This is a genomic window from Methanoregula sp. (genome assembly GCF_049510175.1).
In the GTDB taxonomy this organism is placed as follows: Archaea; Halobacteriota; Methanomicrobia; order Methanomicrobiales; family Methanospirillaceae; genus Methanoregula.
Genome location: NZ_JBEKZF010000002.1, coordinates 223893 through 280412, shown reverse-complemented (window position 1 = coordinate 280412; position 56520 = coordinate 223893). Strand labels below are relative to the sequence as shown.

At 53.2% G+C, this 56520-nt stretch carries 61 protein-coding genes (2 of these 61 running past the window's edge); 28 read left to right on the top strand and 33 right to left on the bottom strand.

Annotation, left to right across the window (positions count from 1 at the left end; genetic code table 11):
- The 3 genes from uvrA to ABSG49_RS04485 form a co-directional block, all read right to left on the bottom strand.
- Positions 1-1563: the 5' portion of an excinuclease ABC subunit UvrA gene (gene uvrA, locus ABSG49_RS04495; protein WP_424024908.1), read on the bottom strand. It extends 1260 nt beyond the left edge of the window; 1563 of the gene's 2823 nt are visible here — the first part of the coding sequence; its start codon is at positions 1561-1563; its stop codon lies beyond the left edge, outside the window.
- A 127-nt stretch (positions 1564-1690) separates the two neighbouring features.
- On the bottom strand, positions 1691-3466 hold the full coding sequence (locus ABSG49_RS04490; protein WP_424024907.1) for a pentapeptide repeat-containing protein: 1776 nt from the start codon (positions 3464-3466) through the stop codon (positions 1691-1693).
- Positions 3467-3667: 201 nt separating this feature from the next.
- Positions 3668-4891: a hypothetical protein gene (locus tag ABSG49_RS04485; protein WP_424024906.1), complete on the bottom strand. Its 1224-nt coding sequence runs from the start codon at positions 4889-4891 to the stop codon at positions 3668-3670.
- A gap of 400 nt (positions 4892-5291) precedes the next feature.
- On the opposite strand from ABSG49_RS04485, the gene ABSG49_RS04480 reads away from it, so the two are divergent.
- From ABSG49_RS04480 to ABSG49_RS04460, 5 genes are all read left to right on the top strand, one after another.
- Positions 5292-6077, top strand: coding sequence for a HEAT repeat domain-containing protein (locus tag ABSG49_RS04480; protein ID WP_424024905.1), 786 nt, complete (start codon positions 5292-5294; stop codon positions 6075-6077).
- A 715-nt stretch (positions 6078-6792) separates the two neighbouring features.
- Positions 6793-8175 (top strand): hypothetical protein, encoded by a 1383-nt coding sequence (locus ABSG49_RS04475; protein ID WP_424024904.1) that lies wholly within the window; start codon positions 6793-6795, stop codon positions 8173-8175.
- A 383-nt stretch (positions 8176-8558) separates the two neighbouring features.
- Positions 8559-9002 carry an SRPBCC family protein gene (locus ABSG49_RS04470; RefSeq protein ID WP_424024903.1) on the top strand — a complete coding sequence of 148 codons (444 nt, stop codon included), beginning with the start codon at positions 8559-8561 and terminating at the stop codon, positions 9000-9002.
- Between the two features lie 360 nt (positions 9003-9362).
- Positions 9363-9563 carry a hypothetical protein gene (locus ABSG49_RS04465; RefSeq protein ID WP_424024902.1) on the top strand — a complete coding sequence of 67 codons (201 nt, stop codon included), beginning with the start codon at positions 9363-9365 and terminating at the stop codon, positions 9561-9563.
- Positions 9560-9850, top strand: a complete 291-nt coding sequence (locus ABSG49_RS04460) for a type II toxin-antitoxin system RelE family toxin (protein WP_424024901.1) — start codon at positions 9560-9562, stop codon at positions 9848-9850. The genes ABSG49_RS04465 and ABSG49_RS04460 overlap by 4 nt, the downstream gene beginning before the upstream one ends.
- A 761-nt stretch (positions 9851-10611) precedes the next feature.
- On the opposite strand, the gene ABSG49_RS04455 is transcribed toward ABSG49_RS04460, so the two are convergent.
- Positions 10612-10953: a nucleotidyltransferase domain-containing protein gene (locus tag ABSG49_RS04455; protein ID WP_424024900.1), complete on the bottom strand. Its 342-nt coding sequence runs from the start codon at positions 10951-10953 to the stop codon at positions 10612-10614.
- Positions 10923-11441 (bottom strand): HEPN domain-containing protein, encoded by a 519-nt coding sequence (locus tag ABSG49_RS04450; RefSeq protein WP_424024899.1) that lies wholly within the window; start codon positions 11439-11441, stop codon positions 10923-10925. The genes ABSG49_RS04455 and ABSG49_RS04450 overlap by 31 nt, the downstream gene beginning before the upstream one ends.
- 45 nt (positions 11442-11486) lie before the next feature.
- Between ABSG49_RS04450 and ABSG49_RS04445 the strand changes: the two genes are divergently transcribed.
- The gene (locus ABSG49_RS04445) at positions 11487-11672 is read left to right on the top strand and encodes a tautomerase family protein (RefSeq protein ID WP_424024898.1); all 186 of its coding nucleotides are present in this window, start codon (positions 11487-11489) and stop codon (positions 11670-11672) included.
- 10 nt (positions 11673-11682) lie between these two features.
- Here the strand turns inward: ABSG49_RS04445 and ABSG49_RS04440 are convergent, their stop codons facing one another.
- Entirely contained in the window at positions 11683-12846 is a 1164-nt protein-coding gene (locus ABSG49_RS04440; RefSeq protein WP_424024897.1) for a hypothetical protein, read from the bottom strand.
- Between the two features lie 150 nt (positions 12847-12996).
- Between ABSG49_RS04440 and ABSG49_RS04435 the strand changes: the two genes are divergently transcribed.
- From ABSG49_RS04435 to ABSG49_RS04425, 3 genes are all read left to right on the top strand, one after another.
- Entirely contained in the window at positions 12997-13581 is a 585-nt protein-coding gene (locus tag ABSG49_RS04435) for an RDD family protein (protein WP_424024896.1), read from the top strand.
- 57 nt (positions 13582-13638) lie between these two features.
- A complete protein-coding gene (locus ABSG49_RS04430; protein WP_424024895.1) occupies positions 13639-14004 on the top strand; it encodes a HEAT repeat domain-containing protein in 366 nt (121 codons plus the stop codon).
- A gap of 105 nt (positions 14005-14109) precedes the next feature.
- The gene (locus ABSG49_RS04425; protein ID WP_424024894.1) at positions 14110-14673 is read left to right on the top strand and encodes a hypothetical protein; all 564 of its coding nucleotides are present in this window, start codon (positions 14110-14112) and stop codon (positions 14671-14673) included.
- Between the two features lies 1 nt (position 14674).
- On the opposite strand, the gene ABSG49_RS04420 is transcribed toward ABSG49_RS04425, so the two are convergent.
- Both ABSG49_RS04420 and ABSG49_RS04415 read right to left on the bottom strand, forming a co-directional pair.
- Complete coding sequence (locus ABSG49_RS04420; protein ID WP_424024893.1) at positions 14675-15670, bottom strand: histone deacetylase family protein; 996 nt, start codon at positions 15668-15670, stop codon at positions 14675-14677.
- Between the two features lie 339 nt (positions 15671-16009).
- Positions 16010-16555, bottom strand: a complete 546-nt coding sequence (locus ABSG49_RS04415) for an archaemetzincin family Zn-dependent metalloprotease (RefSeq protein WP_424024892.1) — start codon at positions 16553-16555, stop codon at positions 16010-16012.
- A 17-nt stretch (positions 16556-16572) separates the two neighbouring features.
- Here ABSG49_RS04415 and ABSG49_RS04410 point away from each other — a divergent pair, with 17 nt between their 5' ends.
- Positions 16573-16992: a UPF0146 family protein gene (locus ABSG49_RS04410; RefSeq protein ID WP_424024891.1), complete on the top strand. Its 420-nt coding sequence runs from the start codon at positions 16573-16575 to the stop codon at positions 16990-16992.
- Here ABSG49_RS04410 and ABSG49_RS04405 read toward each other — a convergent pair.
- Positions 16969-18396 carry a replication factor C large subunit gene (locus ABSG49_RS04405; protein WP_424024890.1) on the bottom strand — a complete coding sequence of 476 codons (1428 nt, stop codon included), beginning with the start codon at positions 18394-18396 and terminating at the stop codon, positions 16969-16971. The genes ABSG49_RS04410 and ABSG49_RS04405 overlap by 24 nt on opposite strands.
- A gap of 93 nt (positions 18397-18489) precedes the next feature.
- On the opposite strand from ABSG49_RS04405, the gene ABSG49_RS04400 reads away from it, so the two are divergent.
- The 4 genes from ABSG49_RS04400 to ABSG49_RS04385 all read left to right on the top strand — a co-directional run bounded on the left by ABSG49_RS04400 (position 18490) and on the right by ABSG49_RS04385 (position 21228).
- On the top strand, positions 18490-19503 hold the full coding sequence (locus tag ABSG49_RS04400; RefSeq protein WP_424024889.1) for a methanogenesis marker 2 protein: 1014 nt from the start codon (positions 18490-18492) through the stop codon (positions 19501-19503).
- On the top strand, positions 19488-20252 hold the full coding sequence (mtxX, locus tag ABSG49_RS04395; protein WP_424024888.1) for a methanogenesis marker protein Mmp4/MtxX: 765 nt from the start codon (positions 19488-19490) through the stop codon (positions 20250-20252). The genes ABSG49_RS04400 and mtxX overlap by 16 nt, the downstream gene beginning before the upstream one ends.
- A gap of 195 nt (positions 20253-20447) precedes the next feature.
- Entirely contained in the window at positions 20448-20651 is a 204-nt protein-coding gene (locus ABSG49_RS04390; RefSeq protein ID WP_424024887.1) for a histone family protein, read from the top strand.
- Positions 20652-20994: 343 nt separating this feature from the next.
- A complete protein-coding gene (locus ABSG49_RS04385; protein ID WP_424024886.1) occupies positions 20995-21228 on the top strand; it encodes a hypothetical protein in 234 nt (77 codons plus the stop codon).
- A gap of 57 nt (positions 21229-21285) precedes the next feature.
- Here the strand turns inward: ABSG49_RS04385 and ABSG49_RS04380 are convergent, their stop codons facing one another.
- From ABSG49_RS04380 to ABSG49_RS04365, 4 genes are all read right to left on the bottom strand, one after another.
- Positions 21286-22077 carry a DODA-type extradiol aromatic ring-opening family dioxygenase gene (locus ABSG49_RS04380; RefSeq protein ID WP_424024885.1) on the bottom strand — a complete coding sequence of 264 codons (792 nt, stop codon included), beginning with the start codon at positions 22075-22077 and terminating at the stop codon, positions 21286-21288.
- 66 nt (positions 22078-22143) lie between these two features.
- A complete protein-coding gene (locus ABSG49_RS04375; RefSeq protein WP_424024884.1) occupies positions 22144-23325 on the bottom strand; it encodes a sensor histidine kinase in 1182 nt (393 codons plus the stop codon).
- A 201-nt stretch (positions 23326-23526) separates the two neighbouring features.
- Positions 23527-24687 (bottom strand): geranylgeranyl reductase family protein, encoded by a 1161-nt coding sequence (locus ABSG49_RS04370; protein ID WP_424024883.1) that lies wholly within the window; start codon positions 24685-24687, stop codon positions 23527-23529.
- Positions 24688-24735: 48 nt separating this feature from the next.
- A complete protein-coding gene (locus ABSG49_RS04365) occupies positions 24736-25140 on the bottom strand; it encodes a hypothetical protein (RefSeq protein ID WP_424024882.1) in 405 nt (134 codons plus the stop codon).
- Between the two features lie 431 nt (positions 25141-25571).
- Between ABSG49_RS04365 and ABSG49_RS04360 the strand changes: the two genes are divergently transcribed.
- On the top strand, positions 25572-26672 hold the full coding sequence (locus ABSG49_RS04360; protein ID WP_424024881.1) for a hypothetical protein: 1101 nt from the start codon (positions 25572-25574) through the stop codon (positions 26670-26672).
- Positions 26673-26829: 157 nt separating this feature from the next.
- A complete protein-coding gene (locus ABSG49_RS04355) occupies positions 26830-27399 on the top strand; it encodes an HdeD family acid-resistance protein (protein WP_424024880.1) in 570 nt (189 codons plus the stop codon).
- Positions 27400-27584: 185 nt separating this feature from the next.
- Here ABSG49_RS04355 and ABSG49_RS04350 read toward each other — a convergent pair whose 3' ends face one another.
- Entirely contained in the window at positions 27585-27809 is a 225-nt protein-coding gene (locus tag ABSG49_RS04350) for a hypothetical protein (protein WP_424024879.1), read from the bottom strand.
- A gap of 761 nt (positions 27810-28570) precedes the next feature.
- Between ABSG49_RS04350 and ABSG49_RS04345 the strand changes: the two genes are divergently transcribed.
- Entirely contained in the window at positions 28571-29386 is an 816-nt protein-coding gene (locus ABSG49_RS04345; protein ID WP_424024878.1) for an ABC transporter ATP-binding protein, read from the top strand.
- A gap of 657 nt (positions 29387-30043) precedes the next feature.
- Here the strand turns inward: ABSG49_RS04345 and ABSG49_RS04340 are convergent.
- The 15 genes from ABSG49_RS04340 to ABSG49_RS04270 form a co-directional block, all read right to left on the bottom strand.
- Complete coding sequence (locus tag ABSG49_RS04340) at positions 30044-31207, bottom strand: hypothetical protein (protein WP_424024877.1); 1164 nt, start codon at positions 31205-31207, stop codon at positions 30044-30046.
- A gap of 408 nt (positions 31208-31615) precedes the next feature.
- Complete coding sequence (gene hisB / locus ABSG49_RS04335) at positions 31616-32197, bottom strand: imidazoleglycerol-phosphate dehydratase HisB (protein ID WP_424024876.1); 582 nt, start codon at positions 32195-32197, stop codon at positions 31616-31618.
- Positions 32194-32904, bottom strand: coding sequence for a 1-(5-phosphoribosyl)-5-[(5-phosphoribosylamino)methylideneamino]imidazole-4-carboxamide isomerase (gene hisA / locus ABSG49_RS04330; protein WP_424024875.1), 711 nt, complete (start codon positions 32902-32904; stop codon positions 32194-32196). Before hisA ends, hisB begins: the two co-directional genes overlap by 4 nt.
- Positions 32905-32911: 7 nt before the next feature.
- Entirely contained in the window at positions 32912-33826 is a 915-nt protein-coding gene (gene hisG, locus ABSG49_RS04325; protein ID WP_424024874.1) for an ATP phosphoribosyltransferase, read from the bottom strand.
- A gap of 7 nt (positions 33827-33833) precedes the next feature.
- A complete protein-coding gene (locus tag ABSG49_RS04320; protein WP_424024873.1) occupies positions 33834-35036 on the bottom strand; it encodes a methionine adenosyltransferase in 1203 nt (400 codons plus the stop codon).
- Between the two features lie 235 nt (positions 35037-35271).
- A complete protein-coding gene (locus ABSG49_RS04315) occupies positions 35272-36672 on the bottom strand; it encodes a zinc ribbon domain-containing protein (protein ID WP_424024872.1) in 1401 nt (466 codons plus the stop codon).
- A gap of 102 nt (positions 36673-36774) precedes the next feature.
- Entirely contained in the window at positions 36775-38148 is a 1374-nt protein-coding gene (locus ABSG49_RS04310; RefSeq protein WP_424024871.1) for a hypothetical protein, read from the bottom strand.
- Positions 38149-38316: 168 nt separating this feature from the next.
- The gene (gene sucD, locus ABSG49_RS04305) at positions 38317-39195 is read right to left on the bottom strand and encodes a succinate--CoA ligase subunit alpha (RefSeq protein WP_424024870.1); all 879 of its coding nucleotides are present in this window, start codon (positions 39193-39195) and stop codon (positions 38317-38319) included.
- Positions 39192-40277: a succinate--CoA ligase subunit beta gene (locus ABSG49_RS04300; protein ID WP_424024869.1), complete on the bottom strand. Its 1086-nt coding sequence runs from the start codon at positions 40275-40277 to the stop codon at positions 39192-39194. Before ABSG49_RS04300 ends, sucD begins: the two co-directional genes overlap by 4 nt.
- On the bottom strand, positions 40274-40804 hold the full coding sequence (locus ABSG49_RS04295) for a 2-oxoacid:acceptor oxidoreductase family protein (protein WP_424024868.1): 531 nt from the start codon (positions 40802-40804) through the stop codon (positions 40274-40276). The genes ABSG49_RS04300 and ABSG49_RS04295 overlap by 4 nt, the downstream gene beginning before the upstream one ends.
- The gene (locus tag ABSG49_RS04290; RefSeq protein ID WP_424024867.1) at positions 40801-41589 is read right to left on the bottom strand and encodes a thiamine pyrophosphate-dependent enzyme; all 789 of its coding nucleotides are present in this window, start codon (positions 41587-41589) and stop codon (positions 40801-40803) included. The genes ABSG49_RS04295 and ABSG49_RS04290 overlap by 4 nt, the downstream gene beginning before the upstream one ends.
- Complete coding sequence (locus ABSG49_RS04285) at positions 41586-42689, bottom strand: 2-oxoacid:acceptor oxidoreductase subunit alpha (RefSeq protein ID WP_424024866.1); 1104 nt, start codon at positions 42687-42689, stop codon at positions 41586-41588. Before ABSG49_RS04285 ends, ABSG49_RS04290 begins: the two co-directional genes overlap by 4 nt.
- Positions 42686-42958, bottom strand: a complete 273-nt coding sequence (locus tag ABSG49_RS04280; protein WP_424024865.1) for a 4Fe-4S dicluster domain-containing protein — start codon at positions 42956-42958, stop codon at positions 42686-42688. Before ABSG49_RS04280 ends, ABSG49_RS04285 begins: the two co-directional genes overlap by 4 nt.
- A 74-nt stretch (positions 42959-43032) precedes the next feature.
- Positions 43033-43590: a FumA C-terminus/TtdB family hydratase beta subunit gene (locus ABSG49_RS04275; RefSeq protein WP_424024864.1), complete on the bottom strand. Its 558-nt coding sequence runs from the start codon at positions 43588-43590 to the stop codon at positions 43033-43035.
- Entirely contained in the window at positions 43587-44423 is an 837-nt protein-coding gene (locus ABSG49_RS04270; protein ID WP_424024863.1) for a fumarate hydratase, read from the bottom strand. Before ABSG49_RS04270 ends, ABSG49_RS04275 begins: the two co-directional genes overlap by 4 nt.
- 189 nt (positions 44424-44612) lie before the next feature.
- On the opposite strand from ABSG49_RS04270, the gene ABSG49_RS04265 reads away from it, so the two are divergent.
- Both ABSG49_RS04265 and ABSG49_RS04260 read left to right on the top strand, forming a co-directional pair.
- On the top strand, positions 44613-45050 hold the full coding sequence (locus ABSG49_RS04265; RefSeq protein WP_424024862.1) for a phage tail protein: 438 nt from the start codon (positions 44613-44615) through the stop codon (positions 45048-45050).
- A gap of 33 nt (positions 45051-45083) precedes the next feature.
- Positions 45084-45560 (top strand): phage tail protein, encoded by a 477-nt coding sequence (locus tag ABSG49_RS04260; RefSeq protein WP_424024861.1) that lies wholly within the window; start codon positions 45084-45086, stop codon positions 45558-45560.
- 274 nt (positions 45561-45834) lie between these two features.
- On the opposite strand, the gene ABSG49_RS04255 is transcribed toward ABSG49_RS04260, so the two are convergent.
- The 4 genes from ABSG49_RS04255 to ABSG49_RS04240 all read right to left on the bottom strand — a co-directional run bounded on the left by ABSG49_RS04255 (position 45835) and on the right by ABSG49_RS04240 (position 49375).
- Complete coding sequence (locus ABSG49_RS04255) at positions 45835-46602, bottom strand: 50S ribosomal protein L16 (RefSeq protein ID WP_424024860.1); 768 nt, start codon at positions 46600-46602, stop codon at positions 45835-45837.
- 122 nt (positions 46603-46724) lie between these two features.
- Positions 46725-47486: an ABC transporter ATP-binding protein gene (locus ABSG49_RS04250; protein ID WP_424024859.1), complete on the bottom strand. Its 762-nt coding sequence runs from the start codon at positions 47484-47486 to the stop codon at positions 46725-46727.
- A 1-nt stretch (position 47487) separates the two neighbouring features.
- The gene (locus tag ABSG49_RS04245; RefSeq protein ID WP_424024858.1) at positions 47488-48276 is read right to left on the bottom strand and encodes an ABC transporter permease; all 789 of its coding nucleotides are present in this window, start codon (positions 48274-48276) and stop codon (positions 47488-47490) included.
- Positions 48277-48367: 91 nt separating this feature from the next.
- The gene (locus ABSG49_RS04240; protein WP_424024857.1) at positions 48368-49375 is read right to left on the bottom strand and encodes an ABC transporter substrate-binding protein; all 1008 of its coding nucleotides are present in this window, start codon (positions 49373-49375) and stop codon (positions 48368-48370) included.
- Positions 49376-49573: 198 nt separating this feature from the next.
- Between ABSG49_RS04240 and ABSG49_RS04235 the strand changes: the two genes are divergently transcribed.
- The 9 genes from ABSG49_RS04235 to ABSG49_RS04195 form a co-directional block, all read left to right on the top strand.
- Positions 49574-50107 carry a helix-turn-helix domain-containing protein gene (locus ABSG49_RS04235; RefSeq protein WP_424024856.1) on the top strand — a complete coding sequence of 178 codons (534 nt, stop codon included), beginning with the start codon at positions 49574-49576 and terminating at the stop codon, positions 50105-50107.
- Between the two features lie 48 nt (positions 50108-50155).
- Positions 50156-51637, top strand: a complete 1482-nt coding sequence (argH, locus tag ABSG49_RS04230; RefSeq protein WP_424024855.1) for an argininosuccinate lyase — start codon at positions 50156-50158, stop codon at positions 51635-51637.
- 26 nt (positions 51638-51663) lie between these two features.
- Positions 51664-52872 carry a Glu-tRNA(Gln) amidotransferase subunit GatD gene (gatD, locus tag ABSG49_RS04225; protein ID WP_424024854.1) on the top strand — a complete coding sequence of 403 codons (1209 nt, stop codon included), beginning with the start codon at positions 51664-51666 and terminating at the stop codon, positions 52870-52872.
- The gene (gene gatE / locus ABSG49_RS04220) at positions 52862-54712 is read left to right on the top strand and encodes a Glu-tRNA(Gln) amidotransferase subunit GatE (RefSeq protein WP_424024853.1); all 1851 of its coding nucleotides are present in this window, start codon (positions 52862-52864) and stop codon (positions 54710-54712) included. Before gatD ends, gatE begins: the two co-directional genes overlap by 11 nt.
- Before the next feature lie 97 nt (positions 54713-54809).
- On the top strand, positions 54810-55130 hold the full coding sequence (locus tag ABSG49_RS04215) for a DUF5350 domain-containing protein (RefSeq protein WP_424024852.1): 321 nt from the start codon (positions 54810-54812) through the stop codon (positions 55128-55130).
- Between the two features lie 134 nt (positions 55131-55264).
- Positions 55265-55621: a hypothetical protein gene (locus ABSG49_RS04210; protein ID WP_424024851.1), complete on the top strand. Its 357-nt coding sequence runs from the start codon at positions 55265-55267 to the stop codon at positions 55619-55621.
- Complete coding sequence (locus tag ABSG49_RS04205) at positions 55608-56135, top strand: nitroreductase family protein (protein WP_424024850.1); 528 nt, start codon at positions 55608-55610, stop codon at positions 56133-56135. Before ABSG49_RS04210 ends, ABSG49_RS04205 begins: the two co-directional genes overlap by 14 nt.
- Positions 56136-56145: 10 nt before the next feature.
- Positions 56146-56484, top strand: a complete 339-nt coding sequence (locus ABSG49_RS04200; protein ID WP_424024849.1) for a DUF555 domain-containing protein — start codon at positions 56146-56148, stop codon at positions 56482-56484.
- Positions 56481-56520, top strand: the beginning of a protein-coding gene (locus ABSG49_RS04195; RefSeq protein WP_424024848.1) for a carbohydrate kinase family protein. It continues 866 nt past the right edge of the window; only the first 40 of its 906 coding nucleotides appear in the window; the start codon lies at positions 56481-56483; its stop codon lies beyond the right edge, outside the window. Before ABSG49_RS04200 ends, ABSG49_RS04195 begins: the two co-directional genes overlap by 4 nt.

Here is a 56520-nt window from a genome sequence, read left to right as displayed (position 1 = left end):
CTTCCGGTTATCCCGCTGGTGGAGCCCGATGGATGGCTCGTCGAGAACGTAGAGGACGCCCATCAGGTTCGATCCGATCTGGGTGGCGAGCCGGATCCGCTGGGCTTCCCCACCGGAGAGTGTCCCGGCGTTCCGGGAGAGCGTGAGGTACCCGAGGCCGACTTTCTCCAGGAAATCGAGCCGGGACCGGATCTCCTTGATGATCTGGGTCGCGATCTCCGTCTCCTTCTCGGTCAGATTCAGGTTGCGGAACAACGCGGCGCTCTTCTCGACCGGCAGGTCGGTGACGTCGATGATGGACTGGGCGTCGATCCGGACGGCGAGCACCTTGTCCTTGAGCCGCTTCCCCTTGCAGGAGGGGCAGTCGGAGACCCGCATGTAGCCCTCGAGCTCGCGCTTCCGCCAGTCCGACTGCGTCTGGGCATAGAGCCGGGCGGTCTGGGGGAGGAGACCTTCCCATTCCCCCGTGTGAGACCACTCGGCGTCGCCGTTCTTCATGCTCATCGAGAACTTCATCCGTTTCGAGGAGCCGAACATCAGCGCCTCGTACTGTTCCTGCGTGAGATCCTTAATCGGCGTGAGTGCCGAGAAGCCGTAGTTCTTTGCGACCGTGGCGAGGTACTGGCCCCGGAACCCGTCCATCGGGTTGCGGTAAGGGGCGATGGCGCCGTCCGCGATGCACCGGTCCTTGTCCGGGATGATCAGGTCGGGGTCGAACTCCATCTTCACTCCGAGCCCGTGGCACTCCTCGCAGGCGCCGAACGGGCTGTTGAACGAGAACATCCGCGGCTGGAGCTCCTCGAATGCGATCCCGCAGACCGGGCAGGCCATAAGGGACGAGTAGGTGGACTCCTTCCCGTCCTCGCCTGCGACGAGCACGAGCCCCTCGGACTTCTTCAGGCAGTTCTCCACCGCCTCGGCGAGCCGGGCCCGGTCGGCGGCATCGAGCCGGTCGATCACGATCTCGATGTCCTGCTTCCTGTACCGGTCGAGGGCGATCTCCTCGTCGGTCCTGATGATCTTCCCGTTGACCCGGACGCGGGCATAGCCTTCCTTGTTGAGGTCTTTGAGGAGCTGCTGGTACGTCCCCTTCTTCTGCCGGACGATGGGGGCGAGGACGGTGACCTGCCCGGGATGTTCAGCGGCGATCTGGTCGGCGATCTTGTCCGGGCTCTGGGCGGCGATGGGGATATTGTGCTCGGGGCAGTACGGCGTGCCGATCCGGGCGTAGAGGAGCCGGAGGTAGTCGTAGATCTCGGTGATGGTCCCGACCGTGCTGCGGGGATTCTTGGACGTCGTCTTCTGCTCGATGGAGATGGCGGGCGAGAGCCCCTCGATGGAGTCGACGTCCGGCTTGTGCATCATGCCGAGGAACTGCCGGGCATAGGAGGAGAGGGACTCGACGTACCGGCGCTGGCCTTCGGCATAGAGCGTATCGAACGCGAGCGTCGATTTGCCGGAGCCCGAGACCCCGGTGATCACCACGAGCTTGTCGCGGGGGATCGTGACGCTGATATTTTTGAGGTTGTGCTGGCGGGCACCTTTGATGATGATATCTTTCATGAATGTGTGCTCAGACAATCAGCTCCGGCATTTAAAGGGGTTCACTTCGGGGCATGAAAGTGAAAATTGGAACTTTCATAGAGATGATGCTATCAACTATAAAGTTATCAAGACGTTTCATCGAAATTTATTGTTTCTGTTGACTAATTTTTTCATTTGCATCCTTATGGATTTCTGGGAGCAATCCGGTAATTTCATCAATTTTTTCATAATAAATAATTTCTGAAACCCAAGGATATTTTTTGAAATCTGCAAACATCGCGTATGGTTTCACGATCCTATTCTTTTTTTTCTCTAATATGGGATAGATCGGAATTGACGGACAGTGAGGAATAATTGAATATATTTCATGAGGAACGCTTTTCGGATCTGTAATGTCAGTGATAATGAATTTAGACATTCGAGCCAACAACCCAATTGTTTCTGTTAAATTCCTTGTTCCTGGTTTTGTGAAATCAAAAATTATAGGTGTTAAATCCATTTCTCTCAATTGATTTTTAATCGTCTCTAACACTATTTTTCTATCATTAAAACGGCCAAGTATTAGAACAACTTTTGACGTGACGGTGTCAATTATATTTTTTAATTTCTCGTTTGTTAGAAGTAAATGGATGAATTGAGCAATCTCGATGTTATCGACGGTTACTGCTGGTTCATCCCACGGTGTAATTAGCAAATCGAGTTGTTCCTTTGGTTCCCCGATTAACCCCCAAACACTTACACCGAATATATGTGAATGTGATAAATTGGCGCCGTCAATAGTTGTATCCAATAAAATAGCACCATGGAATTCAACATTGTTCAATATGGAATTCTCAAAATTTGATTCAGATAAATTGGCATAGGTCATATCAGAACCAGAAAATTCAACATTTGTAAAATTTGAATGAGCTAATTCTGTTCCAAAAAATTTGCAACCAAAAAAATCGGAGTCGGAAAAATCGGTATCAAATATTGAAGCATATGAGAAGTTTGAACCATTAAATATTGAATTTTTTAATGTAGAGGCATTAATATCAGCTTTATTAAATTCCCCTCCTCGAAAATCCGCATTATTAGCAGTTATCTCTTGAAATTGTGTGTTTCTGAATGATCCATTAGTAAGTTTAGAGCCATCGAGTTCACCGCCGTAGAAATATGCTTTGTCAAAAAATATTGAAAATCTTTGCGTTTCTTTTTTGTTAGACCGGATTGTTCTTGCCTCTTCAAAATATGAGCACCGAATTTCGCAATTTTTAAAGTTAACATTTTTTAATCGGGTGTCACGGTAATCAGTAAATCTTAATCTAGATCCTTCAAAGCTCGTGTCTCGAATTTCTGAACCGGTGAAACTTGAGTTTTCTAGGTTACAGTTTGAAAAGTGCACATTTTTTAGAATTGCACAGATAAATTCATTATTCGTGCAATTTGGCCCTTGAAATGATACATTTGTTAACTTCGTACCAGAAAAATTGCAGTCTTTTATTGTATCATCATAAAAATTCACTCTATTTATTCGTGCGTCTTTAAAATTTACATCGACAATGTTTTGGTAAGTGGATAAGAACGCTCTTTCGATTAGAGCTCCGGAAAAATTTGTATGATTTAAATTTACTTTGGAAAAATTTACTCCTCTGGAATCAATATTACTCAAATTTGTGAATTCAAAATCCACTTTTTCAAAGAAATTTTTCCTTAAAGAGAGCCCAGATAAATTAGCCCCGACAAAATTAGCATAATAGAATGTGGAATTATGAATTTTTGACCCTCGAAAATCGGTATAATTAAAATTTCCACCATCAAGTTTTAAATTATTAAGATCGGCATCAGTAAGATTCGGTTTGGTTTTTGGTTGTTCTTGTCGCCATAGATTCCATTTTTCAACTCCAGAGAGTAAAATATCGAGATGTTTCTGGGTTGCCATCATTTAACCTAAAAAAGTTTGAAACGAAATAGTTTCCGAATAGACATTCTCGGCTTAAGACCAACTAAGTTCATTCCGACGCCCTCAATAAATATAGAGGACACCGACGACCCATTACAATCCAGTTCCAAGTCCGTCAATCGAAAGAGAATCTGAGTCCGTCCGATCATTCGCCGTCTTCATGAGAGAGGGGCATCAAAATTATAAACTAATAGTGCTAGGAGCTATCAAATACAAAATCCATTTATAAAATCTTAAAATGGCTAAAATTACTATCTTAACGACGATTACAATTATCCCTGTAATTATAAACAACCCCATCAAAGCGTTCGCGAGATTAATAATAATCGCAATGAAATCGAATTTCGCGGCGGCATTTAGAAGAATCGGGGTGTAATAATTGAGAACGCTATATATTGCTAAAAGAAAAGCAGGTAGTGCAATGATCCCGTTGCCAGAACCATAATTAAACCAATCACAAATCGTTATTCTTAATTTTGAAAGAAAGGAATAGACCGGAACTTTTCTGAAATGCGAGGGGAAACTAACAAAAAGCGTTTTTGTAATCTCTTTATTCTTATACCTAAAGCGAATTTGATCTACGGTGGATTTCGAAACATCGTCACTCACCGAATAAATGTACTTCCTTAAGATTTCGGAATCCATATCATGATCGATCGAGTTCGTGATGATATATTCTAAAATTTCGCCAGAAATTTTTTGATACTTTAAAATACTCAAGTGAATGGAGGGGAATGAGCTGAATTTACTTTTCAACAGAATGATTATTTCTTTCGAAGACAATTCTCGATAATCCCTTAAAAATTTTTGAACTTCTTTAATCTCTTTGTTTTCAATATCACTCAAAAATATTGTTGTTTCAGGAATCGATTCTTTAATTTTTTTAATGACATTGAAGATTAGACTTGAATTAGCAAACAAAAACGAAAGAATCGCAAGGGAGCCAAAAAATAATAATTCTGTATCGGAATACCCGTAAAAATGCATATATAACGCATAGATTGTAAAAGTTGATGCAATCCAAAATTCTATTGGCAATATAATACCATATCGAGTTGAAAGCTTGTCTGCCACTTTGTATAAAATTTCAAAATGAGGAGCAATCATCGATGAACATTTGTCTCTGAAATTTACGTTCCTTTTTTTTCTTGTCATAAATTTCTTAATCTGAATTAAACTTCTGGGCAAATATAGCCTTTTAATATTTTCTCTGAAGATATTTCGATAGACACTAGTGGCGTTTTGGTTCGGGAAGCTCCTTCGCCGCTCCGGTACCTCCGGCACGAAGCGAGAGAGAAGAACCTGGCGGTGAATCCCGCCGGGGGGAGTTGATCCCGAACGGGGAAGAATATCCCGGGAGCGAGGTCTCCTCGGTAACGACGGTGTTTGGAGAGGTAGAGTCATTGGGGGCCATTTCCGCCTCCGATCGCCCCTTTTGGTACACACTTTCGGCCGAATTCGCCAAAAAATCGGTCGCTGGTTTGTGGGGGGAGCTGTTTTAAGCCCCGATTGGCAGGATTCCCATGATTTTCCTGCCAAAAATATGCCGCTTTAGACCAATTACAGGTGGAAAAGTCGGGTCGGGACGTGGTTTGGGTTGTGGGCCGGGGAGGGGGATCCGTGGGCGGGGGTTTTCACGAGAAGGTGTGCTGAAAATATTTTCCGGTTCCGGCAATTGACGACGGGTCCGGTACTAAATCCAATGCCGGGTCCGTCAAATCAGAGAGAGGCCGGGTCCGACTCTCATGCGGTTAAGTCTGAAATTTGCGAGAATCCTTTTATTATAAACGAATAAATGGAACGTATGGATAAGGAATTATCCAAAAATAAGAATTCTGTCCCTTCGAAAAGTAAAGTATGCGATATTCTCAAAACCCACCATAACAATCTAAAGGAAGATCCAGAACATTTGAAGAGTGATTTTTTATTAAATTTGTTGGTCGAACATGACAATACATTCAAGGCTATTAGCGATTCAATTTCGGGTAATCGTATTGATTTTTTAATGGATCAAAATTTCATTGGAAAATTTTCCCGGATGGATCCCATTTTCCAAATAAAAATTATTGACAAATGTGACCACATAAGAAATCTCGCTTCAATATTGCTTTTAGGGAAGGTTTTGGTTTCAAATTCTCAAGAGAATAAGCAGTTAGCACTAAAGGTTCTAGGTGATATCAGATCTAAAGACTCTTTTGAACAATTAATGCTCGGATATCAGGACAAAGTGATTCATCCCTCAATAAGATATTATTTTCAACAAATGGGATTGGAGGGAGTGGAACATCTCATCAAATTTGCACAACATCGGAATCCCGTGATCAGGTTTAACTCAATGATTGCATTGGGAGAAATGCAGGGAAATGCATTGGGTCCTTTATTAAAATGTTTATCCGATGAAAATGTCATATTGAGAAGAATTGCAGCCAATGCACTTGGGGATCTCGGATTAGCACAAGCTCTCAGAAGTCTTTTTATTGCGAAGACTGATCCAGATGATGAAGTCAAAAAAAGGGTAGACGAATCATTTACCATATTAACCAAAAATCTGAAGTATCAAGATTTTCTTGATTTATTAGAATCAAACTAAATTCCACCCGTTGAGGAACAATTTTTTTACCACTACTTTTTACAAATACTCACATCTCCGATTTTCTCAGTGCCCTTCGGTTCCAGCGCTTGACGACGGTCTCGGTACCGGATCCGGTCCCGGGTCCGCCCCATCAGTACCAGCCCGGCCCCGCCCCCCCCGCATCCCGGCAAGGGATGAGTACCCGGGGGCAGTGGTCTCCGTCGGTATCATCGGTCTCCGGAGGGGTAGGGTCATCCGGGGTCATTTTGGCCTCCGATGGCCTGATCCGGTACACTTTTTCGGCCGGAATCGCCAAAATATCGGTCGCTTGTTTGTGGAGGAGGCTGTTTTGTGCTCCTATTGGTGTAATTCGCTTGGTTTTCCTGCCAAAAAACCGCTGGTATAGATCAGTTACCGGTGGAAAAGTCGGGTCGGGACGTGGTTTGGTTTGTGGGCCGGGGAGGGGGATCGGTGGTCAGGGGGTTTTCCGGGAAATTGTGCCGGAACTATGTTCCGGTTCCGGGATTGTTCCTCACCTGCCGCCGGGAATAATCGCATCCCCTTTGTGATGACGATGTAGTACCGGTAACCTGACCTGGTTATTGCACTACGCCACGTCCTCAATAGGGACAGTGGTGTAAGAAGGGATGCATCATATCGCGGGAAAAAAATATTTTCAACAGAGAAATTTTTTTTCAATTCGTGGTGTTGCTTCAGGGGGTCCCAAACAAATGTGTCATTACTGGCGCTTCTTTTAATATCTGCGAGCGATCAATTCATTTATAAATTTTTTTCCTTTTTCGCTGGTTGTCGTGCCTTTTCAAAATCAAAACAAGTATCAATTGCGATGAGTTTTTTTCTAGTCTCATTAAATGTATCGAAACGCAGATATTTTATTAACTATGAAGTTACCCTAGATCTAAAAATGAATTATAGTACTCCATCCAAAGATCATTTCATAGTTAAAAATTTTCAATCAATTTTTCAATATTTTTCATATGATGATGTTATGATTGAAAAAATCATGACAAAAAATAAATTTGCAAGACATCTTTCAAATTTTTTATTATCTTTCTCTCTTGCCGAACTATTTGGTTATGAAGTCATTTATTTCACAAAAGACATTGTAAGTGGAGTTGGGATTTCAATTATCATCTTCGTATTTTCTTATATGTTTTTATTGGTATCATGGATTTTTATTGAAAATTTGCAGAAATGTAGATGGATCGATTTAAAAAATATTAAAAGAGTGAGTTTTTCATTCCGTCCTATTGATAAATTTAAGTCTCATATGTTTATAATTTTTCTTTATTGGGCTGTAATCTGGATTTTTGGTATGTTGTTTTTTCGTCATTTATTTGTAACAAACTATCCAGTCTATACGATCTCATATGATTACAATTTTAGTAAAAATATGATTTTCTATGGAGTCATTATGATTATTCCAATATCTCTTCATCACTTTAGTAGTCGTGCTATTGAAAGTAATTATGATGAAAATTGCATTTCTGACTTTGTTAGCATAAGAACAATTCTTATTGCCACTTCCATTGCGGTATTTGCCCTTGTACTTTCGATGGAAGTAAATTATTTCAATTATCAAGAATTTCTTAAGTTGCCAAATATAATGCAAGAGATAGCACAAGTTAATGTTGTTTTTCGAGATTCTATAATCATATTTGCAATATTTTTAATATACTTACATTATCTCTACATTAGTCGTTTCTGGCAGGAATTCGTAATTATTAAATTATTTGTTTCTGAAATTGAAAAAATTAATAAAAATCTTATTTCAATTCCAGATACATCAACCTTTCAAGAAATGTTTGATTATTCACTGACTCAGTACAAAAAAGGAAATCCACAGATTTTTCAAAATACGCCCGTATATTCTCAATATTTAAGAGAGATGTTGCATTTCAATAAAGAATTAAGAGATAAATTAATTGAATTCTATGATATCATTCAAACGATTCATAGAAATGAAACCTTCAGTTCTGATTCAATGACAAACGACAAATATTTTCAAATGAAAGCCTTCTTTGAAAACGTTAAAAAAGCCCGCGAACAAGTTGGCGAATTAGAGGGTTTATTCGAAAAAGAACTAGATAAATAAAATTGTGAATTCAAATTATCCAAATTTTTTTTCAGTTCCGGGTTCATCAATCGATGAAAGCCGGGTCCGACAAAGCGCATGTGTCCCGACCCGACCGTACCCGCATTTCTCAGTGTCCTCGTTTCCGGAGATTGACGACGGGTCCGGTACCGATCCGGCTCCGGGTCCGCCAACAAAAAGCGAGCCCGGTCCCGCCCCACCGCATGCGGCCGACCGGTCCGTATCAGCCAATACTCAGTGCCCTCGGTTCCGGAGCCTGACGACCGCCTCGATACCATTCCGGTTCCGGGTCTGTGCGATTACAGAGGATGGGTCCGCACCACATCAACCGGACCGATAAACACGATGTCAATCTTTTATCAGAAATCACATCCTTAAAAGGAATGATGAAAGAACTCCGGAGTGAGATTGAAATTACAGCATCGGGCAAACGGGTGTGGGAGATCCTCACCGACTTTGCGGGTTTTCCTCAATGGAATCCATTCATTCGCCGGGCACATGGAAACCTTGTGGAGGGGGAAAGGCTAGACGTCTTGATGCAGCCTTCCGGGGCGAGGGGAATGACTTTTTCGCCCACGGTTCTCAATGTTGAGACTGACCGGGAGCTTCGGTGGATCGGCCATCTCTTTATACCCGGCCTTTTTGACGGCGAACATATCTTTACCATAGAACCGCTGGGAACAGGCCGGGTTCGTTTTACCCAGCGGGAGATCTTCACGGGCCTGCTCGTCCCCCTGTTAGCACTGATGCTCGATACCGATACCCAACGCGGTTTTGAGGAGATGAATAAAGCGCTGAAAGCCAGGGCAGAACAGACCGCAGTATGACAGGAATGATGAAACACGTTAGTGAACGGCCCAGAATTTCTATTTGGGGACGGTGGGTTCTATAGTATTTTTAGTCATTCCTATGGATTACCGGAAGTTCTGATCACCATTGAGGGCTGATTGAAACAGGCAACATTCTCTTCATGTGTCGTATGATGAGCACGAATGCATAGTTTTTAATTTGATATGCGTCCCAACCCATCAGTACTCATCCTTATCATTGCCCTTTGTCCCGGCAATTGACGACGGGTCCGGTACCGATCCGGCTCCGGGTCCGCCAACAAAAAGCGAGCCCGGCCCCGCACCGCACACAGGAAAAACGCCAAAAGTATTCATGATTACAATGCTTACAATGTGATCATGTCTGCGGTAAAACGGATACCGGTAACGGAGCCGGTATGGAAGGACCTTGCCGAGATGCGGGCGGCCGGCCAGACCTATACGGATCTCCTGGCAGAGATGATCGAGGACCGGAAGAGGCGCAGGCTTGAGGAAGATGTCAGGACGTGGAGCGGCCGTAAGAAAGGGGGGTACGTTTCACTTTCGGAGATTAAGGATTGACATTTTCCCTTGTGATCTGGCACGAGCTGGCGGATGAGATCAATCGCCTGCCGGAGAAGACACGAAGAATCATCAAAACTGCCCTGAAACGGCTTGAAGAAGATCAGTTCCCGGGAAGCCAGGGGGATAAAGAAAAACTGGTTTTACGCGGCGGGGTTATAATCTACCGGCTTCACATTTCCCGCAGTTACACCGCATTTTACGATATTGACAGACAGGAGAAACTGGTTATTGTCCAGGAGATCCTGCCAATTGAGCAGGCACATAAAAAATATGGTTATTATTGATTCCTGTTCTCTCCAGTTTTTCCGGTATCTCGTTTTTTGATGGAGATTGGCACGTCTGAACCAGCCACTCCTCCGTGCTCCCGGTTCCGGAACCTGACGACGACCTCGCTCCCATCCGGCCAAGGATTAGCCCAATCAGTACCAGCCCGGCCCCGCCCCACCACAGGCGGGAATGGGAATAGTATCCCGGGAGCGGGCTCTCCCTCGGTACTGACAGTGTCCGGAGGGGTGGGGCCATCGGGGGCCATTTCAGCCTCCGATCACCCCTTTTGGTACACACTTTCGGCCGAATTCGCCAGAAAATCGGTCGATGGTTTTTGGGGAGAGCTGTTTTGAGCCCCGATTTGCTGGATTCCCATGATTCTCCTGCCAAAAACATGCCGCTTTAGACCAATTGCAGGTGGAAAAGTCGGGTCGGGACGTGATTTGGGTTGTGGGCCGGGGAGGGGGATCGGTGGCCGCTCCGGTCTTGCCTCCCGATAGCGTCCGGCATCCCGGACTTCCGGACCGGACCGGCCAGCTGATCAGCCCATGCGTCCAAAAAATTTTGCTGAGGGGTAGGAGGGGTCACACAAATATTTTCGTGAGGGGGCAGGGGCCTCAGGAAATTTTTTTGATGTGGGGAGGGGAGGTACCTGCCGGGTTTCCGGACCAAAACCGGATCAAATAAGAGGGTGGTGCAGTGGACCGGGCGCACGGTAGCAGTTACTGTGACTTTCAGACAAAAAGGTCAGGAACGCGGGAATGTATCCCGGATTATCTCATGCGGATGATATTGGTGGCACGATAATTCCTTTTCTGATGGTGCCTGCAATAAGGGATGCCGGGTCCCGGTATTCCTCTGGAGTCAGGGTGAGTACATCGAGTGCCACTTTGAATTTCCTGACGGTCAGGATCTCTGCATCTTTGGTCATGAGTGCCCGTTCAAAAATATCCTTACCTGCAAAATCGCCGGAGATCACTGCGATGTCGATATCACTGTCAGGAGTTGCCGTTCCCAGACCCGAAGACCCGAACAGGATCAGGTCATGGATCCGGATCCCGTTTTTCCTCACGGAAGCACGGAAAAAATTTACCGCTTCGAGGACTTTTGCATCAACCATGTGAGAATCTCCTTCGTCTCGTGCACGATTTTTTCGGTCTTTTCTTTGGTATATTGTTCAAGAACCACATCAAGGTTATGGGGATATCGCCCGGTAATACCGACACGATTGATAATGAACAACGAGTCCATATACTGTTGCGGTAATTCCAGTTCAAGGATTTCAACCAGGAAAACAAGGCTGTGAGTCTTTTCCGGATTGTCGTTAAATTTTTCCACGTACAACGCTTTCAGGGCTTTTTCCAGCGAAAGATGGCAGAAGAATATCACCGGTGGATAACGCGCTGCGGAAATGAGAGATTCGGCAGTACCGAGATCATACTGTGCCTGCCGGAACCATTCACCGGAATCTGGAGTCATTTTTTTTAAACCTTTACCGTTCTTTATCTTGCATATGTTGTCGGATGAATATATTGTTTCATCCTGCTCTCCATGAACTCTTCGGAGCGTCACGCTACCGTCCCGGATGCAAATCAGATGCAGAAACACAGGCAGTTAATAGCTGCCGACACAATATCTGACCAAGGTAGTACCATGCCCGTTATTATTCTAAAAAGCCGCAAAGGCCTCTCGATCGGACAGAAGCGCAGGATCGCAAAAGAGTTTACCGAAACGCTGGTCAGCACCACCGGCGTCAAAAAAGAGCTCGTCACGATCTTTTTCGAAGAAAAAGAACCCGGGGATATCGCCAAGGGCGGAAGACTCCGCTGTGACGAGTAATATCCTTTTTTCAGCGGTCTCCGCCGCCCCGTCGTTCGCTGTACGGGATCTCGGCGCTCTTCCCTTTGGATAACTTCTCCCGTTCCCGGCGAGCTTCCTCGAACCGTTCATCAAGGGGGATATCAACACTCCCTCCCCGGGAGAGCTGCTCCTTCTCCCTCGAGCTCCCGAATCGTTCATCGAGAGGAATTTCGACACTCTTCCCTTTTGAAAGGGGTTCCCGTTCCTGGCGGGCACGTTCAAACCGTTCCTGGATCGGGATCTCGGCACTCCTCCCTGCAGAAGGCCGGCCGGTCTCCCGGTCCCCGCGGCCCATGCGCTCCTCGAACGAGATGTCATCACTCCTCCGGGCCGGTGGCCCGCGGGGAAGCGTGGACGGGGGGGCGTCAGCATCAGCAATGAAATCAATCCCTTCATCATCGGAACCGGACCGGGATGTCCGGGCCGGCCGGGCGTCCCCGTCCCGTGCCGGTACGCGGGGGGCCGGGCCCCGTGCACGGGCTTCCCCGGCGTCTTCCGTCATATGCCGTGGGCCCGTATAGGCGTACGGGCTTGTGCCGGTCGCACCCGGTTTCCCGCCACGAATCTTCGCCACTTCGTCGCTGATATGCGCCTGCCGGTCGTTGTCGCTCCATTCGGTGAACATCAGGAACTGGAGGAATGCCTCGGGTTCGCGGAAGAGCGAGGCATTGATGCCCTCAAATACAATGATCCGCTCCATGTTCCCGAACCACCCCCCGGTCCTTTCCGTGATCGTGTCATCGCCGGCTTCGAATATGAAGACACGTTCGATCTCCCCGTTCCGCCCCCAGCCGGTCTCCGACACCCCGTTCTCCTCGAAGGTGAACAGTTTCCCGACCGCACCATACTCCCCGCCTTCCCGGACCGCAATCCGCTGGCCTCCGGCCTCGTACCGGAAGGTCCGGGGCCGCTGGCCGAATGCAAAGGTCTCCTCGAGCATTCCGTAAGGGTCGAAAACAAACCTCCTCAGGATTTTTTCCTGCCGGGACGGGTCGCGCTCCGTCATCATGTTCGAAGACGGGTCAAAGAGATAAAGCCTTCTCGTTACCTTTCCACCGTCAAGCACGCGGACTCCTCCGCTGCCGTACTGGTAGTAGCGCACGACAGTCCCCTGCCGGGATCCTGCGTGTTCGGTAATGACTGCATCGGTCATATCATCAGGTCACTCCGTTTATTCCTTAACTTAACACTGGTTTTAACGTTAATAAGTCCGCCAAGAAATAGTTTCTTCACCAATAGTGGTTCCCGATTTCGCCAGGAAGGGTAAACTTCATTCATTCCCGCAGACAACAGCTATCCTGAAATGACGGAAGAACCTCAAGCACCTGCCTCAACCGGGGAACCATCCCGGGATCCTGTCGAGGTACCCGGCCAGCCGGGGATCGGGGAGCCCGGTCATCTCAGCCGGGAATACGGTCGTACGCTTCACCTCGCCACGTGGAGCACGCGGTTCTGGGCATGGCTCATCGATTTCTGCATGGTCCTCCTTTTCCTCAACATTATCCGTGGCATCTTCGCCTCGATCGGCTGGCATATCCCCTTTTATATCGACTTCTGGCACTGGGAGCCGTTTGAATTCGGTTTCCAGACCCTCTTCTTTTTCTTATACTGGACGCTCATGGAAGGGTTCCAGGGCCGGGGGCAGTCCATCGGCAAGATGGTGATGAACCTCAAGGTCGTCAATCGTGACGGAACGAGAATCCATTACAGCACCGCAGCGATCGAGAGTTTTGGTAAAGCCTTAATCCTCCCGCTCGACTGCCTGATCGGGTGGCTCGCGATGCCCAATACCAAACTCCGGATGTTCAACCGGCTTTCCAATACCCTTGTGATCAAGACAGATTACAAGGAACCTGACGGGATCCTCTACGTGAAGGATAAGGAATAACTGATTTTTCCCTTTTAATGCGCAATATTTTTGTATTTATACCCGACCCGGGTACCTATGGATGATCCCGAACCCGAAATAAATGACGCGGGGGAGAAGGACGCACAGGAAAAACAGCGTGCATACAATGAAAGGCTCACGCACTTCATCGCGCTTCTCTCCGATGATAACGAGGGAAACCGGTGGAAAGCCGCGGAGACACTGGGGCGGATCGGGGACCCGGCTGCCGTCGAGGAACTCATCGGCACTCTCTGGGATGATGACGAGAGGGTGAGGCTGAAAGCCGCATGGGCTCTCGGGAGGATTGGAGACTCCCGGGCAATCCACCCCCTCCAGCGCCTGTACCGGATAGAGAACGAGGGGGCCCAGGAGATCATCAGAGAGGCGCTCGATGCCATCAAGCAACAGATGAGTCTTCCCTGAATGCACCGGTTCAGCAGATCCTGATTCCGGGTCATCCACAGGACAGACTGCATCAGCGCAGATTTATTGAATTAAAACTTATACTGCACATAAGGAACAAACGGTATGGCAGATATCGGATCACTGTACAGGAAAGAGAACGGGCGGATCCTCATCGAAATTAAGCTGTCCTCGGTGATGCAACTGTTCAATTCATTCGATCCCGCTCCTTTTCACGAGAAAGAACTGGACTCCGCTGCAGAACACTATATTGTCGATACCGTCAAGGATTTCCCGGTAAAAACCCGGTTTAAGATCGTCATTTACCTCCCCGCTGATATTGCGGGTACTGAACGGGCACAGAAAATCCCCCAGGCCATCCGGAATCATTTCGAATATAAGATGATGGTCCAGGACCGGAAGTTCCGCTTGCGATTCAGGCATGGGCGATTTACTCTTCTCATCGGGCTCTCGTTCCTCGCCATAGCGCTGATTGCCCGTCACTATGTCTCATCCTATAGCGATGTCCTCGTCGCTCAGCTCTTTGCGGATGCCCTCCTCATCATCGGGTGGGCGGCGATGTGGGAACCGATAACCGTCCTGCTCTATGAACTCTGGCCGATAATCCGGCTGAAAAAGACATACGAGAGGATCAGCCGCATGGAGATCGCAGTTCTCCCATCGTCGTAGGTCAGGACCGGCGGACCAGATGCAGGTGCGCTTTCAATCCGGCAATTGTTTTCCGGGTGCTGTCACGCGGGACACCGTAGGTGCCAGGATCTCCACCTGACCTGAGTGCCGAGAAAATGGCGGAGATCGCTTCCCCATGGGAGGTGCCGTAGCCTCCTTCCAGCACGAGCGCAAGGGGACAGTCCACAACCTGCATGAGAAGCCGGGTCAGGACAGCAAAATCCCCCGGCCGGAGGTCCATGCCACCGAGGGGATCATCGTGGAGGGTATCCTGGCCGGCGGAAACGATCAGGGCACCGGGCCGGAACCGCTCGAGGGCAGGCACAAAAACCTCGGCAAAAACACTCCCGAAATCCGCGATGCCGGAACCAGCCTGGAGCGGTGCATTGATCGTATAGCCATCCCCCGTGCCGACGCCGGTATCACCGGTCCTCCCGGAGTACGGGAACATGTGCTCCTGGTGCACGGAACAGTAGAGCACCCGGTCCGTGCCATAAAAAGCGTGCTCGGTTCCATTCCCATGGTGGATGTCCCAGTCGACAATGGCGACCCGGTCTACGCTGCCAAGCGCATGGGCGGCTGCGATCGCCGCATTGTTGAGCAGGCAGAAACCCATTGCCCGGTCGTGTTCGGCATGGTGACCGGGCGGCCGGACGAGGGCAAACGCATGCCCGCCGTCAAGGGAGCGGTCGATGGCTATGATCGCAGCACCGGCTGCATACCGGGCCGCTTCATACGAGCCATGGGTAACATAGGTATCTCGATCAAGATAAACGGGAACACGTGCAGCTGCGCAGCGCTGACGGAGCCATGCGGTGTAATACGGGGTATGCACACAGTGCAGCTCTTCTTCGGTTGCCGGTTCGGCATTCCAGAGGGGAATACCGGGGGGAACACCCCGGAGGGCAGCAAGGAGACGGGTGTGGCACTCGGGATGACCGGGATTGTCATGTCCGGCACTGGCCGGACTGGTGATTACACAGCAGCGCTCCATCATTCCTCCGTTCCCGGGAACTCCTGCGGCCAGGTACGGGACTATTACTGTTACCGGAATATCATTTTTTTCGCAGGCATATCGGTGAGTCCGAAAAACCGGCGGGGTTAGTCTTATTCATTCCCACGTTGCGATGGACGCCGCCGCCCCCGACGGGGCGCCCCCGCGGCGGATCAGTTACTAAAATCTGAAATTGAAAAAACTCACTGCCCCGCCGTGCCTCGGAGAGGCCCTGAGGCGGGGAGTCCTCATAAATTCAATATTTTTACGATTTTCAGGATCCGGCTACGAACCAAATCGGTTCATACAGTGCCAATCAGAGAAAAGACTAAGATAAATTGGCTATTGCGGCTGATCCCTCCGGATCTCCGCAAGCCGGGCTGTGCAGTCAGGGCAGAGCATCTTTTTCTTGCGATCGAGTTCATCGAGCGTATTAGGCTTGAACATGATGCACTCGCGGTTTTCACAATGGTCCAGGCCCAGCAGGTGCCCGATCTCGTGGGCACCTTCCTTGGTGATCCGGTCGATCAGGTCGTCGTCATCGCTCTGCCGCCCGTAATATTCGTTGCTGAGCCGTGCCGCCGAGACAACCGCAGCACCCACCTGATGGCGGGCAAGCCCGAAGACAAAACTGCTGCCGTTTTTGAAAAGGTCCTGGTGGACGACGAGAAGAACGGGTTCTTCAATCCCGTGGCGGAACTTGTAAGCCTGAATGCTGTCAAGCAGCGCCTGCGCATCGATCTGCTTTCGTGCAACCACGTAGCCCATCATACGGACAGGGTTCTCCGAAATTGTTGTGGAGACACCAAGCACTGCGGAGATCATGCGTTTGACCGGCGTCTGGAACCCGGCGGGAGAGAGGGCATCCCAAAAAATATGGACATGCATCGCTATATTCTGTTGGAATGGGTTCCTATAAACATATTGAGACCTGTATCGGCCAGTACATCGCAGCACACTATGCAAGCCCCGTCGAAGTAGGGGTCGGGCGCAACCCGGACGCGGCAGCAATCATCCGCGCTGCAGGAATACCTGTCATGTGCACGGATATCAGAGACTTCTCCCTGCCAGAGGGGATCACGTTTGCTCTCGACGATGTTTTTGAGCCGGATCTCCATTTCTACACCGGCGCTGATGTGATCTATGCGATCCGGCCCGCTATTGAGATGGTCCCGCCCCTCATCGCACTCGCCCAACGGGTCGGGTGCGATCTTCTCGTGTACCACCTGGGGTTTGAGACCTACCAGGATGGAGGAGACTGTATCGACTGCGGGGTGCTCCTTCACCGGTATTACCGGAGATCAGAACCCGTCAAACAGGGTTGACTGGGAGCGTGACGGGGCCTTTTTATCCTGAGGTTCCGGTGCAGGGGCGTCAGCAGGGGCCGAAGATTCAGGGAATACTTCCCTGGCAGCGGGTTGGGGGGTTTCATCTTTATTTATCTTCTCTTTCTTTGACTCTTTCTTTGGTTTTTTCTGCGATTCCTTCTCTTTTTCTTTCTCTTCCTGTACAAGTGCCTTTATGATCTCGGCGGACCGGGCCCGGTCATTGAGGAAGAAATTGAGCTGGTCTGTATCGAAGGAGAGTTCACGCGCATACCCGGCCGGGTCCTGTTCGACAAGCAGGGAGATCGTTCCGAGATAATTCTCCCGCAGCGTGTTCTCCGGCATGTGCATCAGTGTGGAGACCTTGTTCAAAGTCGCATGACGGATTGCCTTCTGTTTCTTTGCCGTGGACATTTTCTGCCAGCGTTCGGGAGGCATAATCCGTGTATGGATGCCTTTTCCCCCGGCGGCATCGGCTACCCCAAGAAGCATCACCGCGGTAGCGTAGCGCCAGAGCGTATGGTACTGGCGTCGATAGGTATACCCGAGGTACTCATCCGCCCGGGAGAGGTGGCGGTATGCCCGCTCCTGTGCAGGCATATCGGTGATCAGGTGAACACTGCCTTCAACCCACTGCTCGATGGTCTCGGGCGTGTCGTCAACATCGTACGAGAGCCGCATCAGCTCGTCATCCGGCGTTTTGCCGAACAGGGCCGAGATCAGGGAGAAGATTGAGACGCGCTCATCCTTTTGGGACGTATGGACCTGCTCGTCGTCCAGCCGATCTCTTCCGATGGCCGAAGCGTAAAGCATGTTGACCGCGGAGCGGATGTCCCCTTCGGCGCTCTCGGCAATCGCATGGATTGCTGCATCGCTGCAGGTGATTTTTTCAGCAGCGCAGAGGTACTTGAGGCGCGGAGCGATGGAGCGTGCAGGGACTGCCTTGAACTGGACCGGCTCGCAGCGTGCCCGTATTTCCGGGGAGATGCCGTAGAGGTCGTTTGCGATCAGGATCATCGGCTGCTGTGCATGCCGTATGCATTCGAGGATCGCTTTTGCCCCCCCGCGGTCGGCGTTACCCTGGAGATTGTCGGCTTCATCGAGGACCACCAGTTTGCGCACCGACCCGGTCAGGCTTGCGGTTACGCTTCCTGCACCTGCAATCCGTTCGATGACTGCGGCCGTCCGCTGGTCGCTCGCATTCAGTTCGATCACTTCCCAGTCCATGTCGGTCGCGAGCGCGTATGCCGCCGACGTCTTCCCGATACCGGGCTTACCGTAGATGAGAAGCGGTCTGGATTTGTTCGTCCAGTTCTTCGCCCACTCCGCGATCTGCCGCACCGCAGTCGTATTGCCGACGATATCCGCAAGGTGTGCGGGGCGGTATTTTTCTGCCCAGTCCATACAGACACGTTGACCGTATATCAAATAAATTATCTCTGATGAGGCGCAATAAAGCATACACGAAAGTACGTGTCATGTTTTCCAGGTGATGCCGTGGTCCACAACTGCTCCACAGAGACGATTGCAAAGGTAGTCCGGGAATATGAGGGCGTCAAGCGAAAGCATGCCATCGGCGAGATGGTCAAAGCGCTGCGCATTGATGCCCCGCATGTTCTCGCTGCGTTCGGCGAAGATGCCGCAGTGATCGAGCACAACGGAGAAGCGCTCCTCCTTGCGGCTGACGGTATCTGGTCAAAGCTCATGGAGGCAGACCCTTACTGGGCAGGGTACTGCTCGGTGCTCGTCAATATCCATGACATCGCGGCCATGGGAGGGCGGCCGATCGCCATGGTGGATGTCTTCTCCATGTCGAAGAGCCTGATACAGGAGCAGGTGGTGAAAGGGATGCACGACGCTTCAGCCCAGTTCGGCGTCCCGATTGTCGGAGGGCACCTGCACCCGGATGCACCCTACAGTGTCATCGATGTCTCCATCCTGGGATCAGCCCGGCTCGACTCGATCATCTACAGCCACACTGCACAGGACGGCGACATCGTCGTTGCGGCCATCGACCTGAACGGCAGGGTCCACCCCTCCTGTGCCCTCAACTGGGACTCGGTCACCATGAAGTCCGCAGCCGAAGTCCGGGCACAGATCGCGGTGCTGGAACAGATCGGAAGAAAACATCTCGTGACTGCAGGCAAGGACATCAGCAATCCCGGTCTTATCGGCACGCTGGGAATGCTGCTGGAAGTGAGCGGCAAGGGGGCCGAGATCGACCTCGACCTGATCCCACGGCCCAATCTTGCGGAAAACGGTATGACCTTCGAACTGTGGGTAAGGATGTACCCTGGTATGGGATTCATCCTGACGGCAAAGAAGGCGCATGTGCAGGAGCTCATTGAGACCTTTGCCGCGGTTGGCATGACGGCAAAAGCAATCGGCACGGTCGATAACGAGAAATCCCTGCGAATCCGGTATGATGGCGACGAGACGCAGGTCTTTGACTTCATCAACAACGGAATCATGCACCTGACTGAAGAGGATGTTGCATGCCAGCACTGGTGAAGCGGATAGGGATTGGGATCTCTGATGACCCGGACAAGGTCATCAGGAGTGCCAGAGCAGTGAGCACAACGTGCGAGGTCTCCTGTTACTGCCGTCCCGGCAGTGTCGGCGAAAAACCTGCGGAACTATCCATCCGGATCATTGAACACCCTTGTCCCGAACAGGCAATGATCGACGACCTCATGAACGGAAAAATTGATGCTGCGGTGCGGGGTACGCTTCCCGCCAATGTAACCCTTCAGGCGCTCAAAACGGCAGAAGGGGTTGACCATCTCGAGCGCATCGCCCTGCTGGAGACCGCCCATGGGAAAAGATTCCTGCTGACGCCGGTTGGCGTGGACGAGGGCTGGACTGTTCCGGAAAAACTTGAACTGATCAAAAAAGGGAAGCTCATTGCAAGAAAATTCGGCCTTCCGGAAAAGACCGGCGTGCTGTCCGGGGGAAGGTTGGGAGATATCGGGCGGCATAAGCAGGTGGATAAGAGCATGGCTGAGGCTGAGCTCGTAGCGCGGCTCGGGGATGCCACCCACTGCGAGATCCTCATCGAGGACGCCGTTGAGACGTGCGGTCTGATCATTGCACCAGACGGTATTTCCGGCAATCTTATTTTCCGTACGCTCACGTTCCTGGGAGCCGGGTACGGCCATGGCGCACCTGTGGTAAATATCAGCAGAATTTTCGTGGATACTTCGCGCGCCTCACCAAATTATGCGAATGCGCTTTTGCTCGCAGCATCTTTGTTGGAATAATTTAAAACCTTGAATTACCCTTTATTTTCCAAAAAAAACTATTTAATGGGAATAAAAAATATTCTGCGAAATTACGGACTCCGTTTTTCGCTTGCTGTGCAGGGCGCCCTCCAATATCGTAATGCGTAATAAATTGCAGTATTTTCCCAAAAAGTATTTAAATATACCAAGAGGATTTCTTTTGAGGTAAGAAACATGGCAGATTTACCAATCGCCGCAGTTGTAAGGATTGCAAAGAAGAACGGAGCCGAAAGAGTGGGCAGCGATGCAGCAGAGGCACTTGTGGCAAAGGCCGAGAAGTACATCGCCCAGCTCACCAAGGAAGCCAACAAGCTTGCCGAACACGCGGGCAGAAAGACGATCAAGAAAGAAGACGTTGACCTGGCAGCAAAGCCATAAGATCAACTCTTTTTTCTCGGATAATTCTCAGTTAATTGTTATTTCCTTCCATTCTCCGTCGTTTACTTTTCATTCGCCCCTTCTTAGGGTCTCCCCCGCGACAAAGAAGTGCCTGCCTGTGGCGGCACTTCGACGTGTGGGGGCTGGGGAGGAGTGGGCTCATTGCCCTCAATATTAATTGTCTCTCAACAGGAGTATCACGGGCTGGAATCTTCCCTCCGATTTACTGAATACCGCCATGGGAAAAACCCGGACGCCACGGGCATCAGGGTTTGAGACGTCCGTTGGCGGGGGAGTATTTATCTTGCATCCCCCACCACAAACAGGGAAGGGAGATCCGTTCATGGACTGCATACAGGCAATGATTGCAGGATACGCGACATCACCGGAAGGACAGGAAGCGATACGGAAATTCCTCTCATCTCCGGAAGGGCAGAAGACTATCGATAGGTATCTCGCCACGCCGGAAGGCCAGAAGATGGGCAGGTTCCTCCTCAAAAAGGCGCTCGATTGCCTGGATCTTCCGGCACCGGTCAAAGACCAGATCCGCACCGCCCTTGACGAAAAGACGTGCTGATCGCTCTTTTGGATTTCCCGTCTGATCAGCCCGGATGATGCGGGGCGCCCGTTTTCATCAGTCGAACGTGTACGCATCCATCCCGAGATCGCCGAGGTCCCAGCTGTGGTGGATCACGGTCCCCCGGGCACCCGGGCCCGCTGCACCAAGGGCGACAAGAAGGGGCATGTAGTGGTCGGGGTAGGGATGGGCCCGCTGTGCGTGGGGGGCGAGCGTCCGGTACCCGACGAGGCGTTTGCGATCCCCGTTCGTGACCGCGTCAGCCAGCCAGTCGTTGAACTCTTCTGCCCACGCCTCCGTGGGTGCACCTTCACCGAGCGAGGCAGTTGGGTCGCCGAGAGGGTGGACGGCCCCTCCGCTTCCCATGATGAGGATGCCTTCGTCCCGCAGTCCCGCGATCGCCGCTCCCAGTGCAAGGTGCCGGGCAGGGTCGAAATTTCTCTGGATGGAGAGCTGGACTACCGGGACACCAGCTTTTGGGAACATCAGCATCAGCGGGACCCATGCCCCATGGTCGAGGCCCCGGGCGGTGTCGGTGGTGCAGGTGATGCCGGCATTGTTCAGGAGCCCCGCAACCCGGCCGGCAAGGGCCGGGCTCCCGTGCGCGGGATAATTCATCCGGTAGAGTGATGGCGGGAACCCATAGAAGTCATGGATGGTCTCCGGGTGCTCCACGGCATTCACGGCGGGCACTTCGAGGTTCCAGTGGGCCGAGATGCAGAGTACACCCCCGATGCCGGGAAACCGGGTACCAAGGGATTGCAGGAATGCACGCGCCGGGATGTCTTCCAGGATGAGTGTCGGCGCTCCGTGCGAGACGAACAGGGTGGGTAACCGCGTGCTGCTCATGATATCGTGCATCGATCTGGCGGGGCAATAAGAAAAAGTGTTGCATGCCTGCATGCGGCAGGCGTTTTAACTGTTTTGCTTGTAATCCCTGCTATCGTGCCCGATAGAGTAATGGCCGGACGGGACGGTAATTTCAAATCTGGCACCTTTACCAGATACGCCGGTTTCCTTGATCGAAATGCCGGTGATGGACAGGATCTCCCGGATCAGAAAGAGGCCAAGACCGGAATCCCTGCCAAAACCTTTCGTGAATATGTGCTGCTTATCCTGGTCGGGTATCCCGACGCCGTCATCTTCGCACACGATCACCAGTGCTGCATCGGACACGTGGTATGAGAAGGCAATGCTGGTGATACCTTCCCCGTGCCGGAGTGCATTATCAATCAGGTTGTAGAATACCCTCTCAAAGAGGGGATCGGCAAAGACCTCGATGTGTATGTCGTCTGAATGGACCACCACGTCCCGCATGGGGAGGGCCGAGACTGCCTGGGCGATCATCTCGCCGACGTTCTGCCATACGGGGGACTTCATCCCCATGTTCTCGTAATCGCGGGTAAAACTGATCTGGTGCTCGATCGTGGTTGCAGCCCGGAGAGCGTTCTCGTGATACATGCGGAGTTTTTCCGGGTCGTTCTCAAACTGCTGCGACAGAATGGCGTACCCCTTGAGGACTGTCAGCTGGTTGAGGATGTCGTGGCGGGTGATCTGCGAGAGCAATGTCAGTTTCTGGTTTGTCATAGCAAGGGCTGACTCGACTTTCCGGCGTTCTGCGATATCCTGTTTTAATTTTTCGTTGACATCGGACAATTCCTGCGTCCGCAGGGAAACCCGCTCTTCGAGGGTACGTGTCAGGCTCACAAGCTTCTCTTGTGCAGCACTGCGTTCGCAGATTTCGATCTCAAGCACTTCATAGTTAGTTTTTATCTCCCATGCAAGGATGGAGATAATGGCGAGCATCAGGATGAAGATCGCCCGGTCAGTGAGGTCTGACGGGTTGGCCTGGGCTGATCCCGAGATCATGCTGCCGAGCAGGATCACGAGAGTCAGCATCCAAGTAATGACGAATGGTGCATACCGGTACGAGAGCCAGACCGACATGAGTAATGGTATAAGATACAGGATCCAGATGACAAAACCCAGCGGGACAAGAAGATCTGTGGATAAAATACCGATGCACAGACACAGGATTGACAACAGGATGAACTGGTCCCTCTCTTTGGTCGTCTTTCCGATATCCAGTGCAAACACCCTGAAACACCAGTTGATCTGGGGATTAGTACGATATACATATGTACATTATTTAACGTATCCGATCATGTCATCAACGATATCGGATTATATTGTCCGTTTGCTGATGGTCTCCACAGGTATTCCCTGCCCGCGGATGAAGGGCCGGGATCGCTATTACGTATGTATACCAGGGCCGGATCGCGCGGAAATTCCAGGCGATTAAAAAAGGGATCTCAGCCCGGCCTGCATAAGGGGTTTGAAGAGCCTTAGTATGCCTGGTCTGAGAAGCAGTTTCTTCACGAGTGCCGATGGCCGGTCCATATCGCCGAATTCCTCGATTGTCTGGAGGAGGTCCGGGGTATTGAGAGCCCGGATCAGGTCATCGACATCCTGCCCGGACATATGCTGCCGCATCTCGAAGAGCCTGAACCCCAGTGCGAGTTCGTTGCCGAAATCCGCTTTCCATCGTCGTTCATAACCGGACAGTCCGGCATCGTCAAACCGGTTGCGCGCACACGCCTCTGCTGCGACAGCAGCTGCATGCCGTGCGGAGCGGACGCCGGTATAGATGCCACCTCCGGAGGTGGGTTTGGCAAATCCTGCTGCATCCCCGACAAAAAGCGTCCTGTGCGCGTAGGTTTTCGGCATGACACCGAGCGGGAGGGTACCGGTGACAAGATGCACAGAGGAAGAACTGAATTTTTTTATGAATGCTGCAAAATGTTCGTGAGCATGTGTCCGGGCACACAGGCCAACCCTTGCCCGCCCCGGTGCCGTGGGAATTGCCCACCCGAAAAAACCCGGTGCGGCATCAGGGTACAGTTCGACAAAGCCGGGATCACCCTGGTGCAGGATATCTTCCTGGATGCCTGCAAGAAATACCTTTGCCCGTTGCATGCCGAGCAGTCGTGCAATGGTGCTGCGGGGTCCGTCTGCTGCGATCAGCATTTTAAAGCTGATCGGTTGTTCCCGGTGGATCCCCCGGGTAAGGAGCGTGTTGTCTCTGATGCCGCAGACTGAGGTCCTGAGGAGATACTCCGCACCGTCATGTGCGGCATGCTCCGCCATCTCCCGGTCGAGTGCTCCCCGGTCGACAACAAGTGCCTTGGTCTTTTTGGCATCGACGAGGATACCGGAACCTTTTGCGGACAGGACGCGGGCACCGGATATCCTGTTGAGGACGGATCGATCAGACACCCGGCACTCGGCAAATGCCGCGTTGGAAAGAAGGCCGGCACACTGGACAGGATAACCGATGGTACCGTGTTCCTCGATGCAGAGGGTTTTCAGCCCCAGTCCTGCGCACGCGGATGCCGCTGCACTCCCGACCGGCCCTGCACCGACAACGACAACATCGTAAGTCATGGGTTGTGATGCCATCCCGGAAAATAACCTGCTGCCTTCACGAAAAAGAAAAGGATGAAGAGATTATTTTCTTCCGCCGGCCTTATTGCTGGCATATGCGGTTTTCTGCAGTGAGGATTCGTCACCATCTCCCTCCTCTTCGGATTTGTAAAAGCCGAGCATAATGGAGAACAGCCCGAACGTAAGGGCGAACATACCGACAACAGAAAAAAAGAGCCGGTCTTCGCTTCCAAACGCCGGATTGTAATAGAGCAAGGCGCCGAGGAGCACGAAACCGGTGATGATCATTGCGGGAATGAGGACGTATTTTGTTTTTGGGTGCATGAGAGCGAGCGTGATATCGGTAAAACCGTTATAGATAGCGATGGCTGCGATGATCAGAATAAGAAGAATTGCCACGAACCCGGAAACGATAATGGAAAGCAGACCTACAACCAGTAATCCTGCCGCCATGCCGAACCAGAGCATCGATTCATCGCCTGTTCCCGTAATGGCGAGGAAAATGAATACTGCAATTCCTAATATTATAAGAATCCAGAAAAGCCCATAAAATGTGAACTTTGTCTCGCTGGGAAGCATCAGGGCCAAAAACCCGAAAATTACTCCAACAATACCTCTTATGAGGCACGATGTTTTTGAGTCAAACATACCATCACCCTTGTATTTCCGCTCTCCACGCTGTTCCTATACTTCAGTTAGTGATACAACTACAAAATGCATGCTGTCTGAACCACAATCTTACCGGTTGTGTCGGTGGGGGATAATATAGCATGATCAGGATTTAAGACTACCCGGCAGGCGATGTGTACTTATTGTCGGAAAGTAATAACTGATTTCAGAGATTTCTTTAACCGGGTATCGGATATTTATCCTTCTGTTCCTCTGTGCAGGTGCTCTGTTTGTCGCAAATCCCCATGCCAACTGCGAATTCCGGTGATGCACAGGATACCATCTCCCTGAGGCAGATTATTGCAGGCGAACTATCAGCAGCAGAGAATAACCGCAGGGAATTCCCGTCGCAGCGGGAATCAAACACGCTGGAGAGGGCCATCCTCGCTCTCTGCATCCTGACAAATATCCTCTTTTTTGTAACCCGCAAGGATTACATCGTCATGTTTGTTGCCGCCAGTTTCTACGTAAACATGTTCTATTTCATCACGCTGCTCGTCCCCACGAACCCGGGTGCCGCTGATCTGCGGAAACCGGAGATCGCAAAATTCCACACCTGGCTCCGGGAAAACGGCATCACCTCCGGCACCCGGCAGTTCACGCGGATATTTATCAATACATTTTTTATGAACAGCCGTACGCTCACGTTCGCGATCGGCCTCATCTTCTCCATCGATATCGTGTTTACCCTCATTGCGTACTCTGCCGGGCTGCCTCTTGGCATCGCCCTCTTTGTGATTATCCAGTCGGCCGTCATCATCATTTTTTACGGCCTCATCTGGAAAGTTGAGCCCTTCACCACAGAATTTGCCAAGAATATCGATCTTGTCAGGACCCGGCTCTCCCGCGAGCTTCCCCCCTGGTTCATCTCACTCCTGTTCCTCACCGGTTTTCTCGTCGTGGTATTTCTCTTCCTCACCACCATTATTCTCCTGCCCGGTGTCACCCTGAATGCGTTTCTCACTGAGTCCGGGCTGACGAAACTCGCATATATGTTCCTGCCGCTGGGTGTCCTTGCGATCAGCCAGTATTTTATCATACGCTCCATCCATGGAAAAACGAGCCGTGCGATGGCCGAGCGCCTGATGGACTACCGGGAGAACGTGCTCCGTAACATTGTAAAAGACGCAGAGGACAATGCACCCGGCTCCGCAGGAGATGCCGAGCGCCGGTATGAGGTGCCCTCGCTGCTCCTGGAATCACGGATCTACCAGATCAAACGCAACTCCCTTCTCGGAGCCTTCCCGGTCTATGTCGTGGAGCTTGACTTCTCCGTGATGCTGGACACCACAACCCTGACCGCTATCAAGGGATACATCCGGAAATCGTAATCCTGATCCCAGGCACGAAGTGGATGGTAATTACAGCCCGGGCGAAGATGATGACGATTCTGAGGGTTACTCCGGTATGCCGTCACGCCGGCGGTCTCCGGTCAAAAAGAGATACTAGAAATAGTACCTTGGGGTATTTTACACCGGAAATGATTGTATGGCAGAGGATATTGTTGTAACTGAAATGAGCATATGCGATTCCAAGCTCTTCCCCTGGTGGCTCCTCCTCGTCTGGGGCATCCTGACACTTCTTATCGGCTGCATGTTCCTGATCACGCCGGCCATGACCACGGTTCTTCTCATCACCTTTATGGGGGCCTACTGGCTTGTTGGCGGAATCTTCGCTATCGCGAGTCTTGCGGTTGACAGGAGCAACATGGGCTGGAAGATCTTCCTTTCCGTCATCAACATCCTTGCCGGCATCCTGATCCTGTGCTACCCGTTCTACAGCACGCTTTTCGTCCTGTCCTTCTTTGTCATCTTCATCGGGTTCTGGGCATGTTTCGTCGGTGGCTCCCACTTATACCATGCATTCACGGAAAAAGATGCAGGCAATGGAGTTCTCGGGATCATCAGCCTGATATTCGGTATCCTCCTGCTCATCCACCCGTTCATTGCCGTGGAACTCCTGCCCTTTGTGGCCGGCGGGTTTGCGATTGTCATGGGGCTGTGCTCGATCTACGTCTCGTTCGCGGCAAAGAAATGCCAGACACCGGCAACCGCGTGAGTCACAGAACCACTCTTTTTCCCTTATCGGTGATGAGCGGGCGACAGGTCGTTGAATTAAATGAGCAGGGTAAGTGCGTAGTGCAAAATCCCCCTTGGCGTTTGTTCGTAGGAAATATTTTGCACAGTCAAAACCATGCCGGTGAAAAAAAATGGCAACCGGTCCCGGGGAGATCCTTTAAAAGATCAGTCGTGCGAAAAACTGAAGAACCTGATCCTGGTGATTTTCTCAATGATGTACAGGATCCCGAAGAAAAATACTGCGTAGAGTACAAAGCTGATGATGAAGCCCGCAGGCCCGGTCAATCGTGCTGCTGCAACGATCGCATTCGAGAGCGCATCAGCGATCAGGATTGCACAAAGAATGGCGGCAAAAAAGATCACCCATTTTTTTACATCTGCTGAATCCATGGAGAGTGTTGGATTGCCGGGCTCTTAAAACATCAGATAGCAGGGGTTAACCCTGCAGATAAGCTCTCCTGAAAGGAACCCTCCCTGTCGAACGCAAGACCGATGATTGCGGGTCCTCATCAGGTCGTTCCATGAAAGGTCAACAGGTCCTGATTAAATCCCGTCCTCTGCATGGTACCTGATCGGATTATCACTCTCGCTGGAAGCGGGTACGATCGCCGACGCTGCCAATCTGATGTTCAGGAACACTTTGGATCCGGCGGGGAACTCACACCTGTTTTACGGGAACCAAAATTGATGGGTATATCATATGGAAGGGAAATTCTCCTGTATGGAAACGACATCCTGAGAACATGAAAATACATACAAATTGCTGTTCATGCTGGGTGCAATCATCCTTGTCTTTTCCCTGTACCTCAATGTCTATTTTCTTTTCAGGACTGCATTAATGCCATAAGAGTGCAGGGCAGGGAGAGGGGCATACCGGATCGGGCCTTATCGTGCGGGCACCGAAAGGGTTCGATATCCCGGGAAACAGACCCATTACCCGGTATCTCCGAAGCAATTGGATATTATTTCCTCAGCATGAATGCTGATGGATCCGACATGAACCAATGGCGTTGGCCCGGGAAACTGTTGTCCCGGTATTTGTGTTTTACGCCCTGCTCTTTTCCATCGCATTTATTATCTGCATCCGGAGCCAGCTGCCCGTAACCATGATGAGTGACTGAGGGCAATAGTAAAAGATACGGTCATATCCCATGAAGGCCCCGTCATCCACCCTGCAGGAAAACCCGCCCAATCTGCTGGAGTTTGAGAATGTCACGGTTTTTCATGGTAATAAAAAGGTGCTCGATTCGATATCCGTTCTTATCCGGCAGGGAGAGAACGTGGCGATCCTTGGTCCGAATGGCGCCGGTAAATCATCGTTCATCAAGACCATCACCCGCGAATTCTATCCGTGTATCGATAGTCGTGAAGTAACATTCCGGGTCTGTGGAAAAGATGTGTGGGATGTATTCGAGCTGCGATCCGCCTTTGGTATCGTATCCAATGATCTGCAATATACCTTTACACGGGAGATTACCGGCAGGGAGGTCGTCCTTTCCGGCTTTTTCTCAAGTATCGGCCTCTTCAACCGTGAGATCACGCCGGAAATGAGCCGGAAGGCAGATGAGATCTGTGCATTCCTTGAGATCGGCCGCATCAGTGACCGGCCGATGACGGAGATGTCCTCGGGGGAGTCCCGCCGTTTTCTCATCGGGAGGGCAATGGTGCACGATCCCCGGATACTGATCCTGGATGAACCGACCAACAGCCTGGACCTTCACGCACTCCACACGTTCCGGCAGACGATCCGGAAGATCGCCCAATCTGGTACCGGTATCATCCTGGTGACCCATAACCTGCACGACATCATCCCGGAGATCAGCCGGGTCATCCTCATGAAGAACGGGAGGTTCGAAGAGGACGGGCCGAAAGAGGAGATGCTAACCGACCGGTATATCGGCCGGCTGTTCGATGTGCCGGTAACGGTGAGATACGAGGACGGGTATTATTACGCGACGGGGTATTGAGAGAGGATTACCCAGCTTTTCGTTTGTCACAGTGAAGTATGTATTTTCAAAAAAATTTCTAATACTTGTCAGTAAATTAAATGTAGTAAAAAAATAGTTCTTGGAAACATTTCCCCTGACCTATATCTGATTATTTTTTTTGTCAGGCAATATTTTTGTGATCCGGCCGGTCCTGAGATCCGGTTTCCGGTTCCGGAAAAATTTTAACAAAATACCCATTGGCATTCCCGAAAATTGGCAAGATTTTGAAGGTTTTGAAAAGCCTGAAAGGTTACAAAGTAGTGATGGTTTTGATCGAGATCTTGGAGATCATTTTAAAGAAGAAATTGACAATTTTAATTTCTCCTCAAGGATATCAAGATATTCCTTCAATGGATGTTCTTCTCTTTGATCCGTCAGGACCCGAGAACGATCGATGAAAATTTATTCCGTTTTGATCTCTTCCGGTTCTTAATATGAGAGGAAATTTCGGAAAAACTCAAACTCGTTACATTCGTCTCAGTTATCGGTGGTTGGGAGTGTTTGTTTACAATTCTATGTTTATGGAGGAAAAATTAGAAAGGTACTGGGGTAAAGTAGCTGTTAAAAAAATTGTGTGCTAAAAATATTTAAAAAAATAATAATTTATATAATATTATAAAATTAATCGATGATATCTTATTTCTTAACAGCCTCTATTCGTCCTGACCTAGAAAGAGCAAGATCGCGTAACCTCCTTTTCGAAAAAATTAATTGTAATTTTTTTTCAGGTTTTATTTTTTTTGAAACTGCCCAATCACTAATTGTTAATAGAGCACCCGGGAAGGGATTAAGAACCAATCCAAGGAAAGAAATACCCATTATGTGACAAGTTTCTATAACTTCATCAACCCATTTTCCATAAACACGAATATTTAATTCCTTTGCAATCTCAAATGCTACATCAAACGAAGCATCCTCATCTATACTCATATAATTTTTTTGTGCTAATTTGCTGTTTGAATCTAAAGCTGCTGTTCTTGCTCTGCCAACATTTTCTGTATAACATGAGATTCTGTCTTTCTGGGTTTTTTCGGCATAAGCACTTGCTATTATAATCTTTGATAAGTCTCTGTCGACATTAGAAATATCAAATTCGCTTTTTTGCATGCCATTCAATTTCATCAATATAGGCTCGCGTATAGGATGATGTAAAATTTGAATATCAGAGAGTTGTGCAAATTTGTCATGATACCTACCACGGATAAGAGCTGATATTACAAAAGCATCCTCAATAATCTTGAGATCATCGCTCCCATAGTTTCGATAGTTTTCCAGATTCTTTGGATTACAACTATATTCCCAAATATTTTTTAAATTATTCTCATCAACATTCAATATTTGAGAGATTTGCGGGATAAATTCATAATTAAATAATCCCCCAAGCCTTACTGTGTGTTCTGTCCAAGAATGTTTAATACATCCCTCCAGCCATTTTTGAAAGCTATGATCTATTTTTATAGCCTCATAAGCAGAACGGATTTCACCAGTACTTGTATCAGCCCATTCGATTGTGTCTTTTTTTGCTATATCCATTTTCATTAAATGTTCGTTAGATTGCTCTTGAACAACTAATCCATTCATTTTATTAATTTCATTTGTGAGTTGTCCATATGGTCCTGATGCCTCACCTCTTATACTAGGTGAGGGTGCCATTGATAGGTGAGGAAATTTAATTATAGAATTTGTTACTGCAATGGCACTTTGCCAAGCCCATTCGTAAGTATAATCGGGCTGTTTTTCTCTAAAAATTGAGACAAGTTCATACGTAGAGGCAGAATCGATAATAAATGCCCGTACCATATTTCCATGTGTTTCTTCTTAATAATTTAAGGGTTCTGATGCATCTTAGTTAGCGACCAATATTTCATCTCGTTAAAATTATCTGATCAATTGACAATTTATCAGTAATGGAGGAACAATCTGTCATAGTCTTTCTTTTTATCCAATAAAAGGAAAACAAGAACACGTCCACCTTTTTTCCTTTATTTAGAATTAACAGAAAAGCGCTTTTAGCCAAATACATCCTTAGCCGTATCAGTTCGAATCTGGAATCTCACATTGACGATTTGGGTTATAGTTATCTCTCATTTTACAACCCATCACTTCTGATATCACTTTTAAAATTGTATTTAAAAATTTCTGATAAATTCTGCAGGGTAAAACAGGAAATGAAGGATATTCAGTTATGAGGATTTTATCCGATAATTCTCAGAACTTCCCCTTCGTACTCCGGATCGCCTTCTTGTCACCGCTGATCTCAAGAGCCTCGCCAAGCGCAATCCCAAACGCCTTGAACGCGGCCTCGCACTGGTGGTGATCGTTCTTCCCGGAGAAGGTGATGTGTGCGGTGATCCCGGCACGGGTGCAGAGGGAATAGAAGAAATGCTCGAAGATGTCAGCAGGAATCGAGCCCACCACATTGTTGCCGAAGCTGCCGTGCCAGACAAGATATCCCCTTCCCCCGCAATCGAGTGCAACTGAAGAGAGGGATTCGTCCATCGGGATGATCGCATGGGCAAACCGCCGGATGCCCCGGCCGTCACCCATTGCCTGCCTGATCGCGTCGCCCAAGACGATACCGATATCCTCGATCGTATGGTGACAATCCACATGCAGGTCCCCTTTTGCCGTGCATGTCAGGTCAAACCCTCCATGCTTCGCCATCGCCGTGAGCATATGGTCAAAGAACGGCACTCCGCTGTCAACAGATACTTTCCCGGCACCGTCCGGGTTGAACCTGATCGCGATCTTCGTCTCTTTCGTCTCCCGCTTGACTTCCACGACTCTCATTGACTTTCCTCCAGTGCATCTTTCAGTTTGATCTTCCCGCTGTACAGGGCCGAGCCGAGCACCGCCCCCCAGGCCCCGGCATCCCGCAGGCCGGCCACATCTGACCGTGTTGATATCCCGCCTGCAACAACCACCGGGATGCCAACCCGGTCAATCAGCCGTTTCACCGGTTCGAACTGGACACCCTGCTGCAGGCCCTCGACATCAACGTTGGTATAGAGGAGGGCACCGGCACCCAGCTCTTCGAACCGCACGGCCCAGCTGATGTAATCCCCGGCCGTTTCCTGCCAGCCGTGAACCGCGATCTGCCCTCCTTTGGCATCCACGCCCGCCATCACACGCCCGCTCCCGTACTCCTCGGCAAGCTGCCGGATGCAGCCCGGTTCCCGGGTGGCAAGCGTCGAGATGATAACCCGTGACACACCGGTATCCAGCCAGCGGACCGCATCCTCCATGGACCGTATGCCCCCGCCCAGCTCGATCTCGACACCGGTCTTCCTGACAAGTTCAACAATCAGCCCGGCATTTTTCCCGGAACTGCCGAATGCCCCGTCGAGATTGATCACGTGGAGGGCGTCGGCACCTTCGTTGAGCCACCGGGTTGCACAGGAAATGGGATCGCCAAACGCGGTTGCACTCTCCCGTTTTCCCTGCACCAGCTGGACACACCGGCCCCCAAGGATATCAACGGCAGGAAAAATTTTCATGTGAAACCTAACGGATCATCCGCTGGATTGCCATCACAAGGATATCCTTTGCCCCGGCACGCTTCAGCGCATTGATCAGGGAATACACCCGCTCCTCGTTCACAACCGCATGGACCGCAACAAGGTTCTCGCTCGATGCCACGTCCATGACGGTCGGGCCGGAGAGCCCGGGCAGGAGACGTTTCACTGCATCGAGGGAAGAGCGTTTCACGTTCATCATCAGGTAACACTGGCCCCGGGCCCGGATGACGCTCTCCAGCGCGAGGTGGATCTCCTCAATCTTGTCTTTCTTGGTCTTCAGCGATTCACGGTTTGCAATCAGCTGGGTGGAAGTGGTGAGCACTTCGTCAATCACCCGGAGCCGGTTAGTCTTCAGGGTGGTCCCCGAACTGGAGAGATCGATGATCGCATCGGCAATCCCGAGATGCGGCGTCGCCTCGCACGCTCCCCCGACGATGACGACATTGACTTTGACCTTGTGCCGCGCGAAATAGGTGCGGGTAATCACCGGAAACTCGGTGGCGATCTTCTTTCCCTCCAGCTGTTTCACCGAAGTAATGCCGGAATCCTCGTGGACGGCAAGGACCAGTTTCGCTTTCCCGAACTGGAGGTCGAGGAGCTCCTCCACGTCGGATTCCCGCTCGATAACCAAGTCGTGACCGGTGATGCCGAGATCCGCCGCGCCCGTAGCCACATATTCCGGGATATCCACCGGCCGGGCAAACAGGATCTCGACATGGGGGTCCAGGGTCTTCGTGATCAGGCGCCGTTCACCGGTCTCCGCGAGATGGAGCCCGCTCTTCTCAACGAGATCCATGATGGGGGCTGCTATCCGTCCCTTGTTGGGGATCGCAAGCCGTACTACCTCGGAAAAAAGAGGGGTGTCACGATTTTTTTGAGGGGATTTTGCCGGTTTTGCCATGTTCATTTCAGAAGGTCTTGAGCTTACCTTCGATAACCTTCTCGGTGATGCTGGTGACATTTGCCAGCTGGTAGTCCACAATTTCCTGGATATCCGCATTGATGTCCTTGAGCTTCACGCCGCACCGGGGCAGCACCTGGACGCTTGCGACCAGCGGCTGGTCGATCGGCTTCCCGATCTGGGAGAGCAGCCGGACGTACATCTCCTCGATGCCGTCCACCCTGGTGACACACTCGCGGGCGATCTGCGTGGAGAGGAGGTTGTAGATCTTGCCGATGTGATTGATCGGGTTCTTGCCGCTCGTCGCCTCCATGGACATCGGGCGGTTCGGGGTGATTAGCCCGTTGCACCGGTTGCCCCGGCCGACGGAGCCGTCGTCGCCCATCTCGGCGGAGGTACCAGTGACGGTCAGGAAGACGCTCTTTTGCTTGATATCATCTGCCGTGTTCACGTGGACAAACACGTTCCGCTTCGTGCTCTTCTTCGCAATCGCGGTGATCTCCTCGTTGAGAATGCCCATGTATTCCGAGTACTCCCGGATATCCTTGCAGTACCGGTCCACGATTGCACAGGCTACGGTAAGGGTGATGGTATTCCCGTCCCGGAGCCCCATGATCTTGATATCCTGGCCGATTGCGGGATACTTTTTCCGGAGTTTTGTATCGATGTAGTCGGAACTGTTCCTGATGATCGTTTCCACTTCTGAGAACGGGGCATGACCGACACCAAAGGAGGTATCGTTTGACCGGGGGACCTTGCCCTGGCTGGGCTTGAAGACGTCCCGCAGATCCGTGGAACCGGTCCCGAGGCGGCAGTCGATCATGAGCTCGCGGTTGAGGTTGAGTTCGGGAAGGATCTTGTGGATATACTTGTGGGCCGCCTCGACAGCAACAGCGTCAGCGGGGATGTTGATGCCATTGAACTGCTTGGTTGCCCGCCCGTCAATGAGGACATAGATCGGGCGGATCATCCGTCCTCCTCCGAACTTGGGTGCGGACTCGCCGGCAACGACTTCGCCCTGGTCGGTGTTGTGGTGGAGGACGACCCCGAATTCCTCGAAGTATGTCTTACAGAGGGCCTGGCTGATGGACTCTGCAATCCCGTCGGCAAGGCTGTCGGGGTGACCGAGGCATTTGCGCTCAACGAGTTCAATCCGCTGTTTTTCCAAAGGAATCTGGTCCAGTGCTTCAATCTGAATGTTTCTCTTCATTGATTTCCTCGTGACACTTCGTAATAATAAAAGGAACTGGAGTTCATATAACAATTTCCAATTATACAATTATCACCGCATTCTTTATTACCGCAGGTAATTGTCCACGGTTTTTTGCAGGGATTTTCCGTGAACATTGATTTCAACTCAGAAACCCGCCATGATGTGAGAGCAAGAGCAAAAGTGCGCAGGCCGGTGACACACTGCACGTATGAGCCAAAAAAGAGTATCAGGTTTATCTTCTCAGGAATTTGTGCAGGATTGTCATCTCGCTGCCTTTGGGTGCTTTCTTGATCGGGGGCCGTGTCGGGATGGCTTTTTCCTCTTCAATCTCATCCTCGTCGACATCTTCAGGGACCGGCTGGTGTTCATGCCCCGGGGGATCCGTACGGGTCGCTTTCCGGGTGGACTGCGTTGGGGTTGTACGGGAATGCGGGAGTGTCCGGCTCTGGTTCAGTTTCGTTCCGCACCCGGGGCAGAAGTTTGCAGAATGCGGCAGCTTCTTCCCGCAGTTGTGGCAGAACTGGGGCGTATCGGCCAGCTCATCGTGGACCGGTTTATCCTCAAAGGTCTCCTGGACCACCGGGCGACGCGGAGGGATAAATTCAGCTTCAGGTTCCCCTTCCGGAAGGGAGCGTTTCTGGGACTCCACAACAGCCTTCTTCACGGGTTGTTGCGACTGCTGCCCGGCCTGATTCATGGCGCCCTTTATGGCAACTTTCATGACTGACTGCACTTCCGGTTTTCGTACCGGAGGCGCACCGGATTCACGCGTGGGCGGAGTTTCCCGGATGTATGACGATGTCACGACATGTCGTTTTACCGGCTCAGCAACCTGCCGGATCTGGGTTCTTCGCGGGGGGGCGACTGGTTCCGGTTCAGGCTCCTGTTGGGGTTCTTCATCCGGTACTTTGTAGAGAGAGAGCAGGCGTTTTACCGGAGGCTGCCTCTCATGGTCCTTGAGCGGCTTTTTTGCAGGATGGAGTTCCTGTCTCTGCCGGGGCTTTTCCGGAGGGCCGGCAAAGGCCGGTTCCTCATCTTCACGGTCTACGGGTTCTTCCCGTTCCGGAGCCGGCGCCCGGGGGATCTTTTTCGGGGGTTCTTCCTCACGGAGCAGGGCAATCCATTCATCGATCTCAGCGGATCTGTCCATGCCGCCCTGTACGAAGACCAGTTTCATGGTCTTGATCTCATCGTCGCCGGATTTGATGGAAAGAACAAGTACGGGATCAGAACTCTCAGAAAATTCCACAATGCTCCCTGCGATCGTATCCCGCGGAACATCTTTTGCCGTGACCTTGAGTTTCTTCTCCTGTGTATCGATCAGGAAGATACGCCGGTTGGTGAGGTATGCATGGAAAAAGAATTTTTTTACCGTTACGTTGAGCGACCCGATCAGCACCTGCTCCCCGGGCTGAAGGATCTTGGAGAGCCCGCCTTCCTCTTCATCCTCACCCGTTTCGGGATCATCCGAAGATTTTTGCGGACGCTGTGCCCCTTTCTGTGCTGTGCTGCTCCCGGTAAACTTACCTGCGCCAGCTGCCGCTTTTTCAGGGCGCCGGGTAATCTTGCCGCCGCAATAGCCACATTCGGTGGTTTCATCCCGTATATTCATCCCGCAGTGTGGGCACTTCATCGGTGATCTCCGTTTCACGGTATCCGGACTGGATAACTATAATGTTCTCATAAGATATGAAAAATTCTCTGATCCTGCGATCGGCCCGATACACATTATTTTTCAGGATTCTCCGGGATGCATAAGATGTTCTATCGCATGCAGGAGCGAAAGCCGTTCATCCTCCTGATCAGCGGAATGAAAATACAGCCCGGCTTCTTTCCGGTTGTTACAGAGGAGGGCATTGACCCGGCACCGCACCGGGTCGCCCGTGATGAGACAGTCCTCCGCCCCGATCCTCCCGAACCGGTTGTTGATAGCGGCACTGACAGGGCCGGGAGACTCCGCTGCATGGTAGAGCCCCCGGTTCACGACAACGATCAGGACACCCTTTTTTTCCATATCCCCGGAATTTTCTGCCCTGAACGTCCCGTATTTCTCATCCCCGTACGGGTTGAGGAACTCTCGGTAGAACGGGTCGAACCGCTCCTTGAGCTGGGAGAGGAACAGGCCGGTCTGCATGGGGAGGTACCGGGAATACCTGGCATTGACCGGTTCCTTAAGATGCGCAAAGACCGGCTCCGCCAGCACATCTGCAAGGGTCTTCTGGATACGGGAAAATGCGTCATCCCGGACCCCGCCGGAAAATTTCAGGCCGATCGGCCGGAAATACAGGGTTTTTCCCAGGAGGGGCACTGCAAGAGACCCGTCCTTTAACGGGGTGAGCATGACAGATGCGGCAGGCAATGCCTGACCTGCAGGTTTTTTTTCGGCCTGGCGGCTCTCCTTAAGGTTGCTGTTACCCGTGCCACGCGCAAGAGCGGCCCAGGTTTCCGGAGGATAGGTCTTGTCAAGATGTTTTTTCCAGAGCGGGTCGCGGATCGTGGCGATGGATACCAGCCTGAATGCAGGTCCGACCGGGATGAATTTTGCACCGCAGTGGGTGCACTCGATATAGAAATCCGTGTGGGGGATGCCGAAGAGCTGTTTTCCGACAACCCGTTCCAGGATACCGGTCCGGCAGATGGGACACATGTCCATCCACGAAAGGGATGAGGCGCCATCTGTACCGGCCCCCCCGAGCCTTACCGAAGGGGCCAGTGTCGATGCGATATGCCATGTCCATGGTGCAAGCAGACGGACCGCTTTCCGGTGCCGGTGCAGCTGCCGGTCAATAATCTCTGTCATTTCCGTGATACCAGCACTGCACAGCACTTCAGTAATGACGGGAACGGTAGTTTTTCCCGGAATGCCCATGCGCTGTTCAAGGCAGACATCAAGCCCCGGGGCAACGCTCTCGGGCACGTCCCGGGGGGTGGAGACCGCAAGTGCCCGGGTTACCTCGGCATTCAGACACTCCATCGTGACCCCGACCAGCTCGCCGGTCACGTGAACACCGCCCCGGAGAAACGGGAGCTGCGATACGCGTTTGCTGACCGTATCGCAGGCATGCGCGAAGAGCTCGGGGGAGATGGGAAAAAACTGGGTGCCGGACATAGGTAGTAATGCATAGGTATTAATGCCATATCGTTATGCCGGTGATCCGTATAACCGTTACCGTCAGGAAACCCGGAAACCGGGGAATATCAGACCCTGCAGAACACCGGGGAAAACAGCCTGCGTTATAATACTTGTTTAAAAAACGAGCAGGAGGAGTCTTTTTCATCAACAGTGGCACCGGAACAGTTCCCGCACCATATCCGGGATCTCCGAGACGCGTGACGCCACCGGCACGCCATGCTTTTTGAGCCGGGCAATCTTCGACCGGGCATCGCCTTCTCCCCCTTCGACGATGGCACCCGCGTGGCCCATCCGCTTGTCCGGGGGGGCTGATACGCCGGCAATATAGGAGACAAGAGGGAGGTCGGTGGACTTTGCCCCTTCCTCTTCGAGATTGCCGCCGACTTCCCCGATCAGCACGACCGCTTTTGTCTGGGGATCGTTCTCAAAACGTTCCAGCACATCGACAAAGGTCTGGCCGATCACCGGGTCGCCACCGATACCGACCACCGTGCTCTGGCCGATGCCTGCCCGGGTCAGCTCGTCCACGACTTCATACGTGAGTGTACCCGAGCGGGAGATGACACCAACATTCCCGCGCGAGAAGAGCCCTGCCGGCATGATCCCCATCTTCACCTCGCCGGGCGAGAGGAGCCCGGGGCAGTTGGGGCCGATCACGCTTGAACCCTCCATGCGGGCGTAGGCAATCGCCTTCATGGTGTCCTGCACCGGGATGTGCTCGGTGATGCAGACGATGGTGGTGATGCCGGCATGTGCCTCTTCCATGATCGCATCAGCTGCTGCGCTGGCGGGGACGAAGATCACGGCAGCACCGATGTCGTGCTCCTTCATCGCGTCTTGCACGGTGTTATACACCGGGACATCATGCACCTGCTGGCCGCCCTTGCCGGGCGTCACGCCGGCGACAACCCCCTTGCCTCCCACCTGCTTTGCGTAGGTGTTCATCAGGCCGATGTGGAACTCACCCTGCTTGCCGGTCGCACCCTGCACGAGAATGCCGGTGTTCTTATCGCCGTAGATCATGCGGTCACCTCGACTGCCTTCCGGACCACGAGATCCATCGTGTCCAGCATCTCGTACCCCTTTTCGGAGAGGAGTTTCCTGCCCTCCGCTTCGTTCGTCCCGGCAAGACGGACGATCACTTTCTGGGAGATGCCTGCAGCGATGATCCCTTTTGCCACCTCGTCGCACTTCGTGATCCCGCCCAGGAGGTTCACGACAACGACCTTGACCGTGGGGACGCTTGCAACGAGCCGGACTGCATTCATTACGCGCTCGCTCTCGGCACCGCCGCCGACATCAAGGAAGTTCGCCGCCTTTCCGCCATAGTATTCGATGAGGTCAAGGGTTGCCATCGTGAGCCCGGCACCATTACCAATCACCCCGATGGCACCGTTCAGCTCCACGTACGAGAACCCGTACTTCTCGGCTTCCCGCTCGCGTTCCGAGAGGTCGCGGTTCACGGTGATCCCCTGGCGCCCGAGCGCGTTGTCATCGACAATGATCTTCGCATCCGCGGCAAAGACTCCATTCGGGGTCGTCACGAGCGGATTAATCTCGGCGAGGAGGGCATCCTTCTCGATGAAGATCCGGTAAAGCTTGTTAATGATGGGGCCAATTTCCTTCGGGGCAGTGCCAATCAGCTCGCGGAGCATGAAGGGAGGAAGGTCACGCATGAGGGGATTTGCAACAACCTTCCGGATCAGTTCCGGGTGCTCCCTCGCGGTGATCTCGATCTCTACACCCCCGGCCTCGGTAAAGAGGACGAGCGGCTGTTTGCTCGACCGGTCGATCGTGATGGAGAGATAGTACTCGTGCCGGATATCAAGCCGCTGCTCGGCAAGGACCTCCTTTACGGGCAGGCCCTTGATCTTCCTGTTGAACAGTTCCTTTGCAACGGCAACACCGTCAGCCTTGTCTGCCATCAGGATGCCGCCGGCCTTCCCCCTGCCGCCGACATCGACCTGTGCTTTCAGGACAAGGGCATCGCCCAGATCGCCGAGCCGGGGGGTGAGTTCACCTGCCGACCGGATCAGGAATCCGACCGGGACGGGGATCCCGGCCGCTTTTAGTACGTTCTTTGCCTCGTATTCGCGTAGTTTCATGGTTGCTTCCCCAGTTGCAGGCCAAGCTGCATGGCTTTCAGGTTGAGATCCTCGGTCCCCTTAGGCACGGAGTCGAGGATGGCTTTTTTCAGCGCCTCCCCCTCCACAATATGCGTTGAGGCGATGAGCGCCCCGAGCATCACGATGTTGGCAACGATATCTTTTTTGAGGGTCTGCTTGGCTTCCCGGGTGGCCGGGACCTCGATGCACCGGCACACCGGCCGGGAGGAGACGAGCGTGGAGTCGATGAGCATGATCGCGGGATCCTGTGCATCTGCCCCGTACTTCTCGAACCCTTCCTGAGACATGATCACGTAGATATCCGGGTTCGAGACCTCGGGGTAAAGAATCGGGTCGTCATCGATGATCACGGCGCTCATCGATGCCCCGCCCCGGGCCTCCGGCCCGTACACCTGTGTCTGGACAGCAAACTTGTTGTCATACATCACGGCAGCACGACCGAGAATGACCGCAGACAGGATAATCCCCTGTCCGCCAAAACCGGAGAACCTGACCTCGGTTCTCATGGCCTTACCCCCATCGCCGGCCGATTCCTGTGCGTGAGTTCCCCGACCACGAACATGTCCTCCGGGACAGGCTCCCCGTTCTCAAGCATCCGGTCACGCTTTGCCTTCAGCAGGGAATGGACTTTCAGGTACTCGACGTGGTCTGCCACCTGCCGGAACTTGTTCCTGCGCCCGAACGCGGTGGGGCACTGGACACGGGCCTCGATGAACGAGAAGCCCGGGGTCTCAAGCCCGACGAGGACTGCTTTCTCGAGTTCCTTCACGTGGTAGGAGGTCCAGCGGGCAACGTAGTTCGCCCCCGCAGCAGTTGCCAGCTCGCAGAGGTCAAAGGGCGTTTCGGCACTGCCATAGGGCGTAGTCGATGAGAGGCATCCCTTGGGTGTCGTCGGGCTGCCCTGCCCCCCGGTCATGCCGTAGATCTGGTTGTTCATGCAGACCACTGTGAGGTCAATGTTGCGCCGGCAGGCATGGATGAAATGGTTGCCACCGATGGCCGCTAGATCGCCGTCACCTGTGAATACCACAACATGCAGGTCCGGGTTTGCCATCTTCACGCCGGTGGCGAACGCGAGAGCGCGGCCGTGGGTAGTGTGGAGCGAGTCGGTAAGGATGTACCCGGGTGCACGCGAGGAGCAGCCGATACCCGAAACAAAGACGGTTTCCTCCTTCTTCCAGCCCATCTGGTCGATAGCGGCGAGCGTGCAGTTGATGATCGTCCCGTTCCCGCAGCCCGCGCAGTAGATGTGGGGGAGCCGGTCCTGCCGGTACCAGTCCTCAAAACTCATCGTTTCGCCTCCAGTGCGGCGACGAGCTCCGCAGGGGTGTGCAGCTCCCCGCCGAGCTTGGGGATGCTTTTGACCGGTACCTTCACGTGCCTCTCGATCTCGCGGGCGATCTGGCCGAGGTTCATCTCGGGGACAAGGAAGCACCGGGCGTTTTTGAACTCTGCAAGGGCCTTCTCCGGGAAGGGCCAGACGGTCCGGATCCTTATGAACCCGATGTTTGTATCCTTTTTGTCGTGCATGAGCTGCTGGACCGTCCTCACGGGACCTCCGTAGGCGACAAAGACCTGCTCCGCACCGGGATTGATGATATCATAGTCCGCCATCTCGTCACGGGCGTTCTCGATCTTGTCCACCAGCCGCCGGACCAGCGTTCCGTGCACCTTCGGGTTCGTGGTGCACGGGTAACCCCGCTCGTCATGGGTGAGGCCGGTGACATGGACGTGATGCCCTTTCCCGAACTGACCGAAACCCGGGATAAGGTCAGCGTCCGCCTTGAATGGCAGAGCGCCCGGCATGAGAGGCTTCCTGTCGATACATTCGATCGTGTCGGGGATGATGATCTTCTCCCGCATGTGCCCGACGGTCTCATCGGCCATCAGGAAAACGGGGACGCGGTACTTGTCCGCGAGGTTGAACGCCTTCACGGTCAGATCGTACATCTCCTGCACGCTCGCTGGACAGAGTGCGATGATCGCGTAATCGCCATGCGAACCGAACCGGACCTGCATCATGTCGCCCTGGGCGGACATGGTCGGCTGGCCGGTCGAGGGGCCGCCCCGCTGGACATTGACCACAACACAGGGCGTCTCGGTCATGGCGGCAAACCCGATATTCTCCATCATCAGCGAGAAGCCGGGGCCACTCGTGGCCGTCATGGCCCGGGCACCAGTCCAGGATGCACCGATGATCGAGGCCATGCTTGCGATCTCGTCCTCCATCTGGATGAACACACCGCCTTTCTTCGGCAGGTTTACCGCCATATGCTCGGCAACTTCCGTCGACGGGGTAATCGGGTAGCCCCCGAAGAATGTACAGCCGGCTGCAAGCGCCCCTTCCGCACAGGCAGTGTTTCCCTGCCAGAATTCAAGTCTCGACGTCAATATTCAATCGCCACCTTGTGGGGTTCGTACGGCTCTTCCTCAATCCAGTGGATCGCCTGGTCGGGACAGGTGAGCTGGCAGACGCCGCAGAGCTGCCGCCCGTAGAGGTTCCGAAGCCGGCAGTTGGTGCAGCGCTCGGGCCGGTCCAGTTCCGGTACAGCAATACCTTTGCGGTTGAGCCGTTTTCCCTCCTTAAAGATCTTGTAGGGGCAGACTTTCGTACAGAGATTGCAACCCTTGCACCGGGTCTCGTCGATGGCGAGTTTCATGAATCGGCAGTCCTATCGTATTATATATTCGGTAACCTTTACAAAAAACCTCTTCTTTGGATCATACCGATTTCTTACTGTCTTAGGGAATATTTCCGGAATGCGATTTCTGCTTTTTTCCGGGTCGCTTCAAAAATATCATTACTCTGGGCATCGATGCCAACAACGAGGGGCAGGCGGTCGAGCTGGATTACCCAGACCGCCTCGGCCATGCCAAGATCCTCAAAAAAAACTCCTTTCAGGGTCATATGAGATGAGGCGAGTGCTGCGCAACCACCCGTGAACGCGAGATACACCCCACGGCCACAGAGCTGCTCGCGTACAGCAGCCTCCATCCCGCCTTTCCCGATCAGTCCCCGCACGCCCCGGTCGAGCAGGAAGCCCGACAGGTCGTTCATCCGCGCCGATGTAGTCGGCCCGGCGGCAAGAACGCGGTTGTCCTTCACCACGGGACCGCAGTGATAGATCACCGCCCCTTTCGGATCGAACGGAATCCCCTGTTCCCGCATCCGGAGGTGCGCCTCGTCGCGTGCCGTATAGACGGTGCCGGAGAGCTCCACGTGGTCGCCGGCCCGGAGCGTAAGAATTTCATCACCGAGAGGCGTGCAGAGCTGGACCGGTTCTGCCGTCACCACTGCACCTCCCGGGTCGCATGCCGGTTCGCCCAGCACTGCACATTCACCGCCACGGGCAGAGAAGCGGTATGGCAGCCTGCGGTCTTCACCTTCACCGCGAGGGCGGTTGTGTCGCCCCCCTGCCCCATCGGGCCGATACCGAGCTTGTTGACCGAGTCGCAGATCTGCTGCTCGAACCCGGTCATCGTATCGACCGGCAGGAGCAGTGCCTCCTTCGCGAGCGATGCAGCAAGATCGAACGTCCCCCCGATCCCGATCCCAAGGAAGACGGGAGGGCAGGGCTTTCCTTCGGCATAGAGCATTGTCTCCACGACAAAACCCTCGATACCGTAGACATGAGAGGGGAGGAGCATCGCGATCCGGGAACTGTTCTCCGCCCCGGCACCTTTGGGAAGGACGGTCACGGTGAACCGCACTCCCGGCCGGACGTGGATGGCCGGCATCCCGGCGCCGGTGTTGTCCCCGGTATTATGGCGGGTGAGAGGGTCTACGACATTGGGGCGGAGCGGGACATCTCGCGTTGCCCGGCGGACACCCTCGGCAACCGCGTCATAGAGGCCCTGCGTCAGCGGGACTTCGGGAGGGATCGTGAGATACACGACCGGGACACCGGTGTCCTGGCAGAGAGGCACGCCGAGCCGTTCGGCAACTTCGATATTTTTGAGGATATTGGCAAACTCCCCGCGTGCCACCGGGTTCGTCTCGGCAGCAGCCGCTTTTTCGATCACCCGCAGTACATCCGGGGGAAGACCGATGACCGCATCGCGGTATGCCTGGAAAGTGGCGTCGGCAAGCGCGGAATTAATACGGGCAGGGTCCGGAGTCTGCATTCAATTATACTGAGGAGCGGGGAGTGATATAGAGATTGGGATTCGGGAAACGAGCGGCAGGGCGGGCAGAAAATTTGAGCCATGATTGAACCGGTGAGTCCGGGTGATGTCACCGATATGGCGGAAAGAATAATCGAATAATGATAGTTTTATCATAACGACAGCATATAATCCCCATGAGGCAGAACCATGGTCGACAGAAAAGATCCCTACAGGAATTTTCGATTCCGTTTGGAAATCGATGGTATCACACAGGCCGGATTCAATGAAGTAATTTTTGGGAATGCAACGACAGAGGTCATCGAGTACCGTGAAGGCAGCGATCCGCCGCGGATGCGGAAATTATCCGGCCTGACGCGATACGGCACGATCCAGCTGAAATGGGGCATAACCAATACAATGGACCTGTATAAATGGTATAAAGCAATTACCGATAGCGGGGCAGGTGCAGTGCGGAAAAATATGAGCATCATCCTCGTCGATGAAAGTGGCAGTGACAAATCGCGATGGGATATTGAGCATGCGTGGCCCACCCGCTATGACCCGCCGGATTTCTCGGCACAGGATTCCCGGGTTGCTATCGAGCTGCTGGAGATTACACACGAAGGCTTCCAGCGGGTCCAGTGACCACTGTCCCGGCAATACAGCGGTGAATATCGCATGCCAGTTGAAATATCGCCGGACCCCCTGCCAGCGTTCAGGTTCCGGGTCGAGAAGGGAAGAAAAATCCTTTCGCAGGTAACAGAGGTAAGCGGCCTTGCACTGGATACCCGGGTGCCTACTCTCCCGCAGCCGGAGAGAAAAGACGGGGACCACCCCGCATGCCCGGGGGTTGTGCTGAAACGGGGTGTGACCCAGAATACCGAGTTCTGGGACTGGTTCACTGAGACACAGAAGAACCCAACCCACCGGCAGAATCTCCGCATTGTCATCATGGATGCAGAAGGCAGGGACGCGATCAGCTGGACGCTGGTCAATGCGTACCCGGTGCGGTGGAGCGGACCAGAACTGAGAGCGGATATAAGTGCTGTGGCGTTCGAGAGCCTGGAACTTTATTATGACCGGATCACGCGGCACTCTGCCGGCCGGCACCAGACCGAGCTCTCTGCACTGCCCAGTAACGCGGGAACAAGCTGACAAGGGCAGGCATTCCCTGACGGTTATACTCCGCTTAAGTCAAAGATACCCAGAGTATCTTCTCCAGCCCGGTATTCCCTGACGGTCATACTCCGCTTAAGTCAAAGATACCCAGAGTATCTTCTCCAGCCCGGTATTCCCTGACGGTCATACCGGTCTTCCCAAAACAGGCCTTCTTTTCCCCGGACCCAGATCGGAAAATCCTCCGATCAAAAAATTCAATGAAACCGGAACATACGGGAAAACAACTCGAAAAAAGGATCGATAAAAAAAATTACTTCTTGCCGCCCTTTGCGTGGGCCGGGCCTTTCTTCTCGTCGGCCTTTGCTGCTGCCGGTGCGGCTTCCTTGCCACCCTTTGCTGCCGGTGCTGCGCCCTTGGCTTCCCTGCCGCCCTTTGCGCCACCCTTTGCAGCCTCTGCTCCCTTTGCGGGCTCGGCTGCAGCAGCGGCTGCTGCTGCTGCCTCTTCGGTAACGACCGGTGCTGCAACAACCTTTTCACCGACAAGCTTCGGTGCAGCGATGATCCTGCCGCTGACCTTGATCACGCTCACCTTCAGGTGCGAGGGGCTTGGGAGCTTATGGCTGCCATTGCGCATCGCATTCTTGATCTTCTCAAGGTACTGGGGGGTGGAGAAGACGGTCATGATCTTCTGGCCCGGGTCAACCCGTGCAGCAGTACCAACCGCCTTACCGAATGCAAGACGCATACCTTCCGAGACACGGTCTGCACCGGCACCGGTTGCCTGCTTGTTCTCGCGCAGGACATGGTGGGGGAAGACGCGGACCTTGAAGTGGAAGTTGGACCTGCCAACGTCCTTTAAAAGCCGGCGGTTGATGCTGATACGGCATGCCTCGAGCGCGCTGTGCCGGATCTGGCACGCCTCTTCAACAATCAGGTCGACTTCGGTCGGGAATTCCTGCGAGAGGTTACCCATCTCGAACTGTACGATCTTGCTCCCGGGAACACCGCCCATATATTCGCGCCGTGTATAGGCTTTCTTCGAGATGTTCCTGTACATATGTGCCGGTTTTCTAACCATCGCGTCCTTCTCCTGTGGTATATTGTAAAAAGCGGGCAAAAATATCGGGAAATGAATCGGATATTGATGCCGGTACGCTTCACAAACTGCTTTAATAAAATGGAGATGGAGCGTATTAAACCTTACTGGATAGAACAGTTCTGGTTTATAAGGTCAAGGACATCGCGCCGGACCTGCCCAAACTCCACGCTGGTACGGTCGCGGGGACGCGGGAGTTCAACCGGAAAGATCCTGCAGATCCGGCCCGGCCGGGGTGTGAGCACGATAATCCGGTCGGACAGGAAGACTGCCTCGTCCACGCTGTGGGTGATGAAAACGACCGTCTTTCTGGTCTTTTCCCAGATGCCGAGGAGCTCCTGCTGGAGCATGTTCCGGGTCTGGGCGTCAAGGGCCCCGAACGGTTCGTCCATCAAAAGAAGAACCGGGTCCAGCGCGAGCGCCCGGGCAACGGCTACCCGCTGCCGCATGCCCCCGGAGAGCTCGGAGGGGTAGCTGTTCCTGAACTGGGTAAGGTTAACGAGGTCAAGGTAGTGTTCCGCGATCCGGTAGCGTTCTTCCTTGACCATCCCCTTCATCTCCAGGCCAAACGCGATATTGTCAATGACAGTACGCCACGGAAACAGGGAGTATTCCTGGAAAACGAAACCTACCTTCGGGCTTGGGCTCTTTATCTCTTCGCCATCGAGAATGATGGATCCGCTCCTGGCCTCGTCAAGTCCGGCAATCAGGCGGAGGAGAGTTGTCTTGCCGCAGCCGGAAGACCCGAGGATACAGACAAACTCCTTGTCATGGACTTCAAAACTGAGATGCTCGAGCACGCTCAGCTCGGATCCATCGTCGCGCGGAAACAACTGGTTCAGGTCGCGTATCTGCAGATCCCCCATCTCATGCCACCTCCCCGGTCCGCCACTTCAGGAAGTGCCGGTCAAGGTAATACCGGAAGACCATATCGAAGGCAAGCCCTATGAAACCGAGGATGATCATGTAGACAACAACGCTGTCCATCTGGTGGATGTCGTAGAACCACCAGAGCTTCTGGCCAAGCCCGTAGTTTGAGACGCCAAAGAGCTCGGCAGCAACCAGGCACATCCAGCCAACTCCTGTCGCAATACGGATACCTGCGGCAACAGAGGGAAGGGCTGCGGGGAATGCGATGTACCGGATCAGGTCCCGGTCCTTTGTGCACCCGAGCATCTTCCCCGCTTCGACAAAGATCCGGGGCACACTGCGAAACCCGCTGTAGGTGTTGATGATGATGGGAAAAACTGCCCCGGCGAAGATGACAAAACCTGCTGACCAGGCGGTGAGCCCGAACCAGATGATCGCAAATGGGATCCACGCGAGCGGGGGAATCGGGCGGAATATCTCAACGATCGGGTCGATGAAAGCATTGAACCGATGGTTCCAGCCCATGGCGATCCCGAGCGGGATGCCGACAAGGATAGCAACCCCCAGGCCGATGGCGAAATGGATCAGACTGTCCTTTAAGTCAAGCAGGAGGGTTCCATGCTGGAGGAGGTTGACAAATGCAGCGGCGACATCGGTGGGTGCCGGCAGGATGAAGGGGTAGCGGATGATGACGGCAGCGATGATCTCCCATATGACCAGCGCGAGGATGATCGCGAGGGCACCGAGCCACCGGTCTTTTCCATTCTTCTGCACGTGCGATCCCATACGTGTCCCTTTTACCATTGTTTCCGGAATATCCTCCGGTGTTCTGTATAGTAAAGAACCTCAAGGAAAAAAAGTGTTGGTAAAGGGTGCGTTAACTCTTCTGGTAGAAGCTCAGATCGAAGAGGTCGTCCTTGGTGAGGGGCTTCTTGATGATCCCGGAGTTGTACTGGATCCTGGCGTAGTCAAGAACTGGATTGATAATGATATTCGGATCCGATGCCCAGTTACCATCCCATTCCTTTAACGAATCTTTGACATCCTCAAGTTTCGTACCGGTCTTATTCGAAAAGATCCCTGCTGCCTCATCAAGATTCTGCTCGTTGTAGGCAACTGCCTTGTCATTTGTCTTGATGATCTGCCTCACGATTTCCGGGTGCTCCCGGATCAGCTTGCCGCTGACTACAAGGACACAGCAGGTATGGTTGGGATACATTTCACCAGAGTGGACAACGATCTTCCCTTTGCCCAGGTTGACTACTGTACTGGGTGACGGAGTAGGCAGGAAGACGGCGTCGACCTTGCCGGCAGCAATTGCCGTGACCGCGTCACCGCCGTTCATTCCCTTGATCGTGACATCTTTATCCGGAGTAATATTGTTCTGCATGAGCCAGTTACGGAGGATCGTGTCCTGGATGGTGCCGGCCGGGAAGGTCGCAATCGTCAGACCTTTAAGGCTCTGCGGGCCGCTATAGTTCAGGTCATTCCTGACCACGAGGTCGGAACCCTGGGTATTGACACCGGCAACGATCTTCGCATCAAGCCCCGTGGCTACGGCGCTGAGGACCGGGGCAGAGCCAACGTAGGCAACATCAATATCTCCGGCAAGCATGGCCTGCATCTCAGGGGCCCCGGTGGGGAAGACCGTGTCCGTCACATTCACCACACCGAGAGGTGCCAAGTCCTGCTGCCACCAGCCCTTGTCCATGGCAGTAATCTCCGCCATCTGGTGGGTGCTGGGCTGGTAACCGATGCGGAGTTCCTTGATTGGTGCCGCAGTGGATGTCGTGCTCGTTGTCGCCGAAGGCTGTGTGCAGCCGGCAGTGATCAGGAGAAGGGCAATCGCGATGAGGGCAATCGCTGCGATCTTCATTGACTTCATACGGAAGTGTTGTTTCGGGATTATTAAATATTACACTATCTGGGCAATATTTCTCTCATTTTGTCCTATTTTAATGAGAAAATTTTACAATAAGATAATTATTTTATCATTAATGTCCACAACCCGCAGTTCTCCGGCATTACTTTTAAGGACAAAAAGAAAATATTTTTCTTTAATTAGCCTCTTTGTATCTGGTATATGGCACTGGTAGACCCCATCGACCGGCTCATGCGCGCTGCAATTATCTCAGATGAAGAGTTCGTCACCTCACTCAACGACCTCCTCCGACACGACCTGCGGATCAGCGTGCGGGAATTATCGGAAAAGAGCGGGATTGCCCAGAGCTCGCTCTACAAGATCCTGCATGGGAAGCGATCACCCAACCTCTCAACCCTCCGTTCGATCGTCCGTGCCCTGCGCCAGTTCTATCATGTTGGTGCAGAAGACTTCATCGGCCTCATCGCAGCGCGCCCGGTGCTCGAGAGCGTGGAGGAACGGGTGGCGGAGATCGATGGCCATCGCATGCGGGTGCGGGAGTATCCCGTCCACACCATGGAAGACGCAATTGTCGCAGCGGTACGGGCGGAGCGTGAAGGGGCGATTGCGATTGTCTGCGCCCCGATCGTATCCAGCATCATCGAACAGCTGGTGCACGTCCCGGTGGCGACAATAATCCCCCGCGAATCGGTACAACGGGCGATTGAACTTGCGGCACGCAAGGCGTGGCTTTAATCAGTGCAGAGCAAATAGGTAAACGAGTACAAACCGGATGGTGAACGGATGCGAACCGACGTTGTAAGGCTGGGGCGCCTTTCCGGTGAGAGAAGCGGCGAGATGATGCACTTCCTCTCATCGATGCGTGCAGACCGCTGTATTGCCGATGCGGATATCCTTGTTGATATTGCCCACGTGCTCATGCTGGACAAGCAGAAGATCAACGAGCGGGAGACCACCCGGAAGCTCCTCCCGGCACTGCTCGAACTTCATGACGATGGGATACCGGATGAAGCCTTCCACGACCGTTTCGAGGATGTGCATGCCGGGATCGAATCGCTCCTGATCGAGGCTCTTGGCGTTGATGCCGGCGGCCGCATGCACATGGGACGGTCGCGGAATGACGAGGTTGCGACCTGCATCCGGATCAAGCTGCGGGACGACCTGCTCAAACAGATGGCTGCACTGCTGAAGGTCCGGGAAGTGCTGGTCGCGCTGTCGGAGAAACATGCCGACAGTATCATGCCCGGGTTCACCCACCTGCAGCACGCCCAGCCCACGACCCTTGCCCACCACCTCCTCGCCTACGAGCAGGCATTCTCCCGGGATTTTGACCGTCTCAGGGATGCATATGCGAGGGTCAACCAGTCCCCTCTTGGAGCCGCTGCCTTTGCATCCACCGGTTACCCCATCAACCGTGAATTCACGGCATCCCTTCTTGGGTTCGACGGTCTTGTCACCAATACCATGGATGCCGTGGCCACGCGGGACTTTGCCCTCGAGGTCCTTGCCGATCTTTCCATCCTCATGACAAACATAAGCCGGCTCTGTGAGGAACTGATCATCTGGAGCACATCGTTTGTGAAATTTGTTGCTCTTGACGATGCCTTCTGTTCCACCTCATCCATCATGCCCCAGAAAAAGAACCCGGACACGGCTGAGATCATGCGGGCAAAGACCGGGTCGGTCTTCGGTGCATTCAGCGGTGCCCTCGTCACGGTCAAGGGGCTCCCCATGAGTTATAACCGCGACCTCCAGGAGCTCACCCCCAACATCTGGCGGGGGATGCAGGATACAAAGGAGAGCCTTCGCCTCCTTATCGACATGCTCGCAAGTGCTACGTTCGACACAGAACGGATGCGGGAGGAAGCCGGCAGGGGGTTTTCAACAGCAACCGAACTTGCGGACTCTCTGGTGCGAGCCTACGATATCCCCTTCCGGACTGCCCACAACATTGTCGGCAGGGCGGTCCGGAAAGGAGACCTCTCCCTTGTCACACTTGAGGAAGCAGCACAGGAAGTAGGTGAAGGGGTCTCGCTCACCGGAAAAGGGCTCACCCAGCAGAAGATCGATGAGGTGCTCGACCCGAAATATTCCATTGCTCTCCGTAAAGCTCCCGGCGGCCCTGCACCGGTTGCCATAAAAGCTGCTGTGGCCGAACGCAAAAAGCAGCTCGATGCGGACTCTGCACTCATCGACCAGAAGCTTGCAAAACTTGCCAAGGCAAAAGAAGACCTGATATCAAGGGCCCGGAGGCTGGTAGCATAATCCCACCGTTCGTTTCCGGGGATCTCGTGCGGTGTGATTACGGCGGGAAGAGCAGGAATGGCATTTACATTACCGAACGTGACGGCATGGCTGTCGTCAAGATGGATTCCGGGTATAACATCGGCGTACCTCCCGGGGTCTGCACATTCATCGAACGCCCGTCACCGGGTGCGGTAAAGCCCTATGAAGTAGCACAGAACAGCAGTCTTCCTACCCTTTCCATCGTCTCCACGGGGGGGACGATCGCAAGCCGGATCGATTACCGGACCGGTTCCGTGACGAGCCAGTTCAATGCCAGCGATATCCTCGTCGCTATCCCCGAGCTCGCTGAGATCGCAAATTACCGCACCATCCCACTTGCCACCATCCTCTCGGAGAATATGACCCCCGCCATCTGGCAGGACCTCGCCCGTGCGGTCTGCAAGGAGATCCAGGGAGGTTCACAGGGTATCATCGTTACCCACGGGACAGACACCCTGGCATATAGTGCGGCCGCCCTCAGTTTCATGGTCGATACCCCGGTGCCGGTGGTCTTTGTCGGGTCCCAGCGATCTGCCGACCGTCCTTCGAGCGACAACGCAATGAATGCGGTCTGTGCGGCTGCGGCTGCAACGAGCGATCTTGGCGAGATCGCTGTTGTCATGCATGCCTCGACCAACGATGACAGGTGTACCATCCACCGTGGCACACGGGTGCGGAAGATGCACACATCACGCCGAGACGCGTTCCGGAGCATGGGGATCGCACCGCTCGGGCACGTTGAATATCCTTCCCGCACCGTGACGCTCGCACCGGAGGCAGTCCGGCGCGGGAAACACAAACTGGCGCTCCATGAGAAGCTCGAACCGCACTGTGCCCTCATACAGTTCTACCCGGGGATGTCACCGGAGATTCTGAAGGGGTTCGAAGGGTACCGCGGACTCGTGATCTCCGGTACCGGTCTTGGGCATACCAGCACCGTTCTCCTGCCGGAACTGAGGCGTCTCACCGATGCAGGGACCATGGTAGTCATGACCTCGCAGTGCATGAACGGGAGGGTCTGTGATCGCGTATACGATACCGGGCGCGACCTGCTCGGTGCCGGGGTCATTGAAGGCGGCGATATGCTGCCGGAAGCGGCGCTGGTCAAGCTGATGTGGGTGCTCGGCAACGAGAAGAACAACAAGAAGGCGCAGATCCTGATGCAGACGGATCTCAAAGGGGAGTGCAACCGAAGGAGCGCCCATGGATTATAAGAAGGCCCGCCTTGTTGCCGGGATCGAGATCCACCAGCAGCTGGATACCGCAGAGAAACTCTTCTGCCACTGCCCGACTGCACTCCGAGAGACAGCCGAACATAACGGCGAATTTTCACGGTTCCTGCGTGCGACGGTCAGCGAGATGGGGGAGATCGACCGGGCGGCAAAGGAAGAGATGAAGCATGACCGCCGGTTCCGATACTACACCTACGATACGACCTGCCTTGTCGAGAATGACGAGGAGCCCCCCGCACCGATGAACGATGAGGCGCTCTCGGTCTGTCTTACCCTCGGGAAGATGTTCGGCATGACGCCGGTCCCCCAGGTGCACACGATGCGCAAGCTCGTGATCGACGGCTCGAACACGAGCGGGTTCCAGCGCACGGCCCTCGTTGCATTGAGCGGGACCCTGCCAAACGGAGGGCAGATCGAGACAATCTGTCTTGAGGAGGAAGCGGCCCAGAGGGTGAAGGACGACATCTTCTCGCTCGACCGCCTCGGCATTCCCCTCATCGAGATCACGACATCCCCCTGCATGCATACGCCTGAAGACGTGCAGAAGGTTGCTGAATATATCGGCATGGTGCTCCGCTCCACTGGTAAGGTGAAGCGCGGGATCGGGACGATCCGTCAGGATGTCAATATCTCGATCGCACAGGGCGCCCGCGTGGAGATCAAAGGTGTACAGGAACTGGACCTGATCGCGGAGGTTGTCAGGCGCGAGGTGCAGCGGCAGCAGAGCCTCCTTGCGATACGCGACGAACTCAAAGACCGGGGGGCATCCGTGGATGATGCCAGTGCACAGGACATCACCTCCCTGTTAAGGGACACAAAATCCACGGTGCTGAAGAAGGCAAAGAAGATCCACGCGATTGTCCTCAAAGGTTTTGCCGGCCTCGTTGGCCGCGAGATCCAGCCGGAGCGCCGGCTGGGCAGCGAAATGTCGGATTATGCAAAGAAATGCGGGGTCGGCGGGATCTTCCATACCGACGAACTCCCGGCATACGGGGTTACTGCAGAAGAAGTCGCTCTCCTGAGAAACCATATGAACGCCGGGGAGGAGGATTGTGTGATTATTGTTGCAGGTGCCAGTGAGAAACGGGCATCGTGCGCAATCAGCCAGGTGATCACCCGGGCAACGATCGCCCTCTCAGACAAACCGGTTCCCGAAGAGACAAGGAAGATGCTTGAGAGCGGGAGCACTGCCTACATGCGCCCGCTGCCGGGTGCAGCCCGGATGTATCCGGAGACGGACGTCCTCCCGGTCGTTATTGATGATGCATGGTGGAATGCCATTACTGTTCCCGAACTGCTGACCACGCGGGCGGAGCGGTATATGAAAGAGTATGAGATCGATCGCCCGTATGCTCTGAAGCTTGCCGGTTCCGAAAAACTCCCCCTGTTTGAACGCGCGGTAAACGAGGGTATCCAACCCAAACTCGCCGCATTTACGATCCTGTCTACATCGACTGAACTCAGGAGGGACGGTGTCGATATCAGGAAAATCCCCGACGACGCATATCTTGCTGCATGGCACGCGGTGAATGGGGGGCGGGCGGCGAAAGAGGCGATATCGGAGATCTTACGGAGCGTCGCGGCCGGAAGTACCGTTGAGGAAGCCCTCAAGAAACAGGCACCCTCCGTCTCACGCGAAGAACTCGAAGTAATTGTCAGGAAGATCATAAGAGACCGCTCCGACTTTGTCGCGCAGAAAGGGAAGGCCGCGCTTGGTCCTCTCATGGGTGTGGTCATGGCAGAGGTGCGGGGATCGGTTGACGGGAAACTTGTCAGTGAGGTCCTGAAGAAGGAGATTGAGAAGGCACTCGGAGGAATGTGAGGGAGTGCCCTCACCTTACCTGGGATTTTCACGCACCCTACCAGCCCTGCCCCAACATTTATCACCCGCACGGCAGAATTAGATAAGGAGTCTAATTATGGGTAAGACAGGTACAACCCTCTGGGCACAGGTAAAAGGCGTGAAAGGACAGATCCGGCTCGTCCCCAAGAAGGAAGGCGAGGCGAAGACCCCGGGTCCGAACCAGCGCTTCAAGGCTGGCGCCAATGTAAAGCAGATCGACCAGGCAGCCGAGGCAATGGGCGGGCGCGGCGGAGGAAGACGTGGCGGCAGCAGGCGCGGCGGTGACCGATCGGGGGGTTCCGGCATGAACGAATCAACGGCAAACCCCATGATCCGCCGGCACATGAAGCGGCCAAAGGTCTCCGCACTCGGTGCAAAGGCCAAGTCTTCCCGGTAAACTATCATATACTCAATAGGGCCCGTGATGGGTTAAGGCCACGAAACCTCTTTTTTCACACGCTGATGTGGTCAAGTCCTGAGATTCATTCCGTCAAGGATAACTATCTTTTATCCCCAACAACTATGGTGACTATGGATCTTCCAACAGCAGTAAAGAGTTACCAGTTCGGGGAACGGGCAAAGTCCGAACTGATCATGATCGCACAGCTCTGCCTTGCACTCACAGGCTTTTCAGAACAGGAACGTCCCGGAGGCCGCCGCATGCTCCTCATGATGATGGAATTTACCAGGAGCGAGATCCAGTTTGCCGTACAGAGCACCGGCAAGACCGAGTTCCAGAAGGCGATTAATTCCCTCAACGAGGCGATCTCCCTGGTCGAAAGCAACCAGCCTGAACAGGCATCTCAGAAGGTTGCAGCGGCGATCAGTGCATCCACCACACCGGCGCAGGAAGCATGGCAGGTACTGTCGGGACATGGACTCCTCTGATTTCCTTCCATTCCTGACAGGGCGTTCTTCGGTCCGGGAATACGATGATGAGTCAGTTTCCGAAGAGGAGATTGATTATTTCCTGAAATGCGCCAGCACGGCTCCGAGTGCCGGCAACCTTGAAGCATGGGATGTTATCGTAGTTACGGAAGAAGATACACGTCTGGCACTTGCCGAGGCTGCATTTGGCCAGCCGCACCTGGAACAGGCACCGGTCATCCTTGCGGTCTGCTCCAACTATGTCCGCTCGATGTCCCGGTATGGTGAGCGGGGAATCCTCTATGCACTGGAAGATGCAACAATAGCCTGTACATACATGATGCTCGCCGCACATGCACGAAACCTGCAGAGCTGCTGGACGGGGGCGTTTGATGATGATGCAGTGCGTGAAATCCTCGATCTCCCCCCGCATATCCGTCCCATTGCTCTGCTCGCTATCGGCAGGGGCCACCCCCCCGGGCAACAAACCGCACACATGGCGATCGGGGAACACGTGCACCGCGAAACCTGGTAAAGGAGAGAACATGCCAGACTATGTCGTAACAATTGAATCCGCGTGGCTTGTCCGCGATGTGAAATCCCTGGATGATGCCATCGGGATCGCAATCAGCGAAGCCGGGAAACGGCTGAACCCCGCTGCAAAATATGTGGAAGTCGAGGCAGGTTACCTTACCTGCCCGTACTGCGAGGAGACGCTCTCGAGCGCGATTGTCGTTGCGGATACCGCACTTGTGGGCCTTGTCCTCGAGATGAAGGTGTTCAGGGCTGAATCCGGAGAACACGCGGGGCGGATCGCAAAGTCCGTGATCGGCAAGGCGCTGCGCGACATCCCCCTCAAACTCATGGATGTGCAGGAACAATGATCCATATAGTCGGGCACACCGCCATAGACCATATTT

Coding starts and splice junctions, on each gene's coding strand:
- ABSG49_RS04445 (WP_424024898.1), top strand. CDS start 11,487: ATGCCCGTTATTATTCTAAAAAGCCGCAAAGGCCTCTCGATCGGACAG.
- ABSG49_RS04260 (WP_424024861.1), top strand. CDS start 45,084: ATGCCAGTTGAAATATCGCCGGACCCCCTGCCAGCGTTCAGGTTCCGG.
- ABSG49_RS04290 (WP_424024867.1), bottom strand. CDS start 41,589: ATGAGTTTTGAGGACTGGTACCGGCAGGACCGGCTCCCCCACATCTAC.
- ABSG49_RS04280 (WP_424024865.1), bottom strand. CDS start 42,958: ATGAAACTCGCCATCGACGAGACCCGGTGCAAGGGTTGCAATCTCTGT.
- ABSG49_RS04355 (WP_424024880.1), top strand. CDS start 26,830: ATGGCAGAGGATATTGTTGTAACTGAAATGAGCATATGCGATTCCAAG.
- ABSG49_RS04435 (WP_424024896.1), top strand. CDS start 12,997: ATGACGGAAGAACCTCAAGCACCTGCCTCAACCGGGGAACCATCCCGG.
- ABSG49_RS04295 (WP_424024868.1), bottom strand. CDS start 40,804: ATGAGAACCGAGGTCAGGTTCTCCGGTTTTGGCGGACAGGGGATTATC.
- ABSG49_RS04385 (WP_424024886.1), top strand. CDS start 20,995: ATGGACTGCATACAGGCAATGATTGCAGGATACGCGACATCACCGGAA.
- mtxX (WP_424024888.1), top strand. CDS start 19,488: ATGCCAGCACTGGTGAAGCGGATAGGGATTGGGATCTCTGATGACCCG.
- hisB (WP_424024876.1), bottom strand. CDS start 32,197: ATGAGAGTCGTGGAAGTCAAGCGGGAGACGAAAGAGACGAAGATCGCG.
- ABSG49_RS04310 (WP_424024871.1), bottom strand. CDS start 38,148: ATGTCCGGCACCCAGTTTTTTCCCATCTCCCCCGAGCTCTTCGCGCAT.
- sucD (WP_424024870.1), bottom strand. CDS start 39,195: ATGATCTACGGCGATAAGAACACCGGCATTCTCGTGCAGGGTGCGACC.
- ABSG49_RS04485 (WP_424024906.1), bottom strand. CDS start 4,891: ATGACTCTACCTCTCCAAACACCGTCGTTACCGAGGAGACCTCGCTCC.
- ABSG49_RS04350 (WP_424024879.1), bottom strand. CDS start 27,809: ATGGATTCAGCAGATGTAAAAAAATGGGTGATCTTTTTTGCCGCCATT.
- ABSG49_RS04365 (WP_424024882.1), bottom strand. CDS start 25,140: ATGCTCTGGTTCGGCATGGCGGCAGGATTACTGGTTGTAGGTCTGCTT.
- ABSG49_RS04455 (WP_424024900.1), bottom strand. CDS start 10,953: ATGGTTGATGCAAAAGTCCTCGAAGCGGTAAATTTTTTCCGTGCTTCC.
- ABSG49_RS04240 (WP_424024857.1), bottom strand. CDS start 49,375: ATGAAGTCAATGAAGATCGCAGCGATTGCCCTCATCGCGATTGCCCTT.
- ABSG49_RS04470 (WP_424024903.1), top strand. CDS start 8,559: ATGATGAAAGAACTCCGGAGTGAGATTGAAATTACAGCATCGGGCAAA.
- ABSG49_RS04300 (WP_424024869.1), bottom strand. CDS start 40,277: ATGAAACTACGCGAATACGAGGCAAAGAACGTACTAAAAGCGGCCGGG.
- ABSG49_RS04265 (WP_424024862.1), top strand. CDS start 44,613: ATGGTCGACAGAAAAGATCCCTACAGGAATTTTCGATTCCGTTTGGAA.
- ABSG49_RS04315 (WP_424024872.1), bottom strand. CDS start 36,672: ATGAAGTGCCCACACTGCGGGATGAATATACGGGATGAAACCACCGAA.
- ABSG49_RS04370 (WP_424024883.1), bottom strand. CDS start 24,687: ATGGCATCACAACCCATGACTTACGATGTTGTCGTTGTCGGTGCAGGG.
- ABSG49_RS04380 (WP_424024885.1), bottom strand. CDS start 22,077: ATGAGCAGCACGCGGTTACCCACCCTGTTCGTCTCGCACGGAGCGCCG.
- ABSG49_RS04205 (WP_424024850.1), top strand. CDS start 55,608: ATGGACTCCTCTGATTTCCTTCCATTCCTGACAGGGCGTTCTTCGGTC.
- hisA (WP_424024875.1), bottom strand. CDS start 32,904: ATGAAAATTTTTCCTGCCGTTGATATCCTTGGGGGCCGGTGTGTCCAG.
- ABSG49_RS04320 (WP_424024873.1), bottom strand. CDS start 35,036: ATGAAGAGAAACATTCAGATTGAAGCACTGGACCAGATTCCTTTGGAA.
- ABSG49_RS04255 (WP_424024860.1), bottom strand. CDS start 46,602: ATGGTTAGAAAACCGGCACATATGTACAGGAACATCTCGAAGAAAGCC.
- ABSG49_RS04415 (WP_424024892.1), bottom strand. CDS start 16,555: ATGCATGTCCATATTTTTTGGGATGCCCTCTCTCCCGCCGGGTTCCAG.
- ABSG49_RS04250 (WP_424024859.1), bottom strand. CDS start 47,486: ATGGGGGATCTGCAGATACGCGACCTGAACCAGTTGTTTCCGCGCGAC.
- ABSG49_RS04405 (WP_424024890.1), bottom strand. CDS start 18,396: ATGGACTGGGCAGAAAAATACCGCCCCGCACACCTTGCGGATATCGTC.
- ABSG49_RS04390 (WP_424024887.1), top strand. CDS start 20,448: ATGGCAGATTTACCAATCGCCGCAGTTGTAAGGATTGCAAAGAAGAAC.
- hisG (WP_424024874.1), bottom strand. CDS start 33,826: ATGGCAAAACCGGCAAAATCCCCTCAAAAAAATCGTGACACCCCTCTT.
- ABSG49_RS04465 (WP_424024902.1), top strand. CDS start 9,363: ATGTCTGCGGTAAAACGGATACCGGTAACGGAGCCGGTATGGAAGGAC.
- ABSG49_RS04420 (WP_424024893.1), bottom strand. CDS start 15,670: ATGATGGAGCGCTGCTGTGTAATCACCAGTCCGGCCAGTGCCGGACAT.
- ABSG49_RS04200 (WP_424024849.1), top strand. CDS start 56,146: ATGCCAGACTATGTCGTAACAATTGAATCCGCGTGGCTTGTCCGCGAT.
- ABSG49_RS04440 (WP_424024897.1), bottom strand. CDS start 12,846: ATGACCGATGCAGTCATTACCGAACACGCAGGATCCCGGCAGGGGACT.
- ABSG49_RS04215 (WP_424024852.1), top strand. CDS start 54,810: ATGGGTAAGACAGGTACAACCCTCTGGGCACAGGTAAAAGGCGTGAAA.
- ABSG49_RS04340 (WP_424024877.1), bottom strand. CDS start 31,207: ATGGTACGGGCATTTATTATCGATTCTGCCTCTACGTATGAACTTGTC.
- ABSG49_RS04480 (WP_424024905.1), top strand. CDS start 5,292: ATGGATAAGGAATTATCCAAAAATAAGAATTCTGTCCCTTCGAAAAGT.
- ABSG49_RS04425 (WP_424024894.1), top strand. CDS start 14,110: ATGGCAGATATCGGATCACTGTACAGGAAAGAGAACGGGCGGATCCTC.
- ABSG49_RS04245 (WP_424024858.1), bottom strand. CDS start 48,276: ATGGGATCGCACGTGCAGAAGAATGGAAAAGACCGGTGGCTCGGTGCC.
- ABSG49_RS04345 (WP_424024878.1), top strand. CDS start 28,571: ATGAAGGCCCCGTCATCCACCCTGCAGGAAAACCCGCCCAATCTGCTG.
- gatE (WP_424024853.1), top strand. CDS start 52,862: ATGGATTATAAGAAGGCCCGCCTTGTTGCCGGGATCGAGATCCACCAG.
- argH (WP_424024855.1), top strand. CDS start 50,156: ATGCGAACCGACGTTGTAAGGCTGGGGCGCCTTTCCGGTGAGAGAAGC.
- ABSG49_RS04410 (WP_424024891.1), top strand. CDS start 16,573: ATGGGTTCCTATAAACATATTGAGACCTGTATCGGCCAGTACATCGCA.
- ABSG49_RS04210 (WP_424024851.1), top strand. CDS start 55,265: ATGGATCTTCCAACAGCAGTAAAGAGTTACCAGTTCGGGGAACGGGCA.
- ABSG49_RS04270 (WP_424024863.1), bottom strand. CDS start 44,423: ATGCAGACTCCGGACCCTGCCCGTATTAATTCCGCGCTTGCCGACGCC.
- ABSG49_RS04430 (WP_424024895.1), top strand. CDS start 13,639: ATGGATGATCCCGAACCCGAAATAAATGACGCGGGGGAGAAGGACGCA.
- ABSG49_RS04235 (WP_424024856.1), top strand. CDS start 49,574: ATGGCACTGGTAGACCCCATCGACCGGCTCATGCGCGCTGCAATTATC.
- ABSG49_RS04490 (WP_424024907.1), bottom strand. CDS start 3,466: ATGGCAACCCAGAAACATCTCGATATTTTACTCTCTGGAGTTGAAAAA.